This window comes from Actinoplanes sp. ATCC 53533 (genome assembly GCF_003947245.1).
In genome coordinates this window covers 1-57,369 of the sequence record NZ_QHHV01000014.1, presented here as the reverse complement: position 1 = coordinate 57,369, position 57,369 = coordinate 1, and the positions used below count along the sequence as shown (strand labels likewise).

General features: G+C 71.6%; 49 protein-coding genes and 1 pseudogene (1 of these 50 only partly in view). 31 read left to right on the top strand and 19 right to left on the bottom strand.

What is annotated here, in order from left to right; all coding sequences use genetic code 11:
* Positions 1-445 carry the 3' portion of a MarR family winged helix-turn-helix transcriptional regulator gene (locus DMB66_RS05225; RefSeq protein ID WP_125802856.1) on the top strand. The gene continues 56 nt to the left of window position 1, outside the view, so the window shows 445 of its 501 coding nt (coding positions 57-501); the start codon falls outside the window, past its left edge; the stop codon is at positions 443-445.
* 74 nt (positions 446-519) lie between these two features.
* Here the strand turns inward: DMB66_RS05225 and DMB66_RS05220 are convergent, their stop codons facing one another.
* From DMB66_RS05220 to sigJ, 3 genes are read right to left on the bottom strand one after another with little or no spacing between them, the layout of a single operon-like run.
* Positions 520-900, bottom strand: a complete 381-nt coding sequence (locus DMB66_RS05220; protein ID WP_199751989.1) for an NAD(P)-dependent oxidoreductase — start codon at positions 898-900, stop codon at positions 520-522.
* Positions 901-933: 33 nt separating this feature from the next.
* Positions 934-2,151: an NAD(P)/FAD-dependent oxidoreductase gene (locus DMB66_RS05215; RefSeq protein WP_125802855.1), complete on the bottom strand. Its 1,218-nt coding sequence runs from the start codon at positions 2,149-2,151 to the stop codon at positions 934-936.
* A gap of 50 nt (positions 2,152-2,201) precedes the next feature.
* On the bottom strand, positions 2,202-3,062 hold the full coding sequence (gene sigJ / locus DMB66_RS05210) for an RNA polymerase sigma factor SigJ (RefSeq protein WP_125802854.1): 861 nt from the start codon (positions 3,060-3,062) through the stop codon (positions 2,202-2,204).
* Positions 3,063-3,134: 72 nt separating this feature from the next.
* Between sigJ and DMB66_RS65525 the strand changes: the two genes are divergently transcribed.
* Complete coding sequence (locus DMB66_RS65525) at positions 3,135-6,299, top strand: AAA family ATPase (RefSeq protein WP_305025012.1); 3,165 nt, start codon at positions 3,135-3,137, stop codon at positions 6,297-6,299.
* Here DMB66_RS65525 and DMB66_RS05200 read toward each other — a convergent pair.
* Positions 6,289-8,853, bottom strand: coding sequence for an FAD-dependent oxidoreductase (locus DMB66_RS05200; RefSeq protein WP_125802852.1), 2,565 nt, complete (start codon positions 8,851-8,853; stop codon positions 6,289-6,291). The genes DMB66_RS65525 and DMB66_RS05200 overlap by 11 nt on opposite strands.
* A 132-nt stretch (positions 8,854-8,985) precedes the next feature.
* Between DMB66_RS05200 and DMB66_RS05195 the strand changes: the two genes are divergently transcribed.
* Both DMB66_RS05195 and DMB66_RS05190 read left to right on the top strand, forming a co-directional pair.
* Positions 8,986-9,693 carry an alpha/beta fold hydrolase gene (locus DMB66_RS05195; protein ID WP_125802851.1) on the top strand — a complete coding sequence of 236 codons (708 nt, stop codon included), beginning with the start codon at positions 8,986-8,988 and terminating at the stop codon, positions 9,691-9,693.
* On the top strand, positions 9,690-9,902 hold the full coding sequence (locus tag DMB66_RS05190; RefSeq protein ID WP_125802850.1) for a 2TM domain-containing protein: 213 nt from the start codon (positions 9,690-9,692) through the stop codon (positions 9,900-9,902). Before DMB66_RS05195 ends, DMB66_RS05190 begins: the two co-directional genes overlap by 4 nt.
* On the opposite strand, the gene DMB66_RS05185 is transcribed toward DMB66_RS05190, so the two are convergent.
* Complete coding sequence (locus DMB66_RS05185) at positions 9,903-13,016, bottom strand: BTAD domain-containing putative transcriptional regulator (protein WP_125802849.1); 3,114 nt, start codon at positions 13,014-13,016, stop codon at positions 9,903-9,905.
* A gap of 43 nt (positions 13,017-13,059) precedes the next feature.
* Positions 13,060-14,655 carry a cyclic nucleotide-binding domain-containing thioredoxin-disulfide reductase gene (locus DMB66_RS05180; RefSeq protein WP_199751986.1) on the bottom strand — a complete coding sequence of 532 codons (1,596 nt, stop codon included), beginning with the start codon at positions 14,653-14,655 and terminating at the stop codon, positions 13,060-13,062.
* A 224-nt stretch (positions 14,656-14,879) separates the two neighbouring features.
* Here DMB66_RS05180 and DMB66_RS05175 point away from each other — a divergent pair, with 224 nt between their 5' ends.
* Genes DMB66_RS05175 through DMB66_RS05165 form a run of 3 tightly spaced genes read left to right on the top strand, consistent with a single transcriptional unit; the run spans position 14,880 to position 19,881 of the window.
* Entirely contained in the window at positions 14,880-15,425 is a 546-nt protein-coding gene (locus DMB66_RS05175; RefSeq protein WP_199751983.1) for an RNA polymerase sigma factor, read from the top strand.
* Positions 15,422-16,597 (top strand): CU044_5270 family protein, encoded by a 1,176-nt coding sequence (locus DMB66_RS05170; RefSeq protein ID WP_125802847.1) that lies wholly within the window; start codon positions 15,422-15,424, stop codon positions 16,595-16,597. The genes DMB66_RS05175 and DMB66_RS05170 overlap by 4 nt, the downstream gene beginning before the upstream one ends.
* Positions 16,594-19,881, top strand: a complete 3,288-nt coding sequence (locus DMB66_RS05165) for a S8 family serine peptidase (RefSeq protein WP_125802846.1) — start codon at positions 16,594-16,596, stop codon at positions 19,879-19,881. Before DMB66_RS05170 ends, DMB66_RS05165 begins: the two co-directional genes overlap by 4 nt.
* A gap of 60 nt (positions 19,882-19,941) precedes the next feature.
* On the opposite strand, the gene DMB66_RS05160 is transcribed toward DMB66_RS05165, so the two are convergent.
* Positions 19,942-23,163: an NACHT domain-containing NTPase gene (locus DMB66_RS05160; protein WP_125802845.1), complete on the bottom strand. Its 3,222-nt coding sequence runs from the start codon at positions 23,161-23,163 to the stop codon at positions 19,942-19,944.
* 294 nt (positions 23,164-23,457) lie between these two features.
* On the opposite strand from DMB66_RS05160, the gene DMB66_RS05155 reads away from it, so the two are divergent.
* Positions 23,458-24,333: an alpha/beta hydrolase gene (locus tag DMB66_RS05155; RefSeq protein ID WP_125802844.1), complete on the top strand. Its 876-nt coding sequence runs from the start codon at positions 23,458-23,460 to the stop codon at positions 24,331-24,333.
* 53 nt (positions 24,334-24,386) lie between these two features.
* Here DMB66_RS05155 and DMB66_RS05150 read toward each other — a convergent pair whose 3' ends face one another.
* Entirely contained in the window at positions 24,387-25,394 is a 1,008-nt protein-coding gene (locus DMB66_RS05150; protein ID WP_125802843.1) for an NADP-dependent oxidoreductase, read from the bottom strand.
* Positions 25,395-25,454: 60 nt separating this feature from the next.
* On the opposite strand from DMB66_RS05150, the gene DMB66_RS05145 reads away from it, so the two are divergent.
* From DMB66_RS05145 to DMB66_RS05125, 4 genes are all read left to right on the top strand, one after another.
* Positions 25,455-25,967: a TetR/AcrR family transcriptional regulator gene (locus DMB66_RS05145; protein WP_125802842.1), complete on the top strand. Its 513-nt coding sequence runs from the start codon at positions 25,455-25,457 to the stop codon at positions 25,965-25,967.
* Between the two features lie 97 nt (positions 25,968-26,064).
* The gene (locus DMB66_RS61020) at positions 26,065-27,258 is read left to right on the top strand and encodes a hypothetical protein (RefSeq protein WP_158647143.1); all 1,194 of its coding nucleotides are present in this window, start codon (positions 26,065-26,067) and stop codon (positions 27,256-27,258) included.
* 151 nt (positions 27,259-27,409) lie between these two features.
* On the top strand, positions 27,410-29,140 hold the full coding sequence (locus DMB66_RS05130) for a beta-galactosidase family protein (protein WP_233624318.1): 1,731 nt from the start codon (positions 27,410-27,412) through the stop codon (positions 29,138-29,140).
* Positions 29,141-29,148: 8 nt separating this feature from the next.
* Positions 29,149-29,748: a sugar O-acetyltransferase gene (locus DMB66_RS05125; protein WP_125802838.1), complete on the top strand. Its 600-nt coding sequence runs from the start codon at positions 29,149-29,151 to the stop codon at positions 29,746-29,748.
* 75 nt (positions 29,749-29,823) lie between these two features.
* Here the strand turns inward: DMB66_RS05125 and DMB66_RS05120 are convergent, their stop codons facing one another.
* Positions 29,824-30,303 carry an RICIN domain-containing protein gene (locus tag DMB66_RS05120; RefSeq protein WP_125802837.1) on the bottom strand — a complete coding sequence of 160 codons (480 nt, stop codon included), beginning with the start codon at positions 30,301-30,303 and terminating at the stop codon, positions 29,824-29,826.
* A 128-nt stretch (positions 30,304-30,431) separates the two neighbouring features.
* Between DMB66_RS05120 and DMB66_RS05115 the strand changes: the two genes are divergently transcribed.
* Both DMB66_RS05115 and DMB66_RS05110 read left to right on the top strand, forming a co-directional pair.
* The gene (locus DMB66_RS05115) at positions 30,432-30,773 is read left to right on the top strand and encodes a hypothetical protein (RefSeq protein WP_125802836.1); all 342 of its coding nucleotides are present in this window, start codon (positions 30,432-30,434) and stop codon (positions 30,771-30,773) included.
* 35 nt (positions 30,774-30,808) lie between these two features.
* A complete protein-coding gene (locus DMB66_RS05110; RefSeq protein WP_125802835.1) occupies positions 30,809-31,042 on the top strand; it encodes a DUF6289 family protein in 234 nt (77 codons plus the stop codon).
* Between the two features lie 49 nt (positions 31,043-31,091).
* Here DMB66_RS05110 and DMB66_RS05105 read toward each other — a convergent pair whose 3' ends face one another.
* Positions 31,092-31,670: a DUF4262 domain-containing protein gene (locus tag DMB66_RS05105; protein ID WP_125802834.1), complete on the bottom strand. Its 579-nt coding sequence runs from the start codon at positions 31,668-31,670 to the stop codon at positions 31,092-31,094.
* A 104-nt stretch (positions 31,671-31,774) separates the two neighbouring features.
* Here DMB66_RS05105 and DMB66_RS05100 point away from each other — a divergent pair, with 104 nt between their 5' ends.
* Complete coding sequence (locus DMB66_RS05100) at positions 31,775-32,302, top strand: tetratricopeptide repeat protein (RefSeq protein ID WP_125802833.1); 528 nt, start codon at positions 31,775-31,777, stop codon at positions 32,300-32,302.
* 23 nt (positions 32,303-32,325) lie between these two features.
* On the opposite strand, the gene DMB66_RS05095 is transcribed toward DMB66_RS05100, so the two are convergent.
* Positions 32,326-32,790 carry a DUF4870 domain-containing protein gene (locus DMB66_RS05095; RefSeq protein WP_125802832.1) on the bottom strand — a complete coding sequence of 155 codons (465 nt, stop codon included), beginning with the start codon at positions 32,788-32,790 and terminating at the stop codon, positions 32,326-32,328.
* Positions 32,791-32,887: 97 nt separating this feature from the next.
* A pseudogene (locus DMB66_RS05090) lies at positions 32,888-33,235 on the bottom strand (response regulator transcription factor); the annotation flags it as partial.
* A 121-nt stretch (positions 33,236-33,356) separates the two neighbouring features.
* Between DMB66_RS05090 and DMB66_RS05085 the strand changes: the two are divergent.
* Both DMB66_RS05085 and DMB66_RS05080 read left to right on the top strand, forming a co-directional pair.
* Positions 33,357-34,526, top strand: coding sequence for a serine hydrolase (locus DMB66_RS05085; RefSeq protein ID WP_125802831.1), 1,170 nt, complete (start codon positions 33,357-33,359; stop codon positions 34,524-34,526).
* A gap of 109 nt (positions 34,527-34,635) precedes the next feature.
* A complete protein-coding gene (locus tag DMB66_RS05080; RefSeq protein WP_125802912.1) occupies positions 34,636-35,517 on the top strand; it encodes an aminoglycoside phosphotransferase family protein in 882 nt (293 codons plus the stop codon).
* Between the two features lie 102 nt (positions 35,518-35,619).
* Here DMB66_RS05080 and htpG read toward each other — a convergent pair whose 3' ends face one another.
* Positions 35,620-37,452, bottom strand: coding sequence for a molecular chaperone HtpG (gene htpG / locus DMB66_RS05075; RefSeq protein WP_125802830.1), 1,833 nt, complete (start codon positions 37,450-37,452; stop codon positions 35,620-35,622).
* A gap of 168 nt (positions 37,453-37,620) precedes the next feature.
* Here htpG and DMB66_RS05070 point away from each other — a divergent pair, with 168 nt between their 5' ends.
* The 3 genes from DMB66_RS05070 (at position 37,621) to DMB66_RS05060 (ending at position 42,755) form a co-directional block, all read left to right on the top strand.
* Positions 37,621-39,777 carry a discoidin domain-containing protein gene (locus tag DMB66_RS05070; protein WP_125802829.1) on the top strand — a complete coding sequence of 719 codons (2,157 nt, stop codon included), beginning with the start codon at positions 37,621-37,623 and terminating at the stop codon, positions 39,775-39,777.
* Positions 39,778-39,913: 136 nt separating this feature from the next.
* The gene (locus tag DMB66_RS05065; RefSeq protein WP_125802828.1) at positions 39,914-41,272 is read left to right on the top strand and encodes a ferric reductase-like transmembrane domain-containing protein; all 1,359 of its coding nucleotides are present in this window, start codon (positions 39,914-39,916) and stop codon (positions 41,270-41,272) included.
* A gap of 130 nt (positions 41,273-41,402) precedes the next feature.
* Complete coding sequence (locus tag DMB66_RS05060; RefSeq protein ID WP_199751980.1) at positions 41,403-42,755, top strand: SMI1/KNR4 family protein; 1,353 nt, start codon at positions 41,403-41,405, stop codon at positions 42,753-42,755.
* A 39-nt stretch (positions 42,756-42,794) separates the two neighbouring features.
* Here the strand turns inward: DMB66_RS05060 and DMB66_RS05055 are convergent, their stop codons facing one another.
* Entirely contained in the window at positions 42,795-42,995 is a 201-nt protein-coding gene (locus DMB66_RS05055; protein ID WP_233624317.1) for a hypothetical protein, read from the bottom strand.
* A 249-nt stretch (positions 42,996-43,244) separates the two neighbouring features.
* Here DMB66_RS05055 and DMB66_RS05050 point away from each other — a divergent pair, with 249 nt between their 5' ends.
* The gene (locus DMB66_RS05050; protein WP_125802825.1) at positions 43,245-44,024 is read left to right on the top strand and encodes an alpha/beta hydrolase family protein; all 780 of its coding nucleotides are present in this window, start codon (positions 43,245-43,247) and stop codon (positions 44,022-44,024) included.
* A gap of 84 nt (positions 44,025-44,108) precedes the next feature.
* Positions 44,109-44,483 (top strand): hypothetical protein, encoded by a 375-nt coding sequence (locus DMB66_RS05045; RefSeq protein WP_125802824.1) that lies wholly within the window; start codon positions 44,109-44,111, stop codon positions 44,481-44,483.
* Here DMB66_RS05045 and DMB66_RS05040 read toward each other — a convergent pair.
* Positions 44,449-44,823 carry a hypothetical protein gene (locus tag DMB66_RS05040; RefSeq protein ID WP_125802823.1) on the bottom strand — a complete coding sequence of 125 codons (375 nt, stop codon included), beginning with the start codon at positions 44,821-44,823 and terminating at the stop codon, positions 44,449-44,451. The genes DMB66_RS05045 and DMB66_RS05040 overlap by 35 nt on opposite strands.
* A gap of 113 nt (positions 44,824-44,936) precedes the next feature.
* Here DMB66_RS05040 and DMB66_RS05035 point away from each other — a divergent pair, with 113 nt between their 5' ends.
* Both DMB66_RS05035 and DMB66_RS05030 read left to right on the top strand, forming a co-directional pair.
* Entirely contained in the window at positions 44,937-45,920 is a 984-nt protein-coding gene (locus DMB66_RS05035; protein WP_125802822.1) for an alpha/beta fold hydrolase, read from the top strand.
* 1 nt (position 45,921) lies between these two features.
* Entirely contained in the window at positions 45,922-46,806 is an 885-nt protein-coding gene (locus DMB66_RS05030) for an ABC transporter substrate-binding protein (protein WP_125802821.1), read from the top strand.
* Positions 46,807-46,907: 101 nt separating this feature from the next.
* Here the strand turns inward: DMB66_RS05030 and DMB66_RS05025 are convergent, their stop codons facing one another.
* Positions 46,908-47,798, bottom strand: coding sequence for a hypothetical protein (locus DMB66_RS05025; protein ID WP_125802820.1), 891 nt, complete (start codon positions 47,796-47,798; stop codon positions 46,908-46,910).
* 236 nt (positions 47,799-48,034) lie between these two features.
* Positions 48,035-48,826 (bottom strand): CDP-alcohol phosphatidyltransferase family protein, encoded by a 792-nt coding sequence (locus tag DMB66_RS05020; RefSeq protein ID WP_199751977.1) that lies wholly within the window; start codon positions 48,824-48,826, stop codon positions 48,035-48,037.
* Between the two features lie 126 nt (positions 48,827-48,952).
* On the opposite strand from DMB66_RS05020, the gene DMB66_RS05015 reads away from it, so the two are divergent.
* From DMB66_RS05015 to ribA, 7 genes are all read left to right on the top strand, one after another.
* Entirely contained in the window at positions 48,953-49,936 is a 984-nt protein-coding gene (locus DMB66_RS05015) for a zinc-binding alcohol dehydrogenase (RefSeq protein ID WP_125802818.1), read from the top strand.
* A complete protein-coding gene (locus DMB66_RS05010) occupies positions 49,937-50,335 on the top strand; it encodes a 6-carboxytetrahydropterin synthase (protein ID WP_125802817.1) in 399 nt (132 codons plus the stop codon).
* Complete coding sequence (locus tag DMB66_RS05005) at positions 50,332-51,390, top strand: glycosyltransferase family 4 protein (RefSeq protein ID WP_199751974.1); 1,059 nt, start codon at positions 50,332-50,334, stop codon at positions 51,388-51,390. Before DMB66_RS05010 ends, DMB66_RS05005 begins: the two co-directional genes overlap by 4 nt.
* Entirely contained in the window at positions 51,387-52,190 is an 804-nt protein-coding gene (locus DMB66_RS05000) for a methyltransferase domain-containing protein (protein ID WP_125802815.1), read from the top strand. The genes DMB66_RS05005 and DMB66_RS05000 overlap by 4 nt, the downstream gene beginning before the upstream one ends.
* Positions 52,191-52,249: 59 nt before the next feature.
* Positions 52,250-53,308, top strand: a complete 1,059-nt coding sequence (locus DMB66_RS04995) for a lysylphosphatidylglycerol synthase transmembrane domain-containing protein (protein ID WP_125802814.1) — start codon at positions 52,250-52,252, stop codon at positions 53,306-53,308.
* A 73-nt stretch (positions 53,309-53,381) separates the two neighbouring features.
* Complete coding sequence (locus DMB66_RS04990; RefSeq protein WP_125802813.1) at positions 53,382-54,071, top strand: dihydrofolate reductase family protein; 690 nt, start codon at positions 53,382-53,384, stop codon at positions 54,069-54,071.
* Positions 54,072-54,122: 51 nt separating this feature from the next.
* Positions 54,123-54,785, top strand: coding sequence for a GTP cyclohydrolase II (gene ribA / locus DMB66_RS04985; RefSeq protein ID WP_125802812.1), 663 nt, complete (start codon positions 54,123-54,125; stop codon positions 54,783-54,785).
* A 22-nt stretch (positions 54,786-54,807) separates the two neighbouring features.
* On the opposite strand, the gene DMB66_RS04980 is transcribed toward ribA, so the two are convergent.
* Both DMB66_RS04980 and DMB66_RS04975 read right to left on the bottom strand, forming a co-directional pair.
* The gene (locus DMB66_RS04980; RefSeq protein ID WP_125802911.1) at positions 54,808-56,205 is read right to left on the bottom strand and encodes an alpha/beta hydrolase; all 1,398 of its coding nucleotides are present in this window, start codon (positions 56,203-56,205) and stop codon (positions 54,808-54,810) included.
* 246 nt (positions 56,206-56,451) lie between these two features.
* The coding region (locus tag DMB66_RS04975; protein ID WP_125802811.1) for an IS1380 family transposase at positions 56,452-57,369 on the bottom strand (918 nt) is incomplete at its 5' end.

The window sequence follows — 57,369 nt, the reverse complement described above, 5'->3', positions numbered from 1 at the left end:
CAGGGACGCGCTGCGCGACCTGCACAACCAGCTGTCGACGCTCAACCGCCAGGTCGGCGTCCAGCTCGCCATCAAGGACACCGACATGGACTGTCTCGACCTCATCAGCCGGCACGGGCCGCTGAGCCCCAGCAGCCTCGCCCGCCAGGCCGGGCTGCACCCGGCCACCATGACCGGAATCCTCGACCGGCTCGAGAACGCCGGCTGGATCGCTCGCGAGCGCGACCCCGCCGACCGGCGCGCGATCACCGTCCGGGCGCTGCCCGACCGCGGCCGGGAGATGTACCACCTGTTCGCCGGCATGAATTCGGCGCTGGACTCGATCTGCGGCGACTACGACGAGCAGCAGCTCGAGCTGCTCGCCGATTTCCTCCGCAGGAGCACCGAGGCCGGACTCACCGCGACCCACAACCTCACGGCCGGCACCGGGCAGGCGACCACCTGACCGCCGCGGTCAGCCCTTGTGGTCGCGCCGGCCGGCCTCGAACCGGGGCATGCTCTCGTCCTGCGCTGCCCGGATCACGCCAGCTCTTTCGCGAAGCCCTGCCGCCACGAGGGGTAGCGCAGCTCCCAACCGAGGTCCCGCTTGGCCTTGGCGTTGCTGAAACCCCGCCCCTCGGTCATCAGCACCACCGCCACCTGCCCGGCCAGCGGCCGGGCCAGCCAGGCCGGAACCCGCATCGGTCGCTTCGCTCCCACGCACGTGGCCAGGTAGGGCAGCCACTCGCGGGCCGGGGCCGGTTCGTCGTCGACGATGGTGAACACGCCCCGCACCTTCTGCTCCACCGCCAGCGCGGTGGCGCTCGCCGCGTCGTCCAGATGCACCCACGAGCAGTAGCCGCCCCCGCCGCCGATGATCGGGAACTGCCGCTTGCGGACAGGCCCGGCCAAGTCGTCCATGGCCTCCGGACCGTAGAACCAGCCGTAGCTGGGTCAGCCGGTGAACGACGCGGGACCGAGACGCTCCCACCCGACCGGTTTGTTGCGCTTGCCGCCGGTGGTGGCGAGCATCCGCGACGAGATGGCCAGCCGCTTCGCCAGCCCGTAGGTCTTGATCGGGCTGCTGCTGACCGTCTCCTTGTAGAAGATGGCCGCCCGACCGGTGAGGTACCAGCGCCGGGGGGTGTCGTCGCCGTAGGTGAACTGGATGACCGCGTCCCGGCGCCCGAGGCTCACCGGCTGGTGGAGGTAGCCGAAGCGGAACGGCTTGAGCTGCTTGCCCCGCAACTGGCGAGCGATGTTCTCGGCGGCGTGCGCCGCCGTCGGTATGCCGCTCTGGCAGGTGCCGTGGATGACGCCGAAAGCCTGCGGGACGGCGGCCGCGTCACCGATCGCGTAGATCCCCGGGTGCGACACCGACCGCAGCATGGCATCGGTGCGGATGCGCCCGTACTCGTCGGTGGCGATCCCGGCCTCGGCGGCCAGCGGGGCCACGCGGACACCGGTGGTCCACAGGCAGCCGTCGCCGGCGACGAACTCGCCGCCCTCCAGCTCGACCCCGCCCGCCAGGACCTTGGTCACGCTGACGCCCGCCCGGACGGTCACGCCCAGCCGGTCCAGGGCCGCCATCAGGTACGCGCGAGCCCTGGCACCCATCATCGCGGCCGGCTCGCCCCGGCTCAGCAGGGTGACCCGGACGTTCGGGTGGGACTCGGCGATCTCGGTCGCGGCTTCGATCCCGGTCAGGCCGGCGCCGCAGACCAGGAATTCGCCGGTGCCCCGGCGCGCGAGGTGCGCGGCCATGGCCTGTGCGCTCCGCGGATCGTTGAGGGTGAAGGCATGCTCGGCGGCCCCGGGGACGCGGCCGGTGTCGGTGGTGCTGCCGATCGCATAGACCAGCGTGTCGTAGCCGAGGAAGACCTCGCCGTCATCCACGGTGGACACCGTGACGGTGCGCGCGGCGGTGTCGATCCCGCTCGCCCAGCCCCGCACGAAGTCGATGCCGGTGCCGGCCACCAGGTCCGGGATGCGGTGCTCGGCGAGCTGCTGGCCGGTGGCGATCTGGTGCATCCGCAGCCGCTCGGTGAACCTCTCCCAGGGGTTGACGAGGGTCACGTGCACCCGCCCCTTGGCCCGTTTCGCCGCGCCGAGAGCCGCGAGCATGCCGGTGTATCCGGCGCCGATGACAATTACCTGCTTGATGTCAGCCATGCCCCACGGACGAGACAGCCCCGGCTAACCGTGAGGCGCTGTGACCGGCGTCACAAACCGGCGACGGCGTGGAGCTTCTCCGGGTTGCTGATCAGGTGAATCTCCCGCGCCCGCCCCTCGACAAGGTGCAGCACGATGACCGCCACCGGGGTGCCGGCGGAGAGGATGACGACACCGGGCCCGCCGTTGACCTCGGTTACCACCACGCGCGGATCCTCCGGCATGCGACCACCGAAGGTGACCAGCGCCCGTGCCACCAGGTCGATTCCCTCGATCGCCTTGCGCGGCGCCGGCGCCAGTCCGCCACCGTCGCACACCAGCCTGACGTCCGGCGCCAGCACCTGCATCAGCGACGCGAGATCGCCACCGGTGCTCGCCGACATGAACGACTCCGTCACCTTGCGCCGGGTCGCCTGATCGGTGTCATAGCGGCGCCGCCGGCGGCTCACATGCTCTCGCGCGCGCAACGCCGTCTGGCGCACCGATTCCGGGCTGCGCTCGACCATGGTGGCGATCTCGCTGTGGGAGTAACCGAACGCCTCGTGCAACACGAAGACCGCCCGCTCCAAGGCGGACAACGACTCCAGGACCAACAGCATCGCCAACGACACCGACTCCGAGCGGGCGACGTCGTCGGCGACATCCGGCGCGGTCAGAATGGGCTCGGGCAGCCACGGGCCGACATAGGTCTCGCGCCGCGACGCGGCACTGCGCAGGCGGTCGATCGCCAGGCGGGTGGTCACCCGGACCAGATAACCCTCCGCGTTCTCCACCTGCTCGACGTCGACAGCGCTCCACCGCAGCCACGCGTCCTGGACCACGTCCTCGGCGTCGCTCCAGCGGCCGAGCACCCGGTAGGCGACGGCGTTGAGCAGGGAGCGATGCTCGTTGAAGATCGTGTCGTGCGGCACCGGCCGAGCCTAACCCGCCCCTCGGCAACACCGTGATGGACTACTCCGCTGGGCCGCTATATGTTCCATGTCGTGGATCGGAGTACCGGCGCTTCACTCCGCCTGCAGATCCTCGGCTCGCTGCGACTCTGGCGCGACGGTGTCGAAATCGATCCTGGGCCCCGGCAACAGGCTCATCTGCTGGCCGCGTTGCTGGCTTCTGCCGGCCACCCGGTCAGCACGACCGAGCTCATCACCATGATCTGGGACATCGACGCTCCGGCCAGCGCGCCCAACATCGTCCAGAAGTACGTCGGCGCGCTCCGGCGGCTGCTCGAGCCGTCAGTTCCGGCTCGCGAGGCCGGTTCCTTCATCCGCCGCCACGATGCCGGCTATTTCTTCGACCCGGCCCACGCCGTGCTCGATGTCGTGGAGTTCCGAGAGCTCGTGACAAGGGCCAGGCAGTCGGTCGGGGAAAAGGCGCTCGACTCGTATGTGGCAGCCCTGGCTCTCTGGCGCGGCCCCGCGGGGGACGGGCTGAGTCACGGCACGAGCACCAAGCCCATTTTCGCCGTGCTGGACCGCGAGTTCTTCGACACCTGCGTCGCGGCCACCGAGGTCGCCGTGGCCCTGGATCAGCCCGAGCGCTTGCTCGCCCGGCTGCGACTCGCCGCGTCCATGGCGCCGTTCCACGAGCCGGTGCAGGCGAGCCTCATTGTCACACTGGCCGCCGCCGGGCAGCAGGCCGAGGCGTTGTCGGTGTTCGGAGCGGTTCGCGCCCGGTTCGCCGAGGAGCTCGGGGCCGACCTCGGCCCCGCGTTGCGCGCCGCCCATCAGCAGGTGTTGCGGCCGGTTCGGCGGTCCGGCGCCAGCCACGAGACGGACGAGGAGGAGAGTTCGCAACCGGCTGCGGACCACCTGGTCGGCCGCGTCGAGGAGCTCAGGACCCTGCGACAGGGCGTGACGTCGGCAGTCGCCGGCGGCATGGGGTTCGTCCTGGTCGAAGGCGAACCGGGGATGGGCAAGACACGCCTGCTCGAGGAGACGACCACACAGGCCGCTCGGCAGGGTGCACTGATCGTGTGGGGCCGTTGCCTCGAAGGCGACGGGACGCCGTCGATGTGGCCCTGGATCCAGGCCGTCGGCACGTTGCTCGACAGCGTGCCTCCGTCGGTGCGGCAAGAAAAGCTCGCCGGGGAGCTGGGCCGCCTCGCGCAGCCACGGCATGGCGTTCCCGGCGGGCCGTTGATGCCGGACAGCGGAGCCCAGTTTCGGCTGTTCGGGGAGGTCGTCGATCTGCTCGGCCAGGTCGCGGCGGGGCAGCCGACCGTACTGGTGATCGATGATCTCCAGTGGGCTGACGGCTCCTCATTGCGGCTGCTGAGCCACCTGGCGGCCAGGCTTCCGCGCGGAACCGCACTGATCGGCGCGCTTCGCGACCGCGCGCCGGTGCCCGGTTCGGACCTGACCCGTTTCCTCGGCGCGGCCAGCCGGATGCCCGGCCACCGCCGGATCCGGCTCGTTCCGTTCGTGTCGACCGAGGTGGCGGAGCTGGTCCGAGGTGAGACCGGTCATGATCCCGACGACGGCGTCGTCCGGAGGATTCATGCCCGCACCGGGGGCAATCCGTTCTTCGTCCGTGAGCTGTCCCGGCTGCTCGCCACCGACCGGGGGGTCATCACAGCGGCAAACGTGGGGCGGGCCGAGGTGCCGGCCACCGTGCGCGACGTGGTCCGCGACCGCATGGCCGGCCTCGCCCCCGAGGCCGTGGCCATGGTGCGGATCGCCGCGCTGATCGGCCGGGACGTCGAGGTCCGCCTGCTCGCCCACGCCGCCGACGCGGATGCCCAGGCGTGCATTCTCGGCCTGGAGCCGGTCGATGCTCTCGACCTCCTCGGGTTCACTCCCGACGATCCGTTCTCGCTGCGTTTCTCTCATGACCTGGTCCGCGAATCCGTCGTCGCGATGCTGCCGCCTTCCTCGGTTCCCCGTCTTCACCTGCGCATCGCCGACGCGCTCGAAAAAACGGGCCGGGGCGCCGAAGCCGTCACCGAGCGGCTCGCCCACCACCTGTGGGCCGCCGGTCCGCTCGCCGATCCGGCCCGGACCGCGCTCGCGCTGGTACGCGCGGGCAGCAGCGCCGCAGCGAAGTCCGCGCTCGACGTCGCTGAGCGGCAGCTGCGGTCCGCCACGCTGGTCGCCCGGACGGCAGGTCTGGCCGAACTGGAGCTGTCCGCGCTGAAGGAACTCGCCGCGGTGGTGGGCATGCGATCGTTGTACGGCGGCGCCGCGGCCATCGACCTCCTGGAACGCGCCGAACACCTCGCCCGCAGCCTCGGCAGGGAACGCGAGGCCGCCGACTTCCTCTTCTCCCGCTGGGCCGGGCACGCCCAGACCATCGACCTCGTCCGCGCCGCGCCGCTGGCCCGCCTGCTGTTCGAGCAGGGCGAGGCCTCCGCCGACCCCACCATCCGGGCCTACGGGCTGAACGCCTGGGGCATCCACCAGTGGGCCATCGGCAACGTGGGGCAGGGCGTCCGGTATCTGAAAGAGGCCGGGCGAGCCCTGAGCGAGGACGCCGCGCAGCGCGAGGTCGACCCGCTGCGACACGACTTGCAGATGCTCCCGGCCGCGATCTTCGCGGAGATGACGGCACAGCACGGCGACGTCGGCACCGCACAGGCACTGCTCGACGCGCTGGAAGCCACCGCCGGCGACGACCCGTACATGATCACGGTTTGGGCCTCCATGGCCGCGCGGACCGCCGCCAACGTGGGCGACGCCGCCACGGCACTGCGCGCGGCGGAGCGGGGAATAGCCGTGGACCCCGAGTTCACCTTCGTCTTCCAAGGCACGTACGAGCGGTTGGCCAGGCACTGGGCCCTGGCCATGACCGGCCACGACCCGGCCGGCGCCGCGGACCAGGTCGAGCAGCTGATCCTCACGAATCTGCTCGACCCGCCCCGCTCATGCGTGGCCACCTGGTTCGGGCTGCTCGGCGAGGCACGGCTGATGGCCGGGCAGCCGGATCAGGCCGCCGCGGCCCTCGACCGGGCCGAGTGGGCGCTGGATGAGTTCGGACAGCGTTACCCCGAGGGACTGATCCTGCTCATCCGCGCCCGGTTGCTCCAGGCGCGAGGCGAGCCGCCCACCGTGGTCCGGGCCGCCGCCGAACAGGCCCGTGCGTTGTCCGCCGACCGCGAGACCCACCTGTACGCACGCCGCGCCGAGGACATGCTCCGGGAGCTCACACCGTGATCGTGAGGTCCTCGGTGGGCAGCGTCTGACAGGCCAGCCGCCAGCCGGCGGCCAGCTCGCCGGCGGAGAACATGCCCCGGGTGTCGGTCTCGTAGGCGCCCGTCAGCACTTGTACCCGGCAGGTGCCGCACGCACCCTCGCCGCAGGACTGCGGCAGCGGGACGTCGGCCAGGTTGGCGGCGTCGAGGACCGACTGGCCGGGCCGGCAGCGGAACGCCGCAGCGCCGTCGGGCATGCCGATGGTGAATGCGGTGATGCCGTCGGCGGCGGCCGCGAGGGCGATCGCGTGGGACTTCTCGCGGCGGGTCTCCTTGCTGCGGCCGGACACGAAGGCCTCGGTGCGGATGGCCGTTCGCGGCACTCCCAGCTCGGTCAGGTGCCCGATCACGTCCTGCATCATGGGCGCCGGTCCACACAGGTGGACGCGGCTCGCTCCGGCGTAGGGCCGCAGGGTCTCGGTCCCGATGCGGCCCTGCCGCCCGGTCACGACGATCGCCACCTCGATACCGGGCAAGCGGGACCGCAGCGCCTCGATCTCCGGCCGGAACACCACCTCGTCGTCCGCGCGGAAGCTGGCCAGCAGGACGATCCGGCCGGTGTGGCCCGCGTCGGCCGCCGCGATCAGCACGCTCATCAGCGGTGTGATGCCGACGCCGCCGGCGATCAGCAGCAGCGTGCCGTCGGTGGCACCCGGATCCCAGCTGAACTCCCCGTGCGGTCCGCTCACCCGTAGTGCCTGCCCGACCGCCAGCTCGTCGTGCAGGAAGCCCGACCCGAGCCCGTCCGGCTCGTGCTTCACCGCGATCTCGGCGAATGCTTTCTGCCCGGGCCCGCTGCAGATCGAGTACGAACGCTCGACCGGCTCGACGGCGACCGGCACGTCGACCTTGACGTACTGCCCGGCAGCGAACGAGAACGGCATCTCCGGCCCGTCCAGGGGTTCGAGCCGGATCCGCCGCACCGTCGGGGTGAGCGCCTCGACCTCCGCCACGCGCAGGTAGCCCTGCCAGGGTTCGGCAGGGTCACGGGGCGGTCCGCCGGCCAGGACGGTCCGCCACATGGCACCGAGTTGCCGCGACTTGAGCACGGCGTTCGCCGCCATCAACCCGCCCGCGAGGGCCCCGACGACGCCGGAGCCCCAGGCGTCCTGCCCGGCCACGAAGAGACCCTTGACGGGTGTCCGGCATCCCGCCCGCGGCGACCGCAGCCGCTGCGGGGTCGCGGCGAGGCCGTAGAAGGAGCCGAGCACACTGTGCTGGTAGGTCTCGAACGACAGCGGCGTGGCGAGCTCGGCGAAGGCGATCGACTGCCGGAAGCCGGGCCAGCGGTCCTCGAGCCGGCTGATCAGCCGCTCGGTCAGCTGCTCTTTGAGCTCGCGGTAGCTTTCCGGCCGCTCCCCCTCGGGCATGCCCCGCCACTGGTCGACCACCCTCGGGTCGACCAGTTCCAGCGCCTCCACCGTGTGGTGGCGTGCGGCCGGATTGTTCAGCGACGCGAACGAGACGTACAGCGTGCCCTCGCCGGGCGGGCGGTGAAAGCCTTCATGGTCGTCGATGTCGGGCATGAACCAGTGGTTCTCGCCGCGGACACCGAACTCGGCCGGCGATCGCTCCATGCCCAGGAAGAGCATGACCGCCGACGGCTCCTCGGGGAAGTCGGCCAGTTCCTGGCCGCGGCCGATCAGGGCGTACGTGTTGCGCACGCCGGCCGCCGACACGACGGTGCCGGTCCGCACCCGGTAGCAGCGGCCGGAGGTGGTGTCCTCGACGTCCACACCGGTCACCTTTCCCCGGTCGAGGACGACCTCGGCGACGCGCTGCCGGGGACGCAGCTCCACGCCGTACCGCTGAAGAATTTCCAGCACGATCCGGCCGAGCTCCTTCGGACCGCCGACCGGGTGTGCCGTTCCCGCCATGAAGAACGTGAGCGGAACAGCGGCGTGGTAGCCGAAAGCGCTCGACGACGGCGGAGTGCCGTAGAGGCCCCACCGGGCGGCCAGGACCGCCCGCAGGCGAGGGTCGCGGAAGCTGCGGGTGACCTGCTCCTGCAACGATCGGTACGCCAGCGGGAAGAGGCGCTCGACGACCGGCATACCGGACTTCCGTATCCCGGCGGACATGGATCCCAGCACGTTGCGCGCGGCCAGCGCGGACATGCCTCGGCGGATCGCGCGGAAGAAGTCGTCGATGGCGTCGGCCTCGGCGGGGAACTGCTCCACCAGGCGCGCCCGGAATCGTTCCTTCGTCGCGGGAACGGCGAAGTCGAAGTCCGGGAAGTGCAGGACGTCGTAGTCGTCCGGCAGCGGCGAGAGCTGCACCCGGCCGTCCGTCATGAACTCGAGGAACGGGCCGGCGCTCGCGCTCATGTAGTGCAGGCCGGTGCCGAACTGGAAACGGCCGGCGCGGGAGAACTCGTGCGTCATCCCGCCGAGCGTGTAGTGCTGTTCGAGGACGAGCACCCGCTTCTTGCCGAACTGGGCGATTGCCCGGGCCGCGGCGAGGCCGCCCATGCCAGAACCGATCACCACGACATCGGCTTCCTCGACCGCGACCATCGATGACCCCCCTCGTCCGTCCTGCGGGGATCAGGGTCGCCGAGCCGACTTGACGGCGACGGAACTGCCGCGTCCAGTTTCCGTTCAGTGCGGGCCCATAGCTTTCCGCTATCACACGATGAGAGGTGACCCATGGAACGCGAGAAGCCCACGATCGTGCTCGTGCACGGCGCATTCGCCGACAGCAGCGGTTTCGCGGCGATCATCAAACGACTGGTGGCGGACGGCTACCCGACCGTCGCCGCGGCGAATCCGCTCCGGGGCCTCTCCTCCGACGTCGCACAGGTCCGGGCGCTGCTGGAAAGCATCGAGGGACCGATCGTGCTGGTCGGCCACTCGTACGGCGGTGCGGTCGTCTCCGGCGCCGCCACCGGCAACCCCAACGTGAAGGCGCTCGTCTACCTCGCGGCGTTCGTGCCGGAAGAGGGCGAGAGCGCGCAGGCTCTGGTGGAGAAGTTCCCGGGCAGCACCGTGGGCGAGTCCCTCAAGCCCGTGCCGCTGCCCGGCGGGCAGGTCGACCTCTACATCGACCCGCGGGTCTTCCATCAGAACTTCGCAGCCGACGTGCCCGCCGAGGAGGCCGCGCTCTTCGCCGTCACCCAGCGACCCGCGACCGGCGCCGCCCTCGGCGAGCCCGCCACCGGGCCCCAGGCCTGGCACACGATCCCCTGCCACCACCTGGTCAGCGGCGCCGACCGGATCATCCCGCCGATGGCACAGGAGTTCATGGCCCAGCGCACCGGCGGGCAGACCCAGGCGGTCGAGGGCGCCTCGCACCTGGTCTTCGTCTCCCGCCCCGGCGCCACGGTGGCCTTCATCGAACAGGCGGCCCAGCGATGATCATTCAGAAGAGCGACAGCGCGCTGAAGTGGGGCCTGTGGATCCACGCCTTCTGGTACGTCGTGGCCAACGTGGCCCAGGTCATCGTCTGGGCGACGGCGACGCCGGACATCTTCTTCTGGCCACTGTGGTCGATCCTGGGCTGGGGCATCGGGCTGGTGGCGCATTTCTGGGCGATCCGGGTGGCGCTGCGCACCCGACACGCGTGATCAGAGCAGCTCTTGGGCGCGGCGCGCGAACAGGTGCGCGCCGCGCTCGGTGGACAGCTCCCGGGCCCGTTCGGCGGCTGCCCGGACCTCAGCGACCGGCTCGCCGCGGGCCCGCATCAGCCTCGCCCGGAGCAGGAGCAGCAGGCCCTCGGCGTAGCGCTGGCCGTAGGTCGCGACGAACGAGTCCGCCCGGTCGAGGGCCTCGGCGGCATCCTCCAGCCGTCCGGCCCGCAGCCACATCTCCCCCAGCAGCCCAGACCAGGTGGCCAGGCCCGAGCGTGGCGGGTCGAGCAGTGCGACGGCGATGAGCTTCTCCGCCTCCGCCGCGGCGGCCGGATCACGATCGGTGACCGCCCGCGCCCAGCAGCGCGCGAGCCGCTGATAGCCGCCGAGGAAGACGAACGAGAAGTCGGGGTCCTGGGCGATGCCACGCTCGGCGGCGCGCCTCGCCCAGGCGGGGTCACCGGCCAGCGCGGCCACGGTGACCGAGAAGGCCGACCAGACCGTGATGGCGTACGGGTCGTCGCCGGCGGCGGCCTCCACCGCGTCGAGCACCTCGCGTGCTCCGGCGACGTCGCCTCGCAGCGCGGTCATCAGGCCGAGCATCACCGGCGACAGCAACTGCAGGTCGTGTCGCAGCGGCGCCTGCTCGCGCCGGGCCTGGTCCTGCGGCACGGCTGCGTCGGACCGGCTGAGATACCGGTACGACTCCGTGATGTTCCCGATATCCCAGTTGTGGATGCCCCAGGCGTGCCGCCCGTACGCGCGCACGATCGGATCGGCGGAGGCCTCGCCCTGCTCGAGCAGCCGTCGCGCCAGTCGTCCGGCCCGCTCCAGTTGAATACCCTGCGAATAGGCGGCCCACCGCGAGAAGAGGAAGTCGGCGGCGTCGCGCTCCCGGCCGAGGTCACGCGCCAGGTGCTCGGCGCGCTCCAGCAGGTCGAGCGCCGAGCCGACGTAGCCGGCCCGCATCCCGTCCACCGCGATGAACAGCGACAGGGCGGACAGCTCCAGTTCGACGAGGCCCGCCCCGCGAGCGACCTGAGCGGCCAGCCGCAGCTGACGCGCGGCCGCCTCCAGCGCCGACTTGTTGCCGGCGCAGCGCCCCGCGCTCAGGAGCGCCGCCGCGGTCCAGGACGGATCGGCGAGCGGGCCCGCCGCCCACAGGTGGTGGGCGAGCCGCTCGACCATCGCGTCGTCGTCGGTGACCGTGTTCTCGATCGCTTCGGCGAGGCGACGGTGCAGGCCGGGCACGCGCGGCGAGGGCGTCGTGACGGCGACCGACTCGCGCACCAGGTCGTGCGAGAAGCGGAACGAGAACGGGTTGCCGCCCACGGGCTCGACCAGGCCCAGCGCTTCCAGGGGCCCGAGGTGGTCGAGGCAGGTCTGCACGTCGAGGCCGGCGGCGCTCGCGAGCAGCGAGAGGTCGAAGTCCCGGCCGATGAGCGCAGCCAACTGGAGCAGGCCGGTGGTCACCTCGTCGAGGCCCGCCACCCGGTCGCGCACGACATCCCGCACGGTGGACGGGACGCCGGCGCGGGCCGCGACGTCGGTGAGCCGGCCGCCGTCGCGGAGGTAGCGCGACAGCTCACGGACGTAGAACGCATTGCCGCCGGTGCGAGCATGGGTGCTGCGAGCGGCGGCGGCGCTGAGGGCCTGTCCGGTCTCCCGGCGGACCAGCTCGGCCACCTCGGCCTGGCTGAACGCCCCGAGGTGGATCCGACGGAGCCGGGGCTGCCGGCTCGCCACGGCCAGGGCATGAGCGACCTCGCGGCGCGGAACTGGCGCCCGGTCACGAAGGGCGCCGATGACAGCGGTGGCGCCCGGCAGCCTTGCCGCCAGGTGGCCGAGCAGGTCCAGTGAGGCGACATCGGCCCACTGCAAGTCGTCGATGAGCAGCAGCAGCGCCCGCCGCGCGGAGATCTGCGCGACGAGGGCGACGGCTTGTTCGAAGAGGCGGAATCGGGCGCCGCTGTCGGGCAGCACCGGCATGCCGGGGACCTCGCCGGGCGACCCGACGAGCCGGCCGAGCTCGCCCGCCCGCCACTCCTGGCGCATCCCGGCGGGCAGACTCTCGACCAGGGTGCCGAACACCTCCACCCACGGCCACATCGACGGGGCGCCGTCCCCCTCCACACAACGGCCCCACACGACGAGAGCGCCGCCCTGCTCCGCTTCGACACCGGCCTGCTCGAGCAGGCGAGTCTTGCCGACGCCCGGCTCTCCTTCGAGGACCACCAGACCCGAACCGCCGGCGAAGGTCGACCGCACTGCCTGCCGGAGTATCGCCAGCTCCTCGGCCCGGCCGACGATCGGATCCGCCGGCGGCCCCGTCATCGGCCCGACAGGGGCGGCCGGCGCCGGTGGTTGTGCCAACAGCCGCCGGTGCGCGGACGACAACGCCGGCCCCGGATCGATGCCCAGCTCGTCGACGAGCCGAGCGCGGACCGTCTGAAACACCGACAACGCCGTCGCCTGCTGGCCGGCGGCGGCCAGCACGGTGACGAGGGCGGCCTGCACCCGCTCATCCAGCGGTGCCATCCCCGCGGCCCGCTGCAGCGCCGGAAGCACCAGGTCCGGCCGGCCCTGCGCGACGGCCAGCTCGGCCGCCGCCACGCAGGCGCCGAGGAATTCGATGTTCAGCGCCGTGAAATCGGCCGACGACCTGGCCGCCAGGCCATCGCCGGCGGGACCGTGCCAAAGGCCCAGCGCCCGGACATAATGATCGAGCGCCACGCCGGGTTGCCGGTGGCTGCGCCCCGCCTCGACGAGCTGCCGGAAGCGGACCACGTCGAGCACGCCCGGCTCCGCCACGAACAGATAGCCGCTGCCGCGTCGTTGCAGGTAGGTGCCGCTCTCCCGGGCCGGGACCGTCGGCTCCAGCAACCGCCGGAGCGATCCGACGTACTTCTGCAGGATGTTGACCGCCGAGGCGGGGACGTCGTCACCCCAGACGAGGTCGATGAGCTCGCTCGTGCTGATCGGCTGGCCGGCCCGGGTCAGCAGCACCGCCAGCAGATACGCCTGTTGCGGTGGACCGGCATCCAGCTCGACGCCGTCGCGCCAGAGCCGCAGCGGACCGAGGATCTGCACCCGCAGACCGTCGCCGTCCATGCCGCTGAACTGTAGAGGAACACCGTCGCGACCGGGAGACCCATCAGCTCGCGTCGAGCGTGCGGTGCACCGAGGAAACCGCGCTCGCACCCTCGCCGACCGCGGTCGCGACCCGTTTCGTCGATCCCGACCGGACGTCGCCCACCGCGAACACGCCAGGCGCGCTCGTCCGGAACGGCAGCGGGCCGTCGGTGCGGACGAAGCCGTCCCGGTCCTTGGCCACGCCGGTCAACCAGCCGGAAACGGGGTCGGCGCCGATGAAACAGAACAGTGCTCGGCAGTCGAGCCGCCGCCGGCCCGTGACGGCGTTCTCGACGACGATGGCGGCGAGCGACCGGTCACCGTGCAGCTCGCGGACCGTCGTGCCGGTGTGCAGCCGGATCCGTGGATGAACGCGGATCCTCTCGGTGAGGTAGGACGACATCCCCGCGCCCAGATCGGCGCCACGAATGATCAGATCGACCACCGCGCCGTGCGCGGCCAGCGAAAGAGCGGCCTGGCCGGCCGAATTCGCTCCGCCGATGACGGCGGCGGACATGTTCTCGTACGCCGAGACATCGAGCTCGGTGGCCGCGTACCGGATGCAGCCGGCCTGCTCGAACTCCGCCCACCGTGGAATGTCGAGGCGCCGGTAGCGCGCGCCGGTCGCCGCGATGACGGCCCGGGACTCGATCCGCGAGCCGCCCTCGATCAGCAGGGCCGGCCGACGCGGATCGGCGAGGTCCAGGCCCTCGACCGAGCACGGCGAGAAGATCCGTACCCCGAACTTGAGCGCCTGGGCCATCGCCAGCCTGGTCAGGTTCTCGCCGCTGACGCCCTGCGGAAAGCCGAGGTAGTTCTCGATCCGGGAGCTCTTGGCGGCCTGCCCGCCCAGGCCCGCGCTGTCGAGCAGCACGGTGGCGAGACCTTCCGACGCCCCGTACACGGCGGCGGCCAGCCCGGCCGGCCCGGCGCCCACGACGACCAGGTCGGGCGTGCTCACGCCGGGGCGGTGGGCCAGCCCCAACGCCTCGGCGACGGTGCCCGGCGTCGCCCGGCGCAGCACCGTGCCGTTCACCACCACGGCGGGAAGGTCGTCCTCGCCGACCCCGGTGGAGCGCATCAGCGTCCTCCCGGGCGGCGACGTCGCGTCGTGCCAGGCGTGCGGCAGATACAGCTGGCTGACGTACGTCCGCAGCCCGAGCGTCCCGGCGGCGTCCGACCTACCCAGGATCTGCAGGGCGCTGCCGGCCGCCACCCGGATCACGTCGCGCCGCACCCGGAACGCCTCCAGGAGCACATCCGCGAGGTCGGCGTGCTCGGCGATGGCCCGGCGCAGCACCGTCGGACCGACCCGGACGATCGTGCCGGCGGACACCACCCGGGCGGACAGATAGACGTGCTGGCCGGTGAGCAGGTTGAGCTCGCCGAGGAAGTCGCCGGGCAGACCCCGGTAGATCAGCCGCTCCGGTTCGGTCACCGTGGCGTCCCGGACGATGTCCACGGTCGCCGTACCGAGCAGGAAGAAGTCGTAAGTCTCGTCGCCGGTCGCATACAGCTGCCGACCGGCCTCGGCCCGCTCCGGCTCGCCGTACCGGGCAAGCCGACGAAACTGCTCGTCGCTGAGCACGGGGCCGCTCGACAGCGCGTCGTTGTCCACCCCATGATGCTTGCCGAGCCCACTGAAGACGGACTTGACATGCGCTGAACACGAAAGGCCGCCATGATCGACCTTGGCCGGCGGCTGTGAGCCCTCGGCCGCGGCCACCGGCGCCGTCGTGAGCATTCCGGTGAAGTGCTCCCATGCGGAATGCCGGTAAGAATGGCGCGGTTCCGCGCATTACCTGGTGACGGCGTACCTTCCGCACGAAGGAGCAGGAGCCAGTGACAGATGCCGACGCAAGCAGACGGTTCACCGCGATCTACGACGCACACTATGCGCAGGTGTACGCGTACGCGGTGGGCCGGGCCGGACGTCAGCTCGCCGACGACATAGTCAGCGACACCTTTCTCAGGGCGTGGCGCAGGCTGGGCGCGGTGCCGGAGGTGCCGTTGCCGTGGTTGCTCGGCGTCGCCCGCAACGTGGTCCGCGAGCGTTACCGCGACGAGGCCCGGCAGGCCAGCCTCGCGGCCGAGTTGCGTGCCTGGGTGGACGAGGCGGACGCGGACGTCGCCGACGGGGTGGCCGACCGGGCCGCGATGCTCGCCGCCTTCGCCCGGGTGAGCGAGGCCGATCGGGAGTTGCTGACCCTGATGGCCTGGCACGGCCTGTCGACCCGCGAGGCCGCGCGGGTGATCGGCTGCTCGCTGGCCACCTTCTTCGTGCGGCTGCACCGGGCCCGAAGAAGCCTGGAGAAGGCCCTGACCGCAGTGCCTCAGGTCGCTCGTCGCACCCAGATCAATCTTCCGTCCGAGGAGTACAGCCGATGAGCGCTCGTGGAGATCTGTTGAAGGCCCTGGCCGAGGCCCGGCCCGGCCGGCTCGACCCCGATTCCGACGCCCGCCGGGTCGACCCGTCGGTGATCATGGCGCACCCCCGGCCGGCCGCCCGCTCCGTACGCCGGCCGACGCGCCGGCTGGTACTGGCCGGGCTGGTGTCGACCGCGGCGGCGCTGGCGACCGGCGCGGTGTTCGTCGCAGCCGACGCCGACCGGACCGGGGCCGGAACGCCCGACGCACGGGCCGGGGACGTGTCGGTGGCACCCGCCCCCGCTCCCGCCGACCCCGCACCGGAGTCGGCGCGCGATCTGTTCCTGGTCGCCGCCGAGCGGAGCATGTCGAGCACCGCGACCGGCGGGCGCTACTGGGTGGTCAGCCGGGAGCACGGCGAACGGCGACCGGTGGGCCCGGCGAACCGGCCGTACGACATCATGCGCCGCGGCGCCGACGAGCAGTGGCAGGCGACCCGCGCCGGCGACGAGAGCTTCGTCGTCTACCAGTCCCTGGGCGCCACGCCGATCGCCGCCGCCGACCAGGCCGCCTGGCGGGCTGACGGTTCGCCTACCCGATGGATCGAGCCGCCGCCGCGTGACCTGCCGGACGCGAAGACCGTCGTCATCGAGGCCGCGGCCGGGCCGAGACACGCCCGGCCGATCCAAGACCCCACCCGGCTCTGGACGTACCCGATCGGCAGTGGGGACATGACCATCGCCCAGCTGGCCGAGTTGCCCACCGACCCGAAGGCGTTGAAGGCGTGGCTGCTCAAGCGGTTCAAGAAGGAGGGCAACCTCGAACCCACCGACTACTCGTTGTTCTGGAGCGGCCGGCACCTCGTCTTCGACTTGCCGGTGCCACCCCGGGTGCGCGCGGCCGCGTACCGGATGCTGGCCGACGTCGAGGGCGTGGCGTTCCTGGGCCCGGCCACCGACCAGCGGGGCCGCGGTGGCATGGCGGTGGCCTACGTCCGCAAGGGCGACGGTGGAAGCTGGGTCCAGACCCGGCTGATCGTCGATCCGCGGACCGGCCAGGCGCTCGCCCAGGAGTCCTGGAACCTCGGGAAGGGTGAGTCCGCCGGGTCGACCGGGCAGCTGATGAGCTACGAGCTCGTGCTGAGCGCCGGTTTCCGCGACGACACCCCGCCGACCGACCTGCCGACCCGATGAACCGACCGAAGCGGGCGGCTGCCGGCCTGGCGGCCGCGGTGGCGGTGGCCGGGCTGCTGCTGGTGCCCCACGACGCCACAGCCGGGACGGCGGAAGGTGCGGACACCGCCGGCGCGGCGCCTCGCACGGTGACTCTGCTGACCGGAGACCGGGTGACCGCGCTGGAAGGCGATGACGACGTGGTGTCGGTGGAGCCCGGGGCCGGGCGCGAAGGCGTCACGTTCCTGACCCGGCGGGTCCGCGGGCACCTCAGCATCATCCCGAACGACGCGCTCGGCCTGCTGGGTGCGGGCCGGCTGGATCCCCGGCTGTTCGACGTGACGACGTTGCTGGGGTACGGATACGACGACCGCCGGGCCGACCTGCCGTTGATCGTGATGACGGGCGGGGCGAAGGCGGCCGTACCGATCGCGGGCGCGGCCGTCGCCCGGCGACTGCCCCGGCTCGGCGGGGTGGCGATGCGGCAGCATCGCACCAGGCCCGGCGCGTTCTGGGAGAGCCTGACCACCGGATCGGGCCGGGACCGGACGATGAGACCCGGCGTGGCGAAGGTGTGGCTGGACGGCGTACGCCAACCGGCGCTGGACGCCTCCATACCGCAGATCGGCGCACCGACCGCGTGGCAAGCGGGCTACACCGGCTCGGGCGTGTCCGTGGCGGTGCTGGACACCGGCATCGACGACACCCACCCGGACCTCGCCGGGCGGGTGACCGCCCGCCGCGACTTCACCGGCGGTGTGGAAGACGACCGCGACATCGTCGGGCACGGCACGCACGTCGCCTCGACGATCGCCGGCAGCGGCGCCGCCTCCGGCGGGAGGTATCGCGGCGTCGCCCCGGGCACCCACCTGCTCGACGGCAAGGTGTGCGTCGAGTACGGCTGCGAGGAATCGTGGATTCTCGCCGGCATGGAATGGGCCGCCGCCGAGCAGCGCGCGAAGGTGGTCAGCATGAGCCTCGGCGGTGCGGACACCCCCGAGATCGACCCGCTGGAGCAAGCCGTCAACACGCTGACCGAGCAGTACGGCACGCTGTTCGTCATCGCCGCCGGCAACGAGCATTCTCCCGAGAGCGTCGGTTCGCCGGCGAGTGCCGACGCGGCGCTGGCGGTCGGGGCCGTCGACAGGTCCGACCTGCTCGCGGACTTCTCCAGCCGCGGTCCGCGGGTCGGCGACGGCGCCGTCAAGCCGGACATCACCGCGCCCGGCGTGGCGATCACCGCAGCCCGGGGCAGGGACGCCACCGCGGTGGGCGGCGAGCCGGGCGATCCGTACGTGACGCTGTCGGGTACGTCGATGGCTGCCCCGCACGTGGCCGGAGCCGCCGCGATCCTGGCCCAGCAGCATCCGGACTGGACCGGGCAAAGGCTCAAGGCCACGCTGATGGCGTCGGCGAAACCCACCGCCGGGGTGGACGCTTTCGGGCAGGGGGCCGGGCGGGTCGATGTCGCACGGGCCATCACCCAGCAGGTCACCGCAGTCCCGCCGAGCCTCAGCTTCGGGATCCAGGCGTGGCCACACGCGGACGACGACGTGCTGACCCGCGACATCACCTATCGCAACACCGGTACGGCAGCGGTCACCTTGGCACTGGCCCTCGACAGCGCGGCCCCGGCCGGCACGTTCGCGGTCAGCCCGGCGGCCGTGACCATCCCCGGCGGCGGCGCTGCCACGGTCACCGTCTCCGCCGACACCCGGGTGGAGGGACCGGACGGCCGGATCACCGCCACGCTCGCCGCCGCCGGCGACGGCCAGTCGGTGAGTACCCCCTTGGGGGTGGACAAGCAGATCGAGACGCACGAGATCACGCTCCGGCACATCGGCCGTTCCGGCGCTCCGGGTGCGGGATTCGGCGTCGACGTCGTCGGTTGGGACGGCACGAAGAGCTTCTTCGCGCTGGTCCGCGGCAGCGTCGCGACGCTGCGGGTGCCCGCGGGCCGGTACGTCCTCTTCGGCGCGCTGTTCGGACTCCAGCCGGCGCCGACGATGACCTTCGTCGCGCAGCCGGTGCTCGATGCGACAGCTGACCGCACCGTGACAATGGACGAGCGGCACGCCAAGCCGAACACCGTCACCGTGCCCAGAGCATCGGCCACGCAGGTGCATGCGCACGTCGGACTCACCGTGTTGACGCCCGGAGAGCCCATCATCGGCGGACAGTACGCCACGACGTTTGACGAGGTGTTCACCCTGCAGGTCGGTGACGACCGGCCGGGCGACGCCCTGGTATCCCACCTCACGGGGGTGTGGGCCGAACCCGGCGCGGACAGCCCCTACAGCTATGCGATCAGCCACTACCAACCGGGCGGGATGATCTCCGGCTACCGGCGTACGGTCGCCGAATCGGAGCTGGCCAAGGTACGGCTGACGACCGCGGGTGGCGATGACGGCCTCGCCGGCTTGTGGTTCACCACCAGCCGGCTGGCCGGCAGAAACGACGAGAACAGGTACGAGACGTTGGTCATGCCGCTACGGGTCCGGCAACCGTCCACCGTCACCCGCTACTTCAACACGGACGGCGGCGTGCAATGGCGGTCGGGTCTGCGTCAGGTCCAGGCGGACGGCGAGTACCGCGGCCCCTATACGTTCGGCGCCTGGACCGGCTACGAGCGGGGTCGCAGCTACGACGAGAGCTGGAATCAAGCGGTGTTCGGCCCGGCCTTCCCCAGGGCTGACGACCGCAGCACCGGTGTCACCCGGCTCGCCGACACGGTCACCGTGAACCTTCCGCTCTTCGGTGACGGCGCCGGCCGGGTGGCAGACGAAAGAAACACGGGTACGACAACCCTGTTCCGTGACGGCGTCAAGCTCGGCACCGGCGCCGAATTCACCGTGCCGCCGGCCGACGCCTCGTTCCGGCTGGAGGTGAACGCGGAACGGGAACCGCAGTATCAACTCTCCACCCGGGTCAGCGCCGCCTGGGAATTCCGATCCGGGCATGTCGACGGCACCCGGGCCGCGGCGCTTCCACTGTGGGCGGTGCGCTTCGCACCGCGACTCGACGAGGACAACACCGCGCCGGCCGGGCGTGCCTTCACGATCCCGGTGGTCGCCACCCCGGCACCGAGCGCCGGGACCGGAAGGCTGCGGGAGCTCACCGTCGACGTCTCCTACGACGACGGAGCCACCTGGACCCGCGCCACCATGCGCGGCGGCAAGGCGTTGCTGCACCACCCGAGGGGCAGCGGCTTCGTCTCGTTGCGCGCCAGGGCGAAGGACACCGGCGGCAACGGCGTGGACCAGACCATCATCCACGCCTACCGGTACGGCAAAGGCGGGTCATAGACGAGGTCGCCCGCCCGGTGTCCGATGTCGACCGCGCGAGCAGGGATATACCACCGTGGATCAGAACGGCGGGATCGTGACGGACTCTGTCACTACCTGCCGGATCAGCGCGCGACGTGCCGCATCGCCGGCACCGACGGGCACTCGGGCGCCGATGTCTCCCGCCCACTGTTCGGCGAGGTCGGCGGCCAGCGACCGGTGCCGGAGATAGGCGAATCCGTAGATGTCGCGATCGGATCGCTGCCAGACGGCTTCGCCGGCCAGGAGTGCGATCTCGATGTTCCGGTCCCGTGGGGCCAACGTCATGACGTCCTCGTCGGTGTCCACCGGTGTCAGCAGGAGCCTGCCCACCGCTGGCACCGCCCGTATGAGATCCGGGTAGAGGGCGACCAGCAACGCCAACCCGGGACCGAGGTCCGCCTGCTGATTTCCGGACGCCAGAAGAACCTTGAGGATGCTCGCGCGGGCGCCGGCGGCCAGATTGTCACCGAACCGACACAGGTAGGCGACCGCTGGCCGGGCCAACCAGGAGGCGGTCTCCCCGGCCGCGCGGAAGGCGGCGACGAGATGCTCGTGGTCGATGGAGCCCAGGTCCGGCGACGGATCGGTGAGCGCCGCGATGAGTTCGCCGGACAGTTCCTCGTCGCGGTCCGCGCCGCTGAGCCGGTAGGTGCCGGTCATCGCGGCGATACCCGCGTTGTAGGCGGCGCCGCGGACCCGGTTGGCGGTCTCCAGCCGGAGCCGGGTGACGAACGTGTTGGCGACCGGGTCAGTACGTGCCTCGATCCCGGCCCATCGACCGGCCGGGCGACCCAGCAGGGAGAGCAGCCCGCGCCACTCCTCGCCGAATTCACGCTGGAATGTCGCATGCCACAGATCCAGCAGGGTGGTCCACCACTCCTCCGGGTCGATGCCGGCCGGCGCCAGGTAGGCCAGTGGCACGGGCTCCTCGACCAGTTGGGTGAGCAGCAACACGAGGTTCGCCGTGTAGGTGGCCAGGCGGTCGAGGTACCGGCCGCCCGACGGGTCGTAGCTCGCGAACGCGCCCTTGCCCCATCGTTCCGGTGCCGCCCGGATCAGCCGGCTGACCACGGCCAGTACGCCTTCCCGGGTTTTCTCGCTCTCCACCTCGAGCAGTTGGCGGGCGAACGGCAGGACGGCGGCAGCGCCCGCGGTGACCAGGCGGTGCGAGAGCAACGCGAACAGCAGGTCGTCGTCCCACTGCTGCGAGGAGGGGCGCCCCAGCGCCTGATGAAGGTCGGACAGTTGCTCCACCAGTTGGTACGCGACCAGGTACTCACCGAAGGTGGCGTGCAGGAACTCGTAGCTGCGCCCGGCGTTGCCGCCGTCAGCTTCGGCCGCCGTGATGAAGAAGAATCGGCCGATGATCCGCTGTGCCGGGTCCAGCATGCCCGCCGGCGTGAGGATCGGGTCGGCGTTCCGGCGGCTCAGCGCGGCCAGGTCGAGCCGCAGCTGATCCTCGCCGAGGTGCAGGCGGCCCCGATTGATCATGCCGAAGGCCACCACACCCAGCTGCCAGAGGGCGTCGTAGCGGCGTTGGGCCGGGCTGCCGGCGCCGGCCTGGCCGGGCTTGGCGATCTCGCGGGTGATGAAGTCGTGCAGCAGGGCGCCGTACAGCCCGGCTGCGGAGTCTTCCTCGGGTAGCGGGCGGCGAGAGGCATAGAGAGCCAGAAGGAGTAGCAACAACGGCTGGTGGGAGAGGTCGCCGAGGCGAAGGATCCGTGACATGTCCAGGTCGAGCAGCCCCGAGCCCGCATTGGTGGCCCGCCAAATTTCCAGCCAGCGCTCGACTTGGGTGTCGGAGAAGTCCTCCAGTTTGACCACCAGCGAACCGTCCGGGATCTCGGCCAGATCGGCGACGATCGTGCGGGCGGTGACCACCACGGCCAGGGGGTTGCCGGTAACCTTCTCGACCCGCTGCAACTCGGTGACCCCGGCCAGATAGCTGGACTGGGTGGAGCCGGTCGCTTGCATGAGCTCGTCGAGACCGTCGATGAAGAGCACGCGGACAGTGCCCTCCGCCGCGTCGCAGAACCCGGCCCAGCCGACCCGGCCGTTGGTGGCCTTCTCCAAAGCGCCGCTCATCTGTTGGTAAAGCGGCGCGGTCGGATCAGTCACGTCGCGCAGGGCTATCCGTACGGGGGTGAACCGGTCGGCGGTGGACAGGCGGGCGGCGCAAACCTTGGTGAACAGGCTCTTGCCGGAACCGGGGTGGCCGAGCACCACGAGTGGACGGTCCACGCTGACCGGTGCCGCGAAGTGCCCGGCCAGGAACGTTTCGATGTCGTCGCCGAGCGGCTGGTCCGCCCACCATTGCTCGTCGGCGGCGCGGACGTCGGGTCCGGCGAGCGCCCAGCGGAACCGCGGGCTGACGTAGCCGGCCTCGACCGTGGGCAGGGTGACGCCGGCGAGGTCACCGGTCTCGGCCACCGGAATGAGCAACGTGCCGAAGACGTCCCTGTTGATCGCCCGGACCGTGCCGAGTAGACGGGCCGGCCCGCGCTCCTCGTGGCGGACGATGGTGGCGACCAGATCTTCCAGCCGGGCTAGCGATGCATCGGTCTGCTGCTGAGTGGCCGCGTGTTCGCCGAGCATCGCCCAGATCTCGAACTCTCGGACGTCCGCGGCGAGCCGGGCGTACTCGGCGCGGTAGCGGTTGGTGGCCCGTTCGGTGATCTGCTTGACCAGCGGATCGGTGTCGCGGGTCTCCTGTTCGCGGGGCCAGCCGGCAAAGCTGGCGAAGAACTCCAGGCTGGTCCGGGCCAGGTCGCGGTAGAACGGCTCGATCCGTTCGGTGATCGTCCGATGCAGCCCGGCCGTCGCGTCAGGCAGTGGGATCCGCCCGGAGGCGACCAGGCCGATTGCCCGTTCACCGGCCGCGGTGGTGAGGTGGGCGACATCCTCGTCGGTCAGATCCAGTTCGTCGTAGACCGGGCCGAGCAACTCGCGTATAGCGGCGAAGAAGGAGCCGTAGACCAGCGCGGTGTGCGTGGCGGCGAGAACCTCGAAGCGGTTCCGGCGTTCGCCCGTGCGTAACCGTTCCCAGCCAGCTGAGACCAGGCCGTCGAGCAGGCGCATCAGCTCATTCTTCTGGTCTACCCAGCCGAAGACGGCGACCAACTGGGAGACACCGGTCATCAGGAAGCCGACGCCACTGCCCAGGATGGCGAGCCCGAGGAGGCGGTCGAGGCGCTCAACGACCTTCGGGGTGTCGGCGAGGATGCGACGCGCACCGTCGAGTGTGTAAGGATCGGAGCCCACGAGACGTGATGGTAGTGGGAGCCCTGGTGAAACGGCTCGATGCCGGGCAGGCCCGCCACGCGTCGAGCACTCTTCCCGCGCAGTCTGCCGACGTCGGCAGCCGCCAACCGGGAGCGGAAACACTGTCGTCATATCGGCGTAACAGGATGGCGATGGGATTACCGCCCAGTAACAAAGTGATCGAGTATTGACATGCCTCGATGGCGAGGCAGCCGGGACCACCCGGCGCCGCGAGCCATCACCGCGGCTCCGGGTGACGACGGCCCGCTCCTCCCCACCTTAGGGAGCTCGGTCATGCGAAACCCCGTCAAGCACCTGCTCACCGCCGCCACCCTCGTCGCCACCCTCGTCGCCGCGCTCGTCGCCGTACCCGCCGGTCCGGCGCTGGCGGCCAACCCGTACGAGCGCGGGCCCGCCCCCACCACGGCCAGCATCGAGGCCAGCCTCGGTTCGTTCGCCATCGCCCAGGTCACCGTCGCCCGCAGCAGCGTCTCCGGCTTCGGCGGCGGCACCATCTACTACCCGACCAGCACCGCCGAGGGCACCTTCGGCGCGGTCGCCGCCTCGCCCGGCTTCACCGCCTCGCAGTCGAGCGTCGCCTGGTACGGCCCCCGCCTCGCCTCGCAGGGCTTCGTGGTCATCACCATCGACACGCTCAGCACCCTCGACTCACCGGCCAGCCGGGGCACCCAGCTGCTGGCCGCCCTCGACTACCTCACCACCAGCAGCGCCGTGCGCACCCGGATCGACGCGACCCGGCTCGGCGTCATGGGCCACTCGATGGGCGGCGGGGGCAGCCTGGCCGCCTCCCGGACCCGCCCGGCGCTGCAGGCGGCCATCCCGCTGGCGCCCTACCACACCACCAAGAACTGGTCGACCGACACCGTGCCGACCCTGATCATCGGGGCCGAGAACGACTCGGTGGCGCCGGTGTCGTCGCACGCCGAGCCGTTCTACACCAGCCTGCCGGCCAGCTCCGACAAGGCCTACCTCGAGCTCAACAACGCCTCGCACTCCGCGCCGACCTCGACCAACGTGACGATCGCCAAGTACAGCATCTCGTGGCTCAAGCGCTTCATCGACGACGACACCCGCTACGAGCAGTTCCTCTGCCCGGCGCCCAGCGGCTCGACCATCCAGGAATACCGCGACACCTGTCCGCACTCCTAGCCACGCCGGCGGCTCGCCACCGGGCAACCGGTGGCGAGCCGTCATCGTGCCGATCAGGCGATCTTGACCAGGATCTTGCCCTGACCGTCGCCGCGCATCATCGCCAGGAAGGCCTCCGGCGCCCGGTCCAGGCCCTCGAACACGGTCTCGTGGTGGCGGATGCTGCCGTCGGCCACCAGCGGCGCCACGTCCCTGACGAAGGCGTCCCGCAGGTCACCGTGGTCGGTGACCAGCATGCCGCGCATGGTGATGCGCTTGCCGATCAGCTGGGCCAGGTTGCGCGGCGCGGGCGTCGGCTCGGTGGCGTTGTAGACGCTGATCATGCCGCAGACCGTGATCCGCCCGTGCACGTTCATCGTCGCGATGGCGGCCTCCAGCTGCTCGCCGCCGACGTTGTCGAAATACACGTCGATGCCGTCCGGCGCGGCCCGCTTGAGCTGGTCGCGGACCGGGCCGTCGTGGTAGTCGAACGCCTCGTCGAAGCCGAGGTCGTCCTTGAGGAAGGCGACCTTCGCGGCCGAGCCCGCGCTGCCGATCACCTTGGCCGCGCCCTTGTGCTTGGCGAGCTGGCCGACGACCTGGCCGACGGCGCCGGCCGCACTGGAGACGAAGACGACATCTCCGGCCTTGAACTCGGCGGTGCGCAGCAGACCCGCGTACGCGGTCAGCCCGGTCATGCCGAGCACTGACAGGTACGCGGCGTGCGGCGCCACCGACGGGTCGACCTTGGCGGCGGAGCGGGCGTCGACGAGCGCGTACTCGCGCCATCCGAGGCCGTGCAGCACGGTGTCACCGGGCTTGAAGCCGTCGACGGTCGACTCGACGACCTCGCCCACGGCGCCGCCCTGCAGCGCCTCACCGACCTTGAACGGCGGCACGTACGACTCGCGGTCGTCCATCCGGCTCCGCATGTACGGGTCGACGCTCATCAGCAGGTTGTGCACCAGCAGCTGGCCGGGGGCGGGATCGGCCACCTCGGCACGGGTGATCTCGAAGGTCTCGGCGGTGGGCCAGCCGTGCGGCCGGGCCGCCAGCCGGACCTCGGTGGAGTGTACGGACACTGGACCCTCCCGGAGATCGCGAATGTATACACTGCGCACATTAGGAAGGCGGTGTGCGCAGTGTCAACTTCGAGGCCCTATCACCACGGCGATCTGCCGGCGGCGCTGCTCGCCGCGGCGCTCGCCCTGCTGGAGGACGACGAGGCCTTCTCGCTGCGGGCGGTGGCCCGCCGGGCGGGCGTTTCGCCGAACGCGCCGTACCGACACTACGCCGACAAGGAGGCCCTGCTCGCCGCCCTGGCGACACACGGCTTCGCCCAGCTCGCGGATCGGCTGGAGGCGGCCACGGAGCTGACCGACATGGCCGAGCAGTACGTCGCGTTCGCCCTCGCCCACCCCGGCCTGTTCCGGCTGATGTACGGCCGGCCCACCGCCAACGCCGCCGCCGCGCGGACGGCGGAGATCCTGGCGAGCCGGCTCGCCGGACCGGCCCTGCAGATCGGCGCCTGGGCCCTGGTGCACGGGCTGGCGGTGCTCCTGCTCGACGGCAAGCTCACCTGCGCCGACCCCGCCCAGCTGGTCAGGGCGACGGTCGCCGCCGTGCTCACCCCCGCCGCACAGGTCCGGGGCTGAGATCGGTTGGCTGACGGCCATATGACAGGTCGTCTTGCTGTCAGCCGCCGCACCGGTCTGTCACGCTCGAACGAGCGGGGACGATGGGGGTGGCGTGGTGGAACTCTTTCGTCAGTGGAACCGGCACGAGAGGTCGCGCGAAACCGGGCAGGCCGCCACGTCCGGGCCGACCCGCACGCCAGGCTCGTCGCCACCGGCGGAGACCGGCTCGTTCGATCTCGGAAATTACCACGTGCCGCGCCGGTTCGATGCCGGGGGCAGCGGATCGTTCCTACCGCCCTGGGCCGACGCGGAGCTCGATCCGCAGCGCCTCGACGGGAGATCCCCGCAGCCCGCGCACCGGGCGACGCCCCGGCCGCAGCAGCCGCGGGCCGGCCGTGCGCCGCGCGACGGGCTCCTGCACCGGATGCTCTCGCCGGCCGCGCTGGACGGGCCGGAGATGGACGTGGAGAGCCGGCCCCGCCGCAGCTATCCCGTCCGCTGGCCGGGCACGTCCCGCGAGACCCGGATCCGCCCGGAATATCACGGCGTCGGGGTCCCGCCGGCCGCCACCCACGCTCACGGCCGGATGCCCACCCGGGGGCTCGGGCTGATGTTCCCGCCGCACACCGTGCACGCCCGGGAGTCGACGTCGGTGGTGACCGGCGACCACTGTGAACTCACGCGGGTCGATCACGTCCACATCCGGCAGGCGGTGGTGGCGCAGGACGACGCGCTGCGGTCCGCCGAGGTCAGCGAGATCGTCGCGCGGGCCGGACCCGGCCGGGACAACGCCGGCGTCGTCCACGAGCTGCGCAGAACGCTGAACGACCTGGTGGAACGCCCGGCGCCGGCCGGCCGGACGACGATGAGCCGGCAGCTCCGCGCGGACTGCCTGCCATCCATCCACCGGGCGGAGACGGTCCAGCTCGGCGACGACGCCATGACGCGTCTCGATTCCCGGTACGTCGTGGAGCGGACGATCGTCCCGGCGGGCGCCCTGCTGGCCGGCAGCGAGGTGCTGGCGTCCCGCTACGTCGCCATCGTCGCCGACGCGTCGGACGATCCCGGCGCCCTGGCCGAGTTCCTCGGTGACCTGGTCGGCGCCGCGGCGAACGCCACGGACGACAACGTGCTCGGATACGCCGACGGGCTGCCGGACCAGCGGGCCACCGTCCTCGGCCTGTTCGGGATGGTCACGGTCAACCCCGCGACCAGCGTCATGATCGGCGTCGGCGATCAGCCGCACACCGAGCTCGACCTCGCCTCCGCACGCTTCCGCCCGGTCGCGACATCGCGCGAGCCGGCCTGAGGCCGGCTCGCGCGGCCACGGAACGACATCCCCTGTTGACGGCGCGCGGGGCCTGGTGAAGAATTCGTTAACGGTCACGTTACCGCTAACGAGGCCTTTCGGCGGGGCCCACGATGAGAACTGCGGGGTAGCGATCACCATGGTGCTGGAAGTGGCGGACGACGGATTCCTGCTCGACGGTGCGCCGTTCCGGATCATCGCCGGCGCGATGCACTACTTCCGGATCCATCCGGGGCAGTGGGCCGACCGCATCGACAAAGCGCGGCTGCTGGGCCTCAACGCGATCGACGTCTACGTGCCGTGGAACGCTCACCAGCCGAGCCGCGGCGTGTTCGACCTCGAGGGCATCCTCGACCTGCCGCGCTACCTCGACCTGATCGCCGCGGCCGGGCTGCGGGTGGTGTTGCGCCCGGGGCCGTACATCTGCGCCGAGTGGGACGGCGGCGGCCTGCCGGCCTGGCTGACCTCAGACCCGGGGGTACGCCTGCGCAGCAGCGACCCGGTCTACCTGACAGCCGTCGACGAGTGGTTCGACCGGCTGATGCAGGTGCTGGCGCCATACCTGGCCGGCAACGGCGGCCCGATCATCGCCGTGCAGGTCGAGAACGAGTTCGGGGCCTACGGCGACGACCCGGCCTACCTGCGGCATCTGGCCGACGGCCTGCGGCGCCGCGGCGTCACCGAGCCGCTGTTCACCTGCGACCAGGCGAACGACGAGATGCTCAAGCGGGGCGGGTGCGAGGGCGTGCTGCGCACCGCGTCGTTCGGCGGCAACGTCGACCGCGCGCTGGAGGCTCTGCGCCGCCACCAGCCGTCCGGGCCGCTGATGTGCGCCGAGTTCTGGAACGGCTGGTTCGACCACTGGGGCGGCCCGCACCACGTCCGCGACCCACGCAACGCGGCCGACGACCTCGGCCGGCTCCTCGCCACGGGCGCCTCGGTGAGTCTCTACATGTTCCACGGCGGGACCAATTTCGGCACCACCAGCGGGGCCAACCTCAAACACGCCTACGAACCCACCGTGACGTCGTACGACTACGACGCACCGCTGAGCGAGAACGGCGCCGTCACGCCCAAGTACCGAATGATGCGCGAGGTCATCGCCACCTACGGCGCCGTCCCGGACGAGCCGCTGCCGGAGCCCGCACCCACCGTCGAGCACCGCGGCATCGTGCTCGGCGAGGCGGTGCACCTGTTCGACGCCGCACCGGTGCTCGGCACGACGATCACCACGGACACTCCCGTACGCACGGAGTCGGGCGGCCTCGTGCTGTACCGGTCCGAGGTGCCCGCGGCCGGGCCGGCGGTGCTGACGCTCACCTCGTACGCGGATCGCGCCCAGGTCTTCCTCGACGGCGCCGCCGCCGGCACGCTGGAGCGGGAGAAGCACGAGCATGCCCTGCCGATCGTGGCCGCCCGGCCCGCTGCGGAGCTCACCCTGCTCGTGGAGGACATGGGACGCGTCAACTACGGACCGGGGCTGGCCGACCCCAAGGGCCTGCTCGGCCCGGTGACGGTGAACGGCGTACCGCTGACCGGCTGGACCCGGACGTCCGTGCCCCTGCACGATCTCGCCGCGCTCGAGTACGCCCCGGCCGCGGCCCGGGCGACGGCCGGTCCGGCGTTCCGCCGCGGCGAGTTCACCCTCGGCGCCGCCGCCGACTCCTTCCTCGCCCTGCCCGGCTGGGAGAAGGGGCTGGCCTGGATCAACGGCTTCCCGCTCGGCCGGTACTGGGCGCGCGGGCCGCAGCGCACGCTGTATGTGCCGGCGCCGGTGCTGCGCGCCGGCCGCAACGAGATCGTCGTCCTGGAACTGCAGGCGTCCACCACCGACACGGTCGACCTGCTGGCCGAGCCCGACCTCGGCACGGTCACCGACTGACCGCCGCCATGTCGCGGAGCGATGAGCAAGCGGTCCTGGAGCGGATCCGCCGGGGCCTCATCTACACCGAGTCGGAAGCGTCGTTTCAGGCCGCCCGGCGGCGCACCGATCTCATCTTCGAATACAACCACACACCGCCGAGCGAGGCGGACCGGCGAAGGTCATTGCTCGTCGCGATCCTCGGGTCCGTCGGAAAGCGCACCGTGCTGCTTCCGCCCTTTCACGCCGGATTCGGAAGCAACGTCCACATCGGCGACGACTTCTTCGGCAACGTCAATCTCACGTTCGTCGACGACGTGGACATCCGCATCGGCGACGGCGTGATGATCGCGCCCGGCGTCACGCTGACGACAACGGGTCACCCGGTGCATCCCGCACGCCGGGTCGACTTCGCCCGGTTCTCGGAACCGATCGTCATCGAGGACAAGGTGTGGATCGGCAGCAATGTCGTCGTCCTGCCGGGAGTCCGAATCGGATACGGTGCCGTCATCGGCGCGGGCAGCGTCGTCAGCCGCGACGTCCCTCCGATGGTGGTCGCCGTCGGGGCGCCCTGCCGGACACTCCGGCCCATCACCGACGCCGACCTGACGACCCGGGCCCCGGCCTGATCATCGCAGCGTGGCGACCCCGGGGGTGCGGACGGACCACGGGGTTCCGGGTCCGCCCGCCGCGTCGCGTCTCTGTCAGCGGATCTGCCACACCTGGCTGGAATCCCCGGCGACACAGTTGTTGATGACCAGGCCGGCGCCGAGAGTGTCCAGGCACTTCCCGCCGACTCGGGACTTGATGTTGTCGAATGGCAGGAAGACGCGCTGGAAGCTCCAGTGCATCGTCGTGCTGTTCGTACACGTCCAGATCTGGACCGGGTTCACCCGGTCCCGCACGTCCATGCACATCGCCGGCTGGGCGTTGTTGACCATGATGTAGTGCCCACCGCCGACGCTGATCCGGCTCCAGAGCTGCGCCTGATTTCCGTCGGTGCATTGCCGCTGAACGACCAGGGCACCGTTGCCGACACCCGCGGGTTCGGCACACAGGCCGGTCTCGAAGTTGGAAATCGCGATGACATCGGCCGCGTTGGCGGGCTGGGCGATAGCGACACCGGCCAATGTGGTCCCCAAGGCGACCAGCGTGACGGCGGCGATCCGCAACAGGCTTCTCATGAGCTTCCCCTCTTTCGGTAAAGGCTGTTCCCGACCGGCTGCCGGAACAGCGGTCGAGTGCACTGTGTCCAGGTGGGCTGAAATGGGACTGACGCGGCGCTGAAGCGCGGACCCGTCCGGTCTCGGTGGTGCAGCTGCGCGACCCCGTCGCGGGTCCGGTCGCGGAGCTCCCCGCGGGCCCAGCGGGCCCGCGCCTGGTCAGCGACGGAGATTTCGCCGATGTGCGGGTCGCGCGACTGTCCACCGGCCAGATCGAGGCGGCGCCGCGGGGCTTGCCCGAAGCACCGGATCAGGCGTCGGTGGGCACGTCGGACGGCCTGTCCGCGGCCGGCGCGAAGCTCACCTTCCAACGCGGCCGCAGCCGCTCCATGATGGACGTAACTGCCGACACGCGTAACATGTCGCGCCCGCCGCAATACGCACGCCTGGGCAGGAACGCCCGTTGTCCATGGTGGACCGGCGCCGGATAATCCTTGCTATTCCGTGCGCTACGAAAGGGTTCCCCATGATCCGTCGTGTGCTCATGACCGCGGCTCTCGTCGCGACCACCATCCTGGCCGTTCCCGGGAGCCCCGCGCAGGCCCGGGCCTGCCCGCTCGACTGGTACTGCCACTGGGTCTACTACAGCGACTCGACCTACACCACCGTCGTCGGCGAGCGCGTGACCGGCTGCCCCGGCGACAGCTCCGGCTGGGGCGTGCGCTCCTCGCACCAGGAATACACCGAGTTCCCCTGCTGAGCACCATCGTGCGATGACCCGCGCCGGTGATCCGGCGCCGCCTCTGCACCTACGCGGTGGCCGGCTCCGTCCACGCGCCGCGGGGATGCTCATCCATCGGCAGCCAGAGCGACGGCTGCGGGCCATCCGCACCATGCTCGGTCTCCGGATCCCCCGGGAACCGGCCGGTCTTGTCGGGCCACAGCAGTTGCACCACCGGGAACGGGGGGCGCTGGTAGTAATCGATCGCCGCGCCGAACAGCTGCTCGTACCAACTGCTGTGCACGGGGGCCAGGGCGAGTTCGTGTCCGTCGATGACGCCTGCCAGCCTGAGGTGCGGCGTCAGCACCTGTCCGTCACGGACGAGCTGCCCGACAGTGTTGACGATGGTCATCGCCCGCTGCTGGGGAACGCCGAGCAGGCACACCTCGACGCTGCCGTAGCTGTGCCACAGGCCGATCGAGTATGCCCAGTCGGGCATGGTCGTGCCGAGGACACCCGTGACTCCCCAGCCGTATTCCCTCACCAAGCGGGCATTGCGGCGCTCTCGGGCCGGCCAGGAGCGTTCGGGCGACCGCCACCACCGTCTCGGCGTGCCATCGCCGTCGCAGAGCAGGCAGTGGCACTCGCGGCTGGCCATGTCGGGCATCGGTAGATCGTACAAAGTGCCGCGCCCCCGCAGCACCGGCGCTCGGTTCTCCGCGTCCGCGCGACGAGGCCGCGATAAGGTGAATTGATCTTCAACTCGGACGCATGGGGGCTGCGGCAGTGACGACCGGCGTGACACCCGAGCTGGCCGAGGCGATCCAGCGCGGCTACGACCAGCGCGACCGGGCGGACATGGCGCCGACGATCGCCTACTTCCAGGCGCTGCTCGCCGAGCACCCCGACCACCCCGTCCTCGTGTACGAGGTGGGTGGCGCCTACGACACCGCGGGCCAGGAGGAGACCGCCCGCGGCTACTACGAGCGGGCGCTCGCCCTCGGGCTCGACGGCGACGTCCTGCGCCGGTGCCTGTGCCAGTACGCCAGCACCCTGAGGTGGCTGGGCGCGCTGGACGAGTCGCTGGCGGTGCTCGACCGCGCCCGCGGGGAGTTCCCCGACTCCGACTCCGTACGCGTCTTCCGCGCCCTGAGCCTCAATGACGCCCGGCGGCCGGACGAGGCGGTGGCCGAGTTGCTCACCGTCGTCACCGGGCACGCGGAGGTCACCGACCTCGGGCGGTGGGCGGTCGGGCTGCGCGGCCTCGCCCAGTGGCTCGCCGACGGCCGCCCCGCATAGCAAGCAGCTGCCCGCCGAGGCGATCAGCGAACGAACCTGATGGCGGTCGGGTAACGAAAGCGGTCGTCCCGGGACGAGAGAATCGCGCCATTGATGCCGATAACCAGTGGAATCCACACCATCAGGTACGGCACCAGCTCCGGCTCTTCGTTCGTGTAGGCCGAGACGACGCCGGCGAGCACGGTGAGAGCCGCCCAGGTGAGATAGAAGTTGAGCGCGGACAGCGCGTGCCCGCGCACCACGGCCGATCGGCGGCCCGCCGTCACGAGCACGATCAGCGGCGCCACCCAGCCGAGCAGAGCGCCCGCGAGAACGCCCACCAGACCGCCCCAGTGGGCGACCCGTGCCCATGACCGCTCGCGCGAGGGGGACAAGCCGCGGCGCGGCGAGATGTCGTCCGGGACGGGGGCGGCGGTCCACTGGTATGCGGACACGGACACCGGGTCTGCGCCCGGTTCCGGAACGCTCGGTTCCGACAGTCGGCCCATCGCCTCACAGTAGCGGCGTGTCCGCACCAGAACCAGTGGCTGCCGGCGCACGCTGGCGGCCGGCGCGGGGCACGGCTCGGCGACGACCAGTGTGGACCTACGAGCCGAGGTAGCGCAGGACCGCGAGGACGCGGCGGTTGTCGGCCTCGCCCGGAGGCAGACCCAGCTTGTCGAAGATGCTCGCCACGTGCTTTTCCACCGTTCCGCCGGTCACCACGAGCGCGCCGGCGATGCCGGCGTTGGAACGGCCCTCCGCCATCAGCGCGAGCACGTGGCGCTCCCGCGCGGTGAGCGCCGCCAGGCCGTCGGCGCGCCGGCTGGCGCGCAGCAGCCGGCCGACGACCTCGGGGTCGAGCGCCGTGCCGCCCGCGGCGACCCGCTCCAGCGCGTCGACGAACTCGGCGACGTCGGCTACCCGCTCCTTCAGCAGGTATCCGGCGCCCGCCACCACCTTGTCGCGGGGGCTAGCCCGACCCCGTTTCGGGGGGCCCGCCGGATGGGAACGCATCGAAGGACTTCATAGGTTTAGGGCTCCTGGTTCGCCCGGCTCCTTGAAGGGACCTGACATGCCGAAACATCTGCGCCGATGGGGCGTGGCCGCCACGCTGGCGGCGGCCTTGGTCGCCGGCAGCGCGGTGCCGGCCACCGCCGCCGCACCGGCCCACGACGATCGGCGGCTCCAAGTCGCGCTCGATGACCTGCACGACCTCGGCATCACCGGGGTCCAGGGGATCACCCGGGTCGACGGCGTCACGACCCGTTCGCGGGCCGGCGTCGGCGACCTCGAGCGGAAGACGCCGGTGCCGCTCGACGGCCACTTCCGGATGGGCAGCAACACCAAGACATTCGTCTCCGTCGTCGTGCTGCAGCTCGTCGGAGAGGGCAGGCTGTCGCTCGACGACACCGTCGATCGGTGGCTGCCCGGGGTGGTCGCCGGCAACGGCAACGACGGCCGCCGGATCACCATCCGCCACCTGCTCCAGCACACCAGCGGCATCTACAACTACACCAACGACGTGACGGCGCTGGGCACCTACGAGGGCTACCTGGCGCACCGGTTCGACCACTACGATCCCGCCGATCTCGTGGCCCTGGCGATGAAGCACGAGCCCGGCTTCGCGCCCGGGACGCGGTGGGACTATTCCAACACCAACTACATCCTCGCCGGAATGGTCATCGAGCGGCTGACCGGCCGGCCATGGGACACCGAGGTCCGCGCCCGCATCCTCCAGCCGCTCGGGTTGCGGCGGACCTCATCGCCGGGCGACCGGCCGACCCTGCCGGCGCCGCACGCCAAGGGATACCAGCAGTGGACCCCCGGCGGCCCGCTGACCGACACCACCATGTTCAACCCGACCGTGGCCGGCGCGGCCGGCAACCTGATCACCACGCCGACCGACCTGGCGCGCTTCTGGCAGGCGCTGCAGCGCGGTCAGCTGCTCAAGCCGCGGCAGATGGCCCAACTCCACCGCACGGTGCTCGCCGACACGTTCCAGGACTTCATCCCCGGCGTGCGGTACGGCCTCGGCATCATGTACATCCCGAACCGGTGCGGCGGCTACTGGTCGCACGGCGGCGACGTGCCCGGCATGAGCACCGCCAACGGGGTGAGCGCGGACGGTGCCCGGGTGACGGTGCTGTCGCTGTCCACGCAGCTCGCCGACGAGGAAGCGGCCCGCGCGGTCTACGCCCGTACCTTCCGGCTCATGGACGACGTGATCTGCGGATCCCGGTAGAACGACAACGCGAAGCCATGCCGGCCCGGCAATCGGGCCGGCATGGCTTCGGGCGGGCGGAAAGCCGGTCGCCGCGCGGTGCGCGAAATGCCAGGATCAGCCGGTGAGAATGCACGCCGATCAGGTCGACGTCACCGCCCCCGAGGTCGCCGCCCTCGTAGCCGCCCAGTTCCCGCAGTGGCGGGACCAGCCGGTGCACCCGCTGACCTCCCACGGCACGGTCAACGCCCTCTTCCGCCTCGGCGACGACCTGGTGCTGCGCTTCCCCCTGCGTCCCAGCGCCGGCGCCGAGCTCCGGGCCGACCTGCTGGGCGAGCAGGAGCAGGCCCGGCGTGTCGCCGCGCATGTGCCCCTGGCGGTGCCGCAGCCCGTCGCTCTCGGCGCGCCGGGTGCGGGTTATGCCGGTTGGTGGACGGTCTACCGGTGGATCCCCGGCGAGACCGCGGACCCTCGCGTCATCGGAGACCTCCCTGCGTTCGCCCGTGATCTGGCCGGTTTCGTCGCCGCGCTGCACGCCACCGACACCGGTGGCCGTGCCTGGGACGGGCGCACCCGCGGCGGACCGTTGCGCGCCCAGGATGACCATGTCCAGCGGGCCCTCGCCGAGAGCGCCCACCTGGTCGACACCGCCCGGCTGGCCCGGATCTGGGCGCGGTGTCGCGACGCCGAGCCCGCCACCGCCGAGGTCTGGATCCACGCCGATCTCATGCCCGGCAACCTGCTGGTGCGGGACGGTCGCCTGGCCGCGGTCATCGACCTGGAGGCCCTGTGCGTCGGTGACCCGGCGGTCGATCTCATGCCGGCGTGGAATCTGCTGCCCGCCGGCGCGCGGGATGTCTACCGGCGCGCCCTCGGCGTCGACGACGCGGCCTGGCAGCGCGGGCGGGGCTGGGCGATCCTGCAGGCGATCGTCGCGCTGCCGTACTACGTCGACACCAACCCGGTGATGGCCGCGACGGCCCGCGACACCCTGACCGCGATCCTGGCCTGATCGCCCGCCCGCGCCAGGCGGGAGGGCGATCAGCTCAGACGGTACGGGCCAACCGGTCGGCGAGCAGCTCACACGGTACGGGCCAACCGGTCGGCGAGCAGCTCAGACAGTACGGGCCAACCGGTCGGCGAGCAGCTTCGCGAAGCGGGCCGGGTCGGCCAGGTCGCCGCCCTCGGCCAGCAGGGCGGTGCCGTAGAGCAGCTCCGCGGTCTCCGGCAGGTTCGGGTCGTCGGCGCGCTGCTCGTGTGCCGCGCGCAGGCCGCTGACCAGGGCGTGGTCCGGGTTCAGCTCCAGGATCCGCTTGACCGGCGGCACCTGCTGGCCCATCGCCCGATACATCTTCTCCAGCGTCGGGGTGATGTCGTCCGCGTCGCTGACCAGGCACGCCGGCGAGGTCGTCAGCCGGGTGGAGAGCCGGACCTCCTTGACCTCCTCGGTCAGCGTCTCGCCGAGCCAGGCCAGCAGCGGGGCGAACTCGTCCGACTTCTCCTCCGAGGCCGGCTCGGCGGCCAGGTCCACCGAGCCCCGGGCGATGGACTGCAGCTTCTTGCCGTCGTACTCCGGGACGGCGTCCACCCAGATCTCGTCCACCGGGTCGGTGAGCAGCAGGACCTCGTACCCCTTGGCCTTGAACGCCTCCATGTGCGGCGAGTTCTCCACCTGGGCCCGGGTCTCGCCGGTCATAAAGTAGATCTCGTCCTGGCCCTCGGGCATCCGCTCGACGTAGGCGGCCAGCGTGGTGGGCTCGTCGCCGGCCGACGAGGGGAACGACGCCACGTCGAGGATGGCCTTCTGGTCGTCGGCCTCGCCGAGCAGGCCCTCTTTGATCGCGCGGCCGAACTCGCGCCAGAGGGTGGCGTACTTCTCCGGTTCCTTGCTCTGCAGGTCCTTGATCGTGCTGAGGACCTTCTTGGCGAGCCGGCGGCGGATCAGCTGGATGTGCCGGTCCTGCTGCAGGATCTCCCGGGAGATGTTCAGTGACAGGTCGGCCGCGTCCACCACGCCCTTGACGAAGCGCAGGTAGTCGGGCATCAGCTCGCGGCTGTCGTCCATGATGAACACGCGCTTGACGTAGAGCTGGATGCCGCGGCGGCCGTCGCGCTGGAACAGGTCGTGCGGGGCGCGCGACGGGATGAAGAGCAGGGCCTCGTATTCGAAGGTGCCCTCGGCCTTCATCTGGATGGTCTCGAGCGGGTCGGACCAGTCGTGGCTGATGTGCCGGTAGAACTCGGTGTACTCCTCGTCCTTGACCTCGGAGCGCGGGCGCGCCCACAGGGCCTTCATGGAGTTGAGAGTCTGGTCCCCCAGGCGGATCGGGAAGGCGATGAAGTCGGAGTAGTGCTTGACGATCTGCCGGATCTTCGACTCCTCGGCGTAGTCGAAGAGCGCGTCCTCCTCGTCCTTGGGCCGCAGGTGGACGGTGACCGCGGTGCCCGGCGGGGCGTCGGCCAGCGGTTCGATCGTGTACGTGCCCTCGCCGTCCGACTCCCAGCGCGTACCGTCGCTCTCCCCGGCCTTGCGGGTCACCAGGGTGACCTTGTCGGCGACCATGAAGGTCGAGTAGAAGCCGACGCCGAACTGGCCGATCAGCTCGGCCGACTCCTTGCTCTCCTTGAGGCGGCTGAGCATCTCGGCGGTGCCGGACTTCGCGATCGTGCCGATCAGCGCGACGACCTCGTCGCGCGACATGCCGATGCCGTTGTCGCGCACGGTGAGCGTGCGCGCCTCGGCGTCCACCTCCAGCGCGATGTGCAGGTCGTCGGTGTCGGCCTCCAGCTCGCCGGTCAGCGCCGCCAGCCGCAGCTTGTCCAGGGCGTCGGAGGCGTTGGAGATCAGCTCCCGCAGGAAGATGTCCTTGTTCGAGTAGATCGAATGGACCATCAGCTGCAGTAGCTGCCGCGCCTCGGCTTGGAACTCCAGCGTCTCCGTGGTCATGACACCCCTCCGTGCTGTTTACGGGTTTCTCCGCAGCGATCGTATGACCTCACCGTGACCGGCCCGCCACTGGTGTGCGCTGCCATCGAACTATTGACATCTTTCAGCACTCAGCCCAGTCTCAGAGAGCGCTCTCACGTAACATTGTTTACAACCTTAGGAGTGCTCATGGAAGCCGCTCCCGTCCCCCGCCTCGGCGCCCTGACCGGCCTCGTCCTCACGCTGGTCGCCGCCCTTACCCTGGTCACCCCGCAGCGAGCGCTCGCCGCCGATCCGCTCGTGTCGCAGGGCAAGACCGCCACCGCCTCCTCCACCGAGAACGGCACCTTCCCGGCGTCCGCCGCCGTCGACGGCGACACCGGCACCCGGTGGTCCAGCGCCTTCAGCGATCCGCAGTGGATCCGGGTCGACCTCGGCGCCTCGTACGCGATCAGCCAGGTCGTGCTGAACTGGGAGGCCGCGTACGCGTCCGCGTACCAGATCCAGACCTCGGCCGACGGCACCGCCTGGACCACCGTCTCGTCGACGACCGGCGGGACCGGCGGCATCCAGACCCTCGCCGTCGCCGGCACCGGTCGGTATGTCCGGATGAACGGCACCGCCCGGGCGACGCCCTACGGCTACTCGCTCTTCGAGTTCCAGGTCTACGGCGTCCCCGCCGGCGGGCCGACGATCCCCGGCGGCGGCTCGCTCGGGCCCAACGTGCTGGTCTTCGACCCGTCGATGTCCACCGCGTCGATCCAGAGCCAGCTCACCAGCGTGTTCCAGCAGTCGGAGACCCAGCAGTTCGGCAGCCAGCGCTACGAACTGCTGTTCAAGCCGGGCACCTACCACGACCTCACGGCCAACATCGGCTTCTACACCTCCATCGCCGGGCTCGGCCGCAACCCCACCGACGTGCACCTGAACAGCAGCAACCTGACCGTCGACGCGGGCTGGTTCGGCGGCAACGCCACCCAGAACTTCTGGCGCAGCAGCGAGAACTTCTCCGTGACGCCGCCGGCCGGCACCGCCTACGAGCGGTGGGCCGTCGCCCAGGCCGCGCCGATGCGCCGGATGAACATCAACACCCATCTCAGTCTCACCCCGACCGGCTTCGGCTGGGCCAGCGGCGGCTACATCGCCGACACGAAGGTGAACGGGCAACTGCAGCCGTTCTCGCAGCAGCAGTGGTACACCCGCAACAGCAGCATCGCGATGAACCTGAACGCGGTCTGGAACAACGTCTTCACCGGCGTGGTCGGTGCCCCGGCGACCACCTTCCCGAACCCGCCGATCACCACCATGGCCACCACCCCGATCAGCCGGGAGAAGCCCTACCTCTACCTGGACGGCGCGAACTACGCCGTGTGGGTGCCCAGCCTGCAGACCAACTCTTCCAACGTGACCTGGCCGAACACGCCGGGCGGCTCGATCCCGCTGACCCAGTTCTACGTCGCGCACCCCGGCGACTCCGCGGCGACCATCAACGCGGCGCTGGCCCAGGGCCTCAACCTGCTCTTCACCCCGGGCATCTACCACGTCGACCAGACCATCAACGTCACCCGGGCGAACACCGTGGTGATGGGCCTGGGCTACGCGACGATCATCCCGGACGGCGGCGTGACCCCGATGACGGTCGCGGACGTCGACGGCGTGAAGATCTCCAGCCTGCTGTTCGACGCCGGCACCACCAACTCGCCGAACCTGCTGCAGATCGGCCCGGCCGGCTCGTCGGCGAACCACGCCGCCAACCCGACCTCGGTCCAGGACGTGTTCTTCCGGATCGGCGGTGCCGGTCCCGGCTCGGCCACCAACAGCCTGCTGGTCAACAGCAACAACACGCTGCTCGATCACATCTGGGCCTGGCGCGCCGACCACGGCGCCGGGGTCGGCTGGACGACGAACCCCGCCGCCAGCGGGCTCATCGTCAACGGCAACGACGTGCTCGCCCTGGGCCTGTTCGTCGAGCACTACCAGAACTACCAGGTGCAGTGGAACGGCAACGGCGGCCGGACGATCTTCTTCCAGAACGAGCTGCCGTACGACCCGCCGACCCAGGCCGCCTGGCGCAGCGGGACCAACGGGTACGCGGCGTACAAGGTCGCGGACTCGGTCACCACCCATGAGGCGTGGGGGCTGGGCAGCTACTGCTACTTCAACGTGAACCCGTCGATCGTCGCGGCCCGCGGCTTCGAGGTGCCCGTCAAGCCCGGCGTCCGGATGCACAACCTGCTGACCGTGTCGCTCGGCGGCGTCGGCTCGATCACCAACGTCATCAACACCACCGGAGGGGTCGCCCAGGGCACGGAGACCGTGCCCAGCTACGTGGTCAACTTCCCCTGATCTCCGTACGGGTGAGGCGTGCGTCGGATTCCCGGCGCACGCTTCCCCGCCCGGCCCGTCTGTGCTACACCGTCGCTGTGAACCGGATCGCAGACCCGGACGTGTACGACGCAGGGCTCGCGAACAGGAGAGATCGATGACGGCTGCGAATGAACGGCTGGACCGGGCACCCGCGCCGGCGGGCATCCCCCCGGCCCGGCTCGCCCGGCTGGTGCTGTGGGCCGTCGTGGCGGTCAACGTACTGATCGTCGAGACGGTCTTCCTGACCGCCGACCCGGCCAAGAACGCCATCCTCGGCTTCGGCAAGTGGCTGGGCCTGCACCTGGCCCTGGTGATGATCCTGCAGCTCATCCTGATCGCCCGGCTGCCCTTCCTGGACCGGCGGATCGGCATGGACCGGCTCACCTCGTGGCACCGCTGGACCGGATTCACCCTGTTCTGGCTGGTCCTGCTGCACCCGACCTTCATCCTGCTCGGCTACGCGAGCGAATACAGCACCACTCCCCTGACGGAGTTCAACAACCTGAAGGGCCAGCTGCCGGTCCTGCTGGGCATGCTGGCCGCCGGCATCGTGCTGGTCGCGGCGGGCCTTTCGGTACGCGCGGCCCGGCGCCGCCTGTCGTACGAGGCCTGGCACGCGATCCACCTGCTGCTGTACGTGGCGATCGTCTTCGCGCTGATCCACCAGCTCACCGAGGTGTCCACGTTCACCTCCTCGCCGCTGGCCGAGGCGTACTGGTGGGCGCTGTGGGTCTTCGCCCTCGGCTCGCTGATCGCGGGCCGGGTCGTCCTGCCGCTGTGGCGCAACGCCCGCCACCAGTTCCGGGTGGCGGCCGTGATCCCCGAGTCCCACAACGTCGTCTCGATCTACGTGACCGGCAAGAACATGGACAAGCTCCCGGCCCGCGCGGGCCAGTTCATGATCTGGCGCTTCCTGGGCCACGGCCGCTGGTGGGAGGCGAACCCGTTCTCCCTGTCGTCCGCCCCGGACGGCCGCACCCTGCGCCTGACGGCCAAGGCCGTCGGCTCGACCAGCGCCCGCCTGCGGACGATCCCGATCGGCAGCCGGGTCTTCGCCGAGGGCCCGTACGGCGCGTTCACCGCCCTGAGCCGCACGAAACCCACGACGCTGCTGATCGCGGGCGGCGTCGGCGTCACCCCGATCCGGGCCCTGCTGGAGGAGGCGACCGGCCCGACGACCGTGCTGTACCGGGCGCCCAGCACCCAGGACGCCGTCCTGCTGGGCGAACTGCAGAACCTGGCCCGGTCCCGGGGCGCGCAGTTGCACGTGCTGACCGGCCGAACGGGCGCGGGCTCCCCGCCGAACACGCCGTTCGCCCCGGAGAACCTGGCCGCGCTGGTCCCGGACATCAGGGAACGCGACGTCTACGTCTGCGGCCCGGCGGCGATGACGGACGCGGTGCTGCGCAGCCTGCGGGCGCTGAAGGTCCCGGCGGCGCAGGTGCACTCGGAACGCTTCAGCCTGGCGAGCTGACCCACCTGTCGCAGCCGCTCTCCGAGTTCATCGCCGACAGCCCCGGCTGGATCCGGACGACTAGCCTGGATCTTTGTCGGCATGTCGCCTGCGGAACCGGAGGACCCCGTTGCCCTCGATCCACGACTTCGTGACCTGGGAACCCCTGCTGAGGCTCCTGTGGGCGGGCAACCAGGAGACCGTCGATGCCCCCGGCGGCCATCTGGCAGGCAACATCGGCCACGGCGGGTGGAGCCTGCCCCTGCCGCAGCGGTTTCCCCCGCCGGACCAAGTCCTGCTGGTCGACGAGAAGGTGGACGAGGCGGTGCGGCGGGTCCTCAGCGCGCTCACCGACATCGGCCTCGACGACATCTCGTTCGTCGCGGAGATATCGCCGACCGGAACGACGACGCTCCACCTGCTCACCGCCGGCGTGGCCGTGGATGGCGGCTCCGGGCCGTACCCGGGAGCGCTCGTTCTGATCGAGGGAGCCGTGGCCGAGCCCTGGCGCCGTCCACCCAATCCCACGCCCGGGGCGGTCCCAGCCCGCTCAGCGGATCCCGCATTGCTGGAACGGACCCTCCGCGAGCGAATCCCCGATGCCATCGGCGCGACCGACGCGGAGATCGCCGCCGCGGAGGCACGACTCGGCATCGCGCTGCCCGACGAACTCACAGCGCTCTACCGGGTAACACGAGCCCGGTGGCAGGACTGGGCTGACGATGACGCGGCAGCCCGGCGGGTCTCCGATGCCGTCGGGCTCCTGCCCCTCTCCCTCGACACGCTGAGCATCGCCGACGCTTCGTCGCGTCCGTGCCCGTGGGAGTTCGCGGCGATGGAGGCGGTCGTCACCCCACCGGACGCCGCGGTGCAGGGCCTGGTCGGCTCGCCCGGGTGGATCATGTTCGCCGCAGATGATTACGGCGACCAGTACGCGGTCGATCTGACCCCCGGCCCCCGCGGACATCGAGGGCAGATCATCACGCTCAGCCACGAGCTGGACATCGGCGCCGCCCTGATCGCCGACTCGCTCACCGACCTGGTCGTGCATCGACGCGAGAGTGAGCACCCCGACCATGAGGAAGACCGGTCACCGGTCGTGGCGCACGTCAACCGCCGAAGCCTGACAAGCGTCGAAGCCGCCGCTCACCCCGACCTGGAGGTCCTCAGCATCGGCGATTGGGACAGCGCGCCGCTCAGCCTCGCGGCCGTCACCGGGTTGCCCCGCTTGCGCACCCTCGCCGCCGACCACGGCACGCTCGCCGACCCGCTGGAGATCGCCGAGCTGACCGGGTTGGAGTTCCTGGAGCTCGCACCGGAGGAGTGGCGCATCCTGCTGGACGCCGGGAAGGTTCCGCGGAGCCTGTCGGCGGCCGCCATCAAGGCGCACCGCCCCCGGCACCCGCTGCCGATCGTGGCGATCGCCAACGAGCTCCTCACCCTCTGGGAACGTCCCCCGATCGTGCGGCGCATCGTCGAGGGTCACCTGACCCCCGAGGTGTAGCCGCGCCCCGCGCGAGGTGCCGTTACCCCCGGCGCCCGGTCAGCAGCCCGGTCCGGCGGCCCGGCCCTTGACGATCCGGTACGCCGAGATGTCGCCCCGCACCCAGGGCTGGAGCTGCCCGATCGCGGTGGGAGTGGTGTCGTGCTGCGCCAGGTAACCGACGATGGCCTCGTCCACCGCGCGGCACGACGCCTGGCTCGCCACGGTCACCGCGGTGCCTCGGACGCTGTCCGTGTTCAACGCAGCGTAAGAGACGCCAGCAATACTTACGGTGATAGCCGCAGCCATGGCGACCTCGCTCAAATGCACGGTTATCTCCTGCTCAGTACGTCGGCGTACGCCGACCGAACCACTCTAGGCGAAACTACTACGAGTAGTCACCTGGCCCGTCGAGCCAGCAATACTGACCGGACGGTCACCAGAGGGTGAGAACGCCGAGCAACCGTGACCTGGTCCGCCCCCGGCCCGTTGAACGGGGATGGAGCGCACATGAGAAGGCGGACCCTGTTGGCCGGGGCGGCGGCCGGGGCAGCGGGCGGCGTGACGCTCGGCGGCTACCGCTGGTGGCGTACCCCGGCCGAGCCGGTCATCCCCGACGCCCCGGCCGGTGACGAGCGGCTGGAGCAGCGGGCGTCGGCCGCCCGCGGCCGGACGGTCGACTTCTACACCGCCGTCCCGGCCGGGTACGGCGACGGGCGCGGCCTGCCGGTGCTGCTGGTCCTGCACGGGGCCTCGAAGACGGCCGCCGATTTCCCCGCGCTGGGCCTGGGCCGCTTCGTCACCGACTCCGCGCGGCGCGGCAACCCGCCGTTCGTGCTGGCCGGCGCGACCGGCGGCCGGCTCTCCTGGCGGCCCGCCGGCGCCGACGACCCGCAGCGGATGGTGCACGAGGAGATTCCGGCCTGGTGCGCCGGGCGCGGCTTCGACACGAGCCGGATCTCGGTGTGCGGCTGGTCCATGGGCGGGTACGGCGCCCTGCTGCTGGCGCAGACCTTCCCCGGCTTCGTCCGGGCCGTCGCCGCCTTCTCCCCGGCGGTCACCGCCGGGGACGACGTCTTCACCCGCGCGGGTGCGCTGCGCGGCGTGCCGGTCGGGCTCTGGTGCGGCACCGGCGACGGCCTGCTCGCCGACGTGCGGGCGCTGGAGCGGGCATTGCCGCAGCCCAAGGCCGCCGGGTCGTACGCCGCCGGCCGGCACAACTTCGGCTACTGGAGCACCTGCCTGCCGGCCGCCTTCGATCTCGTCGCGCGAGTGACGTCGCGCGAATGAATCGGTAGCGGGCTTTACGGCCGGCGTCGGCGTTCCGTACCGTCATTACTCAGTGCAACGGTTCCACAACGCTTGGAGGAAGTCATGCGTCGTGCCGCTGTCATCGCCGGTCTCGTACTCGCCATGGGATGGGTCGCCGCGCCGGCCCAGGGGTTCGCCCACAACGCCGTCCACAACGCCGAACTGCACGCTCTGCTCGACGGGCTCACCGTGCTGGTGGCGTCCGCTCCGATCTGGACGGCCCTGCTGTGGCGCGGGTCCCGGCGCTGGCTGCTGGCCGCGCTCATCGCCGTCGTTCAGGTGCCGGTGGCGATCATCGGCTTCGTGCCGATCGCCGACCCCACGCTGCACCTGACGCTGTTCGCGCTGGCCCTGACGCTGACCGGCGTCTCCCTCGGGCTGGTCCGCCGCTCCGCCTCCGCCGTTACCGCGAGCGCGCCGGCGTCCGATCGGCGGTGACCCACTGGCCCCCGGGGGTGCGGATCGCCAGCCCGGTCACCGGCGCGTCCGGCGCCTCGCCGTCGCGCAGGAGTTCCACCACCGGGCAGCCCTCGGTCTCCGGATGCCAGAACCCCTCGGGATCATGGACCGACGAGTAGCGGCAGTGCTGCTCGTCGGTCCATCCCCAGGCCAACAGCAGGTCCCGGCCGCCCATCGAGTAGCGGCCGGCCGAGGCGACCCGCTCCCCCTCGGCGCGGTGGAAGAATTCGGCGCGCAGGCCCGGCACGGCGACGCCCTCGAAGGCGGCGTCGGTGATCGTCCGGTGCGGCGCGTAGGTCGCGAGATCGGGCAGAGGCACATCCCGACCCTGCCACGCCGATGATCTCCGCGCGGGCGCGCCACCCCGACGTGAACCTTTCGGGGGACAGCGCGGCGCAGCAAACTGTCAGGCAGCCCGGTGATACTCCGGCCATGGGCGAGACGATGGTGCCGGCTAACGGCGTGGACCTGTGCCTCGAGACGTTCGGCGAACCCGACGCTCCCGCGGTGCTGCTGATCGCCGCCGGGGCGCGGTCGATGGACTGGTGGGAGGAGGGATTCTGCCGCCGGCTCGCCGGCGGGGGCCGCTTCGTGATCCGGTACGACCACCGCGACACCGGCCGGTCGACGTCGTTCCCGGCCGGCGACCCGCCGTACACGCAGGTGGACATGGCCGGGGACGCGCTCGGGGTGCTCGACGCCCTGGGCATCGCCCGGGCACACATCGTGGGCCTGTCGCTCGGCGGCGGCCTGGCCCAGCGCCTCGCCGTCGAGGACCCACCCCGGCTGCGCACCGTGACACTCATATCGACCAGCCCCGGGCTCGTCGACGAGTCGCCGGCCGCGGCCCTGCGCACCGTGATGCCTATGTCGACCAGCCCTGGGCGGGTCGACGAGTCGCCGGCCACGACGCCTATGTCGACCAACCCCGGGCGGGTCGACGAGTCGCCGGCCACGACGCCTATGTCGATCAGCCCCGGGCGGGTCGATGAGTCGCCGGCCGCGGCCGCGTGGCGCCGGCCGTCGCGGACGGACTACTCGAACCGCGCCGCGGCCGTGGCGGAGCTGGTCGCCTGCGTGTCGGCGGTCGGCGGTCGCTTCACCGCGGACCCGGAGCAGCTGCGGCAGCTCGCCGAGCGGGTCTACGACCGCACCACCGACCCGGCCGCCGCGTGCCGCAACCACTGGCTGGCCGGCTGCGGCCCGCCGGTCCGCGACCGGCTCGGCACGGTCGACCTGCCCACGCTGATCATGCACGGCACCGCGGACCCGCTCTTCTCGATGGCCCACCCGGCCGCCCTGGCCCGGGAGATACCGGCCGCCCGGCTGGTGCCGCTGCCGGGCGTGGGCCACGAGTTCCCGCCCCGGGCGGTATGGGACGTCGTGGTCGCGGAGATCCTGCGGCACACTGCCTGACATGCGCCTGGTCTCACTGCTGCCGTCCGCCACCGAGATCGTGTACGCCCTCGGCCTGGGCGACGACCTCGTCGGCGTCACGTTCGAGTGTGACGAGCCACCGGCCGCCCGCGCCGAGAAGACCGTCGTGGTCGGCGGCCGCGACACCAGCGGCCTGACCCCCGGCGAGATCGACGCGTACGTGAAGGAACAGCTGGCCGCGGGCGGCGACCTCTACACGCTGCACGCGGACGCGCTGGCCGGGCTGGCGCCGGAGCTGATCCTGACCCAGGACCTGTGCCGGGTGTGCGCGCTGCCCTCCGGCCACGTGACGACGGCGCTCGACTATCTGGGCTGCCGGGCGGACGTGCTGTCACTGGATCCGTACTCGCTGGACGAGGTGCTGGAGACCTTCCTCGCCGTCGGCGCCCGGGCCGGCGTCCTGCCGCGCGCGGAGTCGCTGGTCGCCGACCTGCGGCGGCGGCTCGCGGCGGTCGCCGCGACGGTGGCCGGCCGGCCCCGGCCGCGGGTGGCGATCGTGGAGTGGGTGGAGCCGCCGTTCACCGCCGGGCACTGGGTGCCGGATCTGGTCACGGCCGCCGGCGGCGTCCCGGTCGCGGCCCGCCCGGGAGCCCGGTCGGTGGAGACGACCTGGGCCGAGCTGGCCGCCGCGGAGCCGGAGATCGTGCTGGTCACGCCGTGCGGCTTCCACCTGGACGGCGCCGCGGCCCAGGCCGCCGGGGTGCCGGCACGCTTCCCGCAAGCCCAGGTGTGGGCGATCGACGGCGACGGGCTGGTGGTCCGGCCCGGACCCCGCCTGATCGACGGGGTCGAGGCGATCGCGGCCATCCTGCACCCGGGCGCGGTCCCGGCTCCCCCACCCGGCGCGATCATCCGCATCGCCTGACCGTCATGTCCGCCGCCCCGCCAACGGAATAGTTCTGTTGGTGGCGGGCGAGGCGGGGACTGGGCATCGACCGGGGGCCGACGCACGGCGGCACCCGCTGATCAGGCGCGCAGGTCGTCCAGCGTCGCGCCGGCGACGATGCGTGCGATGTTTCCGCTGTGGTCGCGGTCGGCCAGACGGCGGGCGAGATCATCGAGGTCGGTGATGTCGCCGTACGCCGCTTGGAGCGCGGCCCTCATCAAGTCGACGTGACCTTCTTCGCGGCCTTCTTCGCGGCCTTCTTCGCGGTTTTTGCGGGCGATCTCGCGGCCGGTCTCGGTCTGCTCGAGGATGTTGTTCATGCCTCTCCTTCGCAGTGCTTCTACCAGCTGGGTCGCCAGGGAACCTCCGACCAGCATACCCAGTTCGGTCTGGAGCAGTTTGTCCTCGTGTTTCTCGGTGGCGGCGATCCGGTCGGTGACACGTTCCACGAGGTCGTGAGGGGGTTTGCGGGTGAATAGTGCGAGTGCGGGGGTGGTGCTGGCCAGTAGCGTGTCGGGGTCGAAGTCGTCGGGGATGTTCACGGCGTGGTAATCGAGCCGTTCCTGGTCGCGTTCGAAGCGGCCCGGGTATCCGTCGCCTTCAGGCCAGAGGACCACCTGGTGGATACGGTGCGTGGAGCGGCGGTACCTGATTGCCAGGGACGCCCAGTAGGACACCATGCGTTCCTGGAAGTCCTCGGTGCGTTTGAGTTGGATCTCGATCTGGTAGACGTCGGTGGGGGTTCCGTCGTCGTGCCGAATCGTGACCACTTTGTCGCATTGGCGGTTGCGTTGCCGCGACTGTTCGGTGGGCTCCGCGGTGATCACGTCACCGTCCCGCAGGGTGGCGCCGCACAGTAGTTGTAGGGCGTCGCGGGGATGGGCGTCGAGCAGCGCCTTGAAGATGCCGTCGAAATCGCGGGGCGGCGCCGGGCGGGCGGAGGCGACGCCGAAGGGGACGTGGCCGCTCATGGATTGCTCCTTTGTGCTTGGCGGGAGGCACGAAGGACAGTCTGTATTGTCTAGCGACTACTAGGCAAGGGTCATCTTGACAGGTGATCGATGCCCCGGCGCCGGCGGTCGAGATCGATGGCCCTGACGTAGGTGAGGCCGCGTACGTCAGGCCTGACCGAGCAGTTGTTTTCCCGACACACCGCGCAGACGCCGCCGCACGGAGGCTCAGGCCAGGCCGGCCCGGGGCGGCGGCCTCAGGCGTTGGCCGGAGCCGGCTGCGGGCGCAGGCGCGGGCTGGGCAGCAGCACCGTGCGGCGGGCGGCCACCCGGGCCCGGGCGTCCGCGAGGCGGCGCCGGCGCTCCTCGGCGGCCAGCCACTGCACGTCGCGGCCGAAGGACCAGGTCAGCGACGCCAGTGCGGCGGCGACCAGCACGAACGCGACGGCCTCAGGCAGCAGGCTCGCCGTCGCGACCACCAGCGCCACGCCCTGGACCGCCGCGACGACCTTGCGGGAGAACTTCGGCGGCAGCGGGGCGTTGAGCCACGGCCACGCCCACGAGGCGGCGACGAAGACGTACCGGGCAGCACCCATCGCGATCGTCCACCAGCCGAAGGTGCCGGCGACGAAGACGCTCAGCACCAGGATCAGGAACGCGTCGACCTCCATGTCGAAGCGCGCGCCCAGCTTCGTCGTGGAGTTGGTGCGCCGGGCCACCTGGCCGTCCACGCCGTCCAGGGCCAGCGCCACGCCGACCAGGGTGACCAGCACCGGGGTGGGCACCGGCGCGGTGAAGGAGGTCACCACCAGGGCGGTCACGCCGCCGACCAGCGTCGCGCGGCCCAGGGTCACGGCGTTCGCCGGGCCGAGGGCGCGCATTCCGGTGCGGCGCAGGCCCGCGCCGAGGACCACGGCCAGGACCACGGCGTACGCCGCGCCCGCCAGCCAGCCGGCCGCGCTGACCCCGACGGTGGCGGCGAGGGCCGTCACCAGGATCACATGCGCGGCCAGGCCGACGATCGGTCCCCGGCTCTGACGAGCCGTCATCGTGGCGATACTGATAGTCACCGTGCCTCCGGGTGGGCAAGATCCGTTGCCGCGTATGGTTGCCGCTTGTCGTCACTGAACACGCTTGATCCGCGCGTTCGGTTCAGCGTTCGAGGAGAAATACCTATGACGGGTGACGCCCGCGCTTTCTGGCTCGCCGAGCCCGGCCGGGGTGAGATCCGGCCGGTGACCGTCGGCAGCCCCGGCCCGGACGAGGTGCTCGTGCGCACGCTGCACTCCGGGGTGAGCCGGGGCACAGAGACCCTGGTGTTCCGCGGCGGGGTGCCGGAGAGCCAGCACGCGGCCATGCGCGCGCCCTTCCAGGAGGGCGACTTCCCGGCCCCGGTGAAGTACGGCTACCTCAACGTCGGCGTCGTCGAGCAGGGCCCGCCCGGGCTGCTGGGCCGCACGGTCTTCGCGCTGTATCCGCACCAGACCCGCTACGTCGTCCCGGCCGCCGCCGTGACGGTGGTGCCCGAGGGGGTGCCCGCGAGCCGGGCGGTGCTGGCCGGCACGGTGGAGACCGCGGTCAACGCGCTCTGGGACGCCGCGCCGCTGGTCGGCGACCGGATCGCCGTGGTCGGCGCGGGCATGGTCGGCGCGAGCGTCGCCGCCGTGCTGGCCCGCTTCCCCGGCGCCAGGGTGCAGCTGGTCGACGCCAACCCGGAACGCGCCTCGGTCGCCGCCGCCCTCGGGGTCGGCTTCGCCCTGCCCGCGGCCGCGACCGGCGACTGTGACCTGGTCGTCCACGCCAGCGCCACCGCGGCGGGGCTGACCCGGGCTTTGGAGCTGCTGGCGCCGGAGGCTACGGTCATCGAGCTCAGCTGGTACGGAGACCGCGAGGTCAGCGTCCCGCTCGGGGAGTTCTTCCACTCCCGCCGCCTGGTGATCAAGAGCAGCCAGGTGGGCGGGATCGCCCCGGCGCGGCGCGGGCGCCGCGGCTACGCCGACCGGCTGGCGGTCGCCCTGGACCTGCTCGCCGACCCGATCTTCGACGCCCTACTCACCGGGGAGTCCGGCTTCGACGAGCTGCCGGCGGTGCTGCCACGACTGACCAGCGGGGAACTGCCCGCCCTGTGCCACCTGATCACCTACCCGACTGGAGAGTGAATGTTCAGCGTCACCGTCCGTGACCACATCATGATCGCCCACAGCTTCTCGGGGGAGGTCTTCGGACCCGCCCAGAAGCTGCACGGCGCGACCTTCGTGGTGGACGCCACGTTCAAGCGGCCCGAGCTGGACGCGGACAACATCGTCGTCGACATCGGCCGGGCGAGCGAGCAGCTGCACACCATCTGCGGTTCGCTGAGCTTCCGCAACCTCGACGACGAGGGCGAGTTCGCCGGCGTGAACACCTCGACGGAGTTCCTCGCCAAGGTCATCGCCGACCGGCTGGCCGGCAAGGCGGAGTCCGGCGACCTCGGCGTGGGGGCGCGCGGCCTGACCGGCATCGCGGTCACCCTGCACGAGTCGCACATCGCGTGGGCGAGCTACGAGCGGCACCTGTGACCGCTGCCCTGCATGTGGTGCTGCCGGGCGGGATCGACGACCCGGCCGCACCGAGCGGTGGCAACACGTACGACCGGCGAGTGGTGACCGGGCTGGCCGCGACGCGCGATGTGCACGAGATCGCGGTCGCGGCGGCCTGGCCGCACCCGGCGGAACGGGCCCGCTCGGTGCTGGCGCGGGCGCTGGCGCAGCTGCCCCGGGACGCGACGGTGTTGCTCGACGGCCTGGTCGCCTGCGCGGTGCCGGAGCTGCTGGAACCGCTGGCGGAGCGGCTGCGCCTCGTGGTGCTGGTGCACCTGCCGCTCGGTGACGAGACGGGGCTCTCCCCCGCCGAGGCCGCCGAGCTGACCGCCCGGGAGCGCCGGACGCTGCGGGCCGCCGCGGCGGTGGTGGCGACCAGCGCGGGCGCCGCCCGGCGGGTGGAGACCCTGCACGACCTGCCGGCCGGCAGCGTGCACGTCGCCGCCCCGGGCGTCGACCCCGCGCCGCTCGCGGAGCCGGGCCCGGACGGCGGCCGGCTGCTCTGCGTCGCGGCGGTGACCCCGCGCAAGGCGCAGGACGTCCTGGTCGAGGCCCTGCAGTCGGTCGCCGACCTGCCCTGGACCTGCACCCTGGTCGGCGCCCTGGACCGCGCCCCGGCGTTCGTCGACCGGGTCCGGGAGCTGGCCGCGGTCACCGGTGGCCGGGTCGAGCTCGCGGGGACCCGGACCGGGGAGGCGCTGGCGCGCTCGTACCGGGAGGCCGACCTGCTGGTGCTGCCGTCGCTGGCCGAGACGTACGGCATGGTGGTGACCGAGGCGCTGGCGCGCGGCGTACCGGTGCTCGGCACGCGGGTCGCCGGCGTGCCGGAGGCGCTGGGCACCGCCCCGGACGGCTCTCTGCCCGGGGCGCTCGTGCCCCCGGGCGACCCAGCGGCCCTCGCCGCGGCGCTGCGGCGCTGGCTCACCGACCCGGCGCTGCGGCGCGGCTGGCGGGCCTCGGCCGAAGCCCGCCGGTCCGGCCTGCGGGGCTGGGACTTCACGACCCGACGACTGAACGAGGTACTGGACCGATGACCGGAGAGTTCAGCTCGACGTGGCTCACGCTGCGCGAGCCCGCCGACGCCGCCGCCCGCGACCGCGACCTGATCAAGGCGCTGCGCCTGCCGGCCGGCGGGGAGCTGGTCATCCGCGACCTCGGTTGCGGCACCGGCTCGATGGGCCGGTGGCTGGCGCCGCTGCTGCCCGGCCCGCAGCGCTGGGTGCTGCAGGACCGCGACCCCGCGCTGCTCGCGCACGCCGCCGCGAACCTGCCGGCCGCCGCCGCGGACGGGACCGCGGTCACCGTGACGACTGCCGAGGGTGATGTCACCGACCTGACCGTGGCCGACCTGGCGGACACCTCGCTGGTCACCTGCTCGGCGCTGCTCGACCTGTTCACCACCGACGAGGTCGCCGCGCTGGCCGAGGTGTGTGTGGCGTCGGACACCCCCGCGCTGTTCACTCTCTCCGTGGTCGGCGAGGTCACCCTGGAGCCCGCCGATCCGCTCGACGCCGAGGTGGCCGAGGCGTTCAACGCCCACCAGCGGCGCGCGGTCGGCGATCGGCGGCTGCTCGGGCCGGAGGCGGTCGGGGCCGCGGCCGAGGCGTTCGCGAAGGCCGGCGTCTCGGTGACCGTCCGGCCGAGCCCCTGGCAGCTCGGGCCGGAACTGGGCGCGCTGGCCGCCGAATGGCTCCGCGGCTGGGTCGGCGCGGCCGCCGATCAGCGTCCTGACCTGCACCTGGACGAGTATCTGGCGGCCCGGACGACGGCCGCCGAGGCGGGCCGGCTGCGGGTAACGGTCGGGCATCAAGATCTTCTCGCACAGAAAGTCTGAACCACCTGCCGCCGCCGGGACGTATTAGTGCCAGTAGGTGATCCTGAGGGGGCAGTGGCATGAACCGTTCGATCTGGGCCTGGGTGCGAGTGCTCGGCGGGGTGGGAATCCTCGCTGTGTTGCTCTGGCGCCTGGGCACCGGCGCTTTCGTCGCTGGACTGCGAGTGATCGACGGCCCGGCGCTGGCGCTGGCGTTCACCATCGGCGTCGCGACCACCGTCTTCTCGGCGTGGCGCTGGTGCCTGGTGGCCCGCGGCCTCGGCATGACCCTGTCGCTGCGCGGCGCGATCGCCGACTACTACAAGGCGCTGTTCATCAACGCGGCGCTGCCGGGCGGGGTGCTCGGCGACGTCGACCGGGCGGTGCAGCACGGCCGCGAAGAGGGTGACGTGGGCCGCAGCGTGCGGGCCGTGGTGCTCGAACGGACCGCCGGCCAGGTGGTGCTCGTCTCCGTGGGCGTGACCGTGCTGCTGACCGTACCGTCGCCGGTCCTGTCCCACCTGCAGGCCAACGTCCGGGGGCTCGCCGTCGCGGCGGCGACCACCGTCGGCCTCGCGGCCCTGGCGGTCTTCGCCGTCGGGCGGCTGCGCAGCGGCGCCTCCCGGTGGGCGCGGGCCGCGCGCACCGGGGTCGCCGAGGTCCGCTCCGGGCTGCTGACCCGCCGCAACTGGCCGGGCATCGTGCTGGCCTCGACGGTCGTGCTGGCCGGGCACCTGGCGACGTTCGTGGTCGCCGCCCGCGCCGCCGGCTCGGATGCCTCGCTGCTGCGCCTGGCCCCGCTGATGCTGCTCGCGCTGCTCGCGATGACCCTGCCGGTGAACATCGGCGGCTGGGGGCCGCGCGAGGGTGTGACCGCGTGGGCGTTCGGCGCGGCCGGCCTCAGCGCCACCCAGGGCCTGACCATCGCCGTGGTCTACGGCCTGTTCGCCTTCGTGGCCGCGCTGCCGGGCCTGGTCGTGATCATCACGCGGGCGCTGGCCGGCGCGAGGGCGAAGGCGCGTGCCCGGGCCGCCGCCGTGGTCACGGTGGCGGTGGCGGAGCCGCTGATCGAGCCGGCCGTCGTGCCCCACCACAAGATCCTTATCCCGGTGCGGGAGCTGGTCGGCAGCGGTGCGTGACAATGCCGTCTCCCGTCAATGCGATTATGTTGGAGGCCGGGGGGACGCTGGTCGCTCCGTAGGAGGGCCATCTGTGCTCGATCGACCGTACGTACTGCTCAGCTGCGGCATGTCCATCGACGGATATGTGGACAGTCCGAGCGACGAACGGCTATTGCTGTCCAATGCGGCCGATTTCGACCGGGTCGACGAGGTGCGCGCGGGTTGCGACGCGATCCTGGTCGGCGCCGGCACCGTGCGGGTGGACAATCCGCGGCTGCTGATCCGCGACGAGACCCGCCGGGCCGCCCGGATCGCGCGCGGGCTCCCGCCGGATCCGGTGAAGGTGACCGTGACCGGCACCTGCGGCCTGGACCCGGCCGCCCGGTTCTTCACCCTCGGCGATGCCGACAAGCTCGTCTACTGTGCGACCCCGGCGCTGCCGAGCGCCGAGGAGAAGCTGGGCAAGGTGGCGACGGTGGTCGACGCCGGCGACCCGGTCGACCTGACCAGGGTGATCACCGACCTCGCCGGGCGCGGCGTCAACCGGCTGATGGTCGAGGGCGGCGGGACGATCCACACCGGCTTCCTCACCGGCGGCCTCGCCGACGAGTTGCAGCTGGTGGTGGCGCCGTTCTTCGTCGGCGACTCGCGGGCGCCGCGCTTCGTGGGCGACGGGTGCTTCCCGTGGGGGCCGGAGCGCCGGGCGGACCTGACCGAGGTGCGGCAGATCGGCGACGTGGTGCTGCTGCGCTACGCCCTTTCCGAGCGCTACCGGGACTGAACGCGCGTGACCTGGGTATCCGAACTGTCCGTAGATCGAAATGGGGGGCCGATGTCCGAGACGGCCGGCTGGGGAACGCTCGACGTCGGAACCATCCCGTCAGCCACGGTGCGGACGCGTGTCACGGTTCCGCTGCGCTTCGCGGACGGTTACGCCACTACCGCGCGGGTGCTGACCTTCGACGGCCTGGTCGACGGCCGCGAGCACCTGGCCCTGGGCCTGGGCGACTGGGAACGTGCCGTGCAGGCGACGCCGCTGGTCCGCCCGCACAGCGAGTGCCTGACCGGCGACGTGTTCGGCAGCCAGCGCTGCGACTGCGGCCCGCAGTTGCGCGAGGCGGTGGAGCGCATCGCCGAGCCCGGCGGCCTGCTGCTCTACCTGCGCCAGGAGGGCCGCGGCATCGGCCTGTACGCGAAGCTCGACGCGTACGCGCTGCAGGAGGCCGGGCTGGACACCTACGAGGCCAACGTGGCCCTGGGCCGCGGCGAGGACGAGCGGGACTACACCGCGGCGGCCCAGATGCTGCTGGCCCTGGGCGCCGAGCGGATCCGGCTGCTGAGCAACAACCCGGACAAGGCGTCCCAGCTGGAGGCCCGCGGCGTGGAGGTCACCGAGCGCATCCCGACCGGGGTGCACCTGTCGGCGGCGAACCTGCGCTACCTGGCGACCAAGGCCACCCACACCGCGCACACCCTGGACCTACCGGGCCTGTGAACGGCCCGGCGGGCCCACGGGGTCACGCCGCGGGGCAGACCGTGCCGCGCGCGGGCACGGTCAGCGAGATCAGGTACGCGTCGACCGCCCGCGTCATGCAGTCCGAGCTGTTGTAGGAGCCGTGGCCGGCACCGGCGTAGCTCAGCAGAACGCCGCTGCGTCCCAGCTGGCGCGCCACCTCCGTGGCCCAGTTGTAGCCGCTGGCCGGGTCGTGCCGTGAGTTGATCAGCAGCAGCGGCGTCCGGGTGTGCGCCCGCAGCCGGTGCTGCGGGTTCGCCACCGGCTGCGGCCAGCCCAGGCACGCCGACAGCGCGAAGACCCCGGCCGGGTAGCGCAGGTCCGGCGCCTGCGCCTCGGCCCGGTCCAGCAGCCGGCGGTACTCACCGTAGTCACGCACCGGCAGGGCCCAGTCCGCGCAGAACACCGCCAGCACCGGGCTGAGCCGCTGGGTGTCGCCCGCACCGCCGTCCCGCATCGTGTCGATGAAGCCCGCCAGGCCCGGGTAGTCGGCGCGGGCCAGCTGCTTGTGCACGTTCGCGACGAGCTGGTACGGCGGCAGGTTCAGCTCGCCCCGCTCGGCCTCGCCCCACACCTCCGCCCACACCGCACGGATGTCCTCGCCGCGCAGGACGCAAGCCTGCTGCTGCGGGGTGCACCACGCCACGAACGCGTCGAACGAGTCCTGCAGCGCCCACGCCTGGGTGCGCAGGAACCCGTCGGTCCGCTGGCTGTGGTCGACGGCGCTCTCCAGCACGATCGCGCGGACCCGGCCCGGGTACCGCTCCGCGTACAGCTCGCCCAGCAGGGTGCCGTACGAGGAGCCGTGGAAGGTCAGGGTGCGCTCGCCCAGCGCGGCGCGCAGCGCGTCCAGGTCCCGTACCGTGCTCGCGGAGTCCGCGTGGTCGAACAGCGGCCCGGTCAGCCTCCGGCACTCCTTCCACAGCTCGCGGTTGCCCTTCAGCGTCCTGTCGAAGTCGGCCTGGCCGGTCAGCACGGCCGGGGCCGCCGGCAGCGGCGGGCCGTCCGGGCACGTGATCGGATGGCTCGCGCCGACCCCCCGCGGGTCGAAGCTCACGATGTCGAAACGCCGCCGCAGTTCCTCGCTGAAGCGTGACTGGCCCGTGCTGACCCGGCTCACCCCGCTGTCGCCCGGCCCGCCGGGACCGAAGATCAGGGTGCCGACCCGCGCGGACGGATCGGTGGCCGTGCGCCGGGCGATACGGAAGCCGAACGTGCCGGCGGCCGGCTCCGTCCAGTCGATCGGGAGTTCCAGGGTGGCGCAGCCGGCGGTGGCGGCCTCCCCGGTGGCCGCGCAGGGTTGCCAGTCGATGGCCGCGGGCCGCGCGGAGACCGGCGGCGCGGCCACCGCGACCACGGCTGCCGCCGCCGTCACGGTGAGGACGAGCACTCGGGAAATCATCATGGACCGATGCTTTCCGGCCGGCGGACGCCGAGTAAATGGGGATCTTCCCGGAGTCGTCCCCCTAAGCCTCGATCCACCGACGCAGTCGGTGTCGATCGCCGTTGATCATTTCTGTGTGGGGTGATCCGGCGGGCGTGTGGGAGTCGCCGATCTCGTGATCGGCTTGCCCTGGACGCGTTTGTTCGGGTGGAGCAGGGTTGTGGCCTGTGGCCGGGCCGCCTGGATTCTGCGGGTTCCGGCTGGTCAGCCGGGGGTGGCCTGGACGGCGGTGAACAGGTTGTCGAACGCCGTCTGCCAGGGCCAGTGCTCGGGGAGGTGCAGGTGGATGGTGCGGGCCCGATGCGCGATCCGGGCGGCGACGTTGATGATCCGGGTACGAATCGTCGCTGGCCGGGCGCCGGCTTGAGGGCCGGCGGCGAGGTGCCCGGCAGTGCGGGTGAGGTTATGGGCGATTGCGGCGCAGGTCAGCCAGGCGTCGTTCGCGCTGAACCTCCCGGAGGGAAGATGCGCCAGGGGCCCGGCGATCAAATCGGCGTTGACCTGCTCGATGATGGCGTGTCCGCGGTGCTGCGATTCGGCCTGCACGAGAGTGAACGGCGAATCGGTGAACACCGCGTGATACCGGTAGGTCGGTACGAGTTCTTCCTGACCGGGGATCTGCGTGGGGTCGTCGCGGCGGATCCGGCGCACGATCAGCCGGGCGGTCACCGCGTGGCGGGTGCCGGCGAACGCGGTGTAGACGGTTTCGGCGATCTGCGCGTCGGAGATCCACCGCTGCTGGTCTTCGTCGAAGACGGCCCGCGGATACTTGATGTCGAGCCACTGATCGTCGCTGATGCTGTCGCACGCGGTACGGATCTTCGCGTCGATCCGGGTGGTGACCGAGAACCGCACGTCACGACGCCAGCAGGTGGTAATCACCGTTTTGGTGTAGAACGCCGAGTCCGCCCGGACCACGATCTCACCCGACGCGCCGCACGAGCGGGCGGTCGTGATCGCTTCGGCGATCATGCTGGCGGCGCCGCGGGCGGAGCCGGCGTTACCCGAACGTAGCCTCGTGGCGGCGATGACCGGCGCCGACAGCGGTGTGGAGATGGTGGTGATCAGCGGGTTGTATCCGCGTAGATAGACGTTGTAGCCGCCGACCTTGGCGTGGCCGAA

What these genes read in the sequence shown, in the direction of transcription:
- DMB66_RS05070 (WP_125802829.1), top strand. Translation starts at nt 37,621, where the DNA reads ATGGAAGCCGCTCCCGTCCCCCGCCTCGGCGCCCTGACCGGCCTCGTC.
- DMB66_RS05215 (WP_125802855.1), bottom strand. Translation starts at nt 2,151, where the DNA reads ATGGCTGACATCAAGCAGGTAATTGTCATCGGCGCCGGATACACCGGC.
- DMB66_RS05095 (WP_125802832.1), bottom strand. Translation starts at nt 32,790, where the DNA reads ATGGGCCGACTGTCGGAACCGAGCGTTCCGGAACCGGGCGCAGACCCG.
- DMB66_RS05010 (WP_125802817.1), top strand. Translation starts at nt 49,937, where the DNA reads ATGTTCAGCGTCACCGTCCGTGACCACATCATGATCGCCCACAGCTTC.
- DMB66_RS05125 (WP_125802838.1), top strand. Translation starts at nt 29,149, where the DNA reads ATGTCGCGGAGCGATGAGCAAGCGGTCCTGGAGCGGATCCGCCGGGGC.
- DMB66_RS05105 (WP_125802834.1), bottom strand. Translation starts at nt 31,670, where the DNA reads ATGCCCGACATGGCCAGCCGCGAGTGCCACTGCCTGCTCTGCGACGGC.
- DMB66_RS05080 (WP_125802912.1), top strand. Translation starts at nt 34,636, where the DNA reads ATGCACGCCGATCAGGTCGACGTCACCGCCCCCGAGGTCGCCGCCCTC.
- DMB66_RS05020 (WP_199751977.1), bottom strand. Translation starts at nt 48,826, where the DNA reads ATGACGGCTCGTCAGAGCCGGGGACCGATCGTCGGCCTGGCCGCGCAT.
- DMB66_RS05120 (WP_125802837.1), bottom strand. Translation starts at nt 30,303, where the DNA reads ATGAGAAGCCTGTTGCGGATCGCCGCCGTCACGCTGGTCGCCTTGGGG.
- DMB66_RS05085 (WP_125802831.1), top strand. Translation starts at nt 33,357, where the DNA reads ATGCCGAAACATCTGCGCCGATGGGGCGTGGCCGCCACGCTGGCGGCG.
- DMB66_RS05100 (WP_125802833.1), top strand. Translation starts at nt 31,775, where the DNA reads ATGGGGGCTGCGGCAGTGACGACCGGCGTGACACCCGAGCTGGCCGAG.
- DMB66_RS05195 (WP_125802851.1), top strand. Translation starts at nt 8,986, where the DNA reads ATGGAACGCGAGAAGCCCACGATCGTGCTCGTGCACGGCGCATTCGCC.
- DMB66_RS05190 (WP_125802850.1), top strand. Translation starts at nt 9,690, where the DNA reads ATGATCATTCAGAAGAGCGACAGCGCGCTGAAGTGGGGCCTGTGGATC.
- DMB66_RS05165 (WP_125802846.1), top strand. Translation starts at nt 16,594, where the DNA reads ATGAACCGACCGAAGCGGGCGGCTGCCGGCCTGGCGGCCGCGGTGGCG.
- DMB66_RS05220 (WP_199751989.1), bottom strand. Translation starts at nt 900, where the DNA reads ATGGACGACTTGGCCGGGCCTGTCCGCAAGCGGCAGTTCCCGATCATC.
- DMB66_RS05170 (WP_125802847.1), top strand. Translation starts at nt 15,422, where the DNA reads ATGAGCGCTCGTGGAGATCTGTTGAAGGCCCTGGCCGAGGCCCGGCCC.
- DMB66_RS05065 (WP_125802828.1), top strand. Translation starts at nt 39,914, where the DNA reads ATGACGGCTGCGAATGAACGGCTGGACCGGGCACCCGCGCCGGCGGGC.
- DMB66_RS04995 (WP_125802814.1), top strand. Translation starts at nt 52,250, where the DNA reads ATGAACCGTTCGATCTGGGCCTGGGTGCGAGTGCTCGGCGGGGTGGGA.
- DMB66_RS05015 (WP_125802818.1), top strand. Translation starts at nt 48,953, where the DNA reads ATGACGGGTGACGCCCGCGCTTTCTGGCTCGCCGAGCCCGGCCGGGGT.
- DMB66_RS05030 (WP_125802821.1), top strand. Translation starts at nt 45,922, where the DNA reads ATGCGCCTGGTCTCACTGCTGCCGTCCGCCACCGAGATCGTGTACGCC.
- htpG (WP_125802830.1), bottom strand. Translation starts at nt 37,452, where the DNA reads ATGACCACGGAGACGCTGGAGTTCCAAGCCGAGGCGCGGCAGCTACTG.
- DMB66_RS05045 (WP_125802824.1), top strand. Translation starts at nt 44,109, where the DNA reads ATGCGTCGTGCCGCTGTCATCGCCGGTCTCGTACTCGCCATGGGATGG.
- DMB66_RS05200 (WP_125802852.1), bottom strand. Translation starts at nt 8,853, where the DNA reads ATGGTCGCGGTCGAGGAAGCCGATGTCGTGGTGATCGGTTCTGGCATG.
- DMB66_RS05155 (WP_125802844.1), top strand. Translation starts at nt 23,458, where the DNA reads ATGCGAAACCCCGTCAAGCACCTGCTCACCGCCGCCACCCTCGTCGCC.
- DMB66_RS05050 (WP_125802825.1), top strand. Translation starts at nt 43,245, where the DNA reads ATGAGAAGGCGGACCCTGTTGGCCGGGGCGGCGGCCGGGGCAGCGGGC.
- ribA (WP_125802812.1), top strand. Translation starts at nt 54,123, where the DNA reads ATGTCCGAGACGGCCGGCTGGGGAACGCTCGACGTCGGAACCATCCCG.
- DMB66_RS04980 (WP_125802911.1), bottom strand. Translation starts at nt 56,205, where the DNA reads ATGATTTCCCGAGTGCTCGTCCTCACCGTGACGGCGGCGGCAGCCGTG.
- DMB66_RS05035 (WP_125802822.1), top strand. Translation starts at nt 44,937, where the DNA reads ATGGGCGAGACGATGGTGCCGGCTAACGGCGTGGACCTGTGCCTCGAG.
- DMB66_RS05185 (WP_125802849.1), bottom strand. Translation starts at nt 13,016, where the DNA reads ATGGACGGCGACGGTCTGCGGGTGCAGATCCTCGGTCCGCTGCGGCTC.
- DMB66_RS05000 (WP_125802815.1), top strand. Translation starts at nt 51,387, where the DNA reads ATGACCGGAGAGTTCAGCTCGACGTGGCTCACGCTGCGCGAGCCCGCC.
- DMB66_RS05025 (WP_125802820.1), bottom strand. Translation starts at nt 47,798, where the DNA reads ATGAGCGGCCACGTCCCCTTCGGCGTCGCCTCCGCCCGCCCGGCGCCG.
- DMB66_RS05110 (WP_125802835.1), top strand. Translation starts at nt 30,809, where the DNA reads ATGATCCGTCGTGTGCTCATGACCGCGGCTCTCGTCGCGACCACCATC.